Origin of the sequence: Pseudoalteromonas sp. TB41 (assembly GCF_000497975.1) — a bacterium.
In the GTDB taxonomy this organism is placed as follows: Bacteria; Pseudomonadota; Gammaproteobacteria; order Enterobacterales; family Alteromonadaceae; genus Pseudoalteromonas; species Pseudoalteromonas tetraodonis.
In genome coordinates, this window is sequence record NZ_AUTH01000122.1 from 1 (window position 1) to 57,671 (window position 57,671).

46 protein-coding genes, 1 tRNA gene and 2 rRNA genes (1 of these 49 running past the window's edge) are annotated in these 57,671 nt (G+C 40.6%); 36 read left to right on the forward strand and 13 right to left on the reverse strand.

The features are described 5' to 3' along the window. The 7 genes from L641_RS0121665 to ihfA form a co-directional block, all read left to right on the forward strand. A 23S ribosomal RNA gene (locus tag L641_RS0121665) occupies nucleotides 1–1,309 on the forward strand; the annotation flags it as partial. Between the two features lie 134 nt (nucleotides 1,310–1,443). Beyond that, nucleotides 1,444–1,558: ribosomal RNA gene (rrf, locus tag L641_RS0121670) — 5S ribosomal RNA — on the forward strand. A gap of 512 nt (nucleotides 1,559–2,070) precedes the next feature. Further along, nucleotides 2,071–3,126, forward strand: a complete 1,056-nt coding sequence (locus L641_RS0121675) for a DUF2066 domain-containing protein (RefSeq protein ID WP_024603125.1) — start codon at nucleotides 2,071–2,073, stop codon at nucleotides 3,124–3,126. Beyond that, entirely contained in the window at nucleotides 3,126–3,836 is a 711-nt protein-coding gene (gene hda, locus L641_RS0121680) for a DnaA inactivator Hda (RefSeq protein WP_024603126.1), read from the forward strand. The genes L641_RS0121675 and hda overlap by 1 nt, the downstream gene beginning before the upstream one ends. Before the next feature lie 82 nt (nucleotides 3,837–3,918). Beyond that, complete coding sequence (gene pheS / locus L641_RS0121685) at nucleotides 3,919–4,899, forward strand: phenylalanine--tRNA ligase subunit alpha (RefSeq protein WP_013464600.1); 981 nt, start codon at nucleotides 3,919–3,921, stop codon at nucleotides 4,897–4,899. Between the two features lie 15 nt (nucleotides 4,900–4,914). Further along, entirely contained in the window at nucleotides 4,915–7,302 is a 2,388-nt protein-coding gene (gene pheT, locus L641_RS0121690) for a phenylalanine--tRNA ligase subunit beta (RefSeq protein ID WP_024603128.1), read from the forward strand. Between the two features lie 2 nt (nucleotides 7,303–7,304). After that, nucleotides 7,305–7,601, forward strand: a complete 297-nt coding sequence (gene ihfA / locus L641_RS0121695; RefSeq protein ID WP_008114070.1) for an integration host factor subunit alpha — start codon at nucleotides 7,305–7,307, stop codon at nucleotides 7,599–7,601. A gap of 41 nt (nucleotides 7,602–7,642) precedes the next feature. Here ihfA and L641_RS0121700 read toward each other — a convergent pair whose 3' ends face one another. Continuing rightward, nucleotides 7,643–8,440: a DUF2989 domain-containing protein gene (locus L641_RS0121700; RefSeq protein WP_024603129.1), complete on the reverse strand. Its 798-nt coding sequence runs from the start codon at nucleotides 8,438–8,440 to the stop codon at nucleotides 7,643–7,645. A gap of 486 nt (nucleotides 8,441–8,926) precedes the next feature. Here L641_RS0121700 and L641_RS0121705 point away from each other — a divergent pair, with 486 nt between their 5' ends. From L641_RS0121705 to ccoG, 10 genes are all read left to right on the forward strand, one after another. Next, complete coding sequence (locus tag L641_RS0121705; protein ID WP_013464603.1) at nucleotides 8,927–10,369, forward strand: glyceraldehyde-3-phosphate dehydrogenase; 1,443 nt, start codon at nucleotides 8,927–8,929, stop codon at nucleotides 10,367–10,369. Between the two features lie 193 nt (nucleotides 10,370–10,562). Beyond that, nucleotides 10,563–11,690 carry a M14-type cytosolic carboxypeptidase gene (locus L641_RS0121710; RefSeq protein ID WP_013464604.1) on the forward strand — a complete coding sequence of 376 codons (1,128 nt, stop codon included), beginning with the start codon at nucleotides 10,563–10,565 and terminating at the stop codon, nucleotides 11,688–11,690. Between the two features lie 375 nt (nucleotides 11,691–12,065). After that, a complete protein-coding gene (locus tag L641_RS0121715; RefSeq protein WP_024603130.1) occupies nucleotides 12,066–13,568 on the forward strand; it encodes an alanine/glycine:cation symporter family protein in 1,503 nt (500 codons plus the stop codon). Nucleotides 13,569–13,691: 123 nt separating this feature from the next. Beyond that, a complete protein-coding gene (locus L641_RS0121720; protein WP_013464606.1) occupies nucleotides 13,692–14,018 on the forward strand; it encodes a hypothetical protein in 327 nt (108 codons plus the stop codon). Nucleotide 14,019: 1 nt separating this feature from the next. Beyond that, nucleotides 14,020–14,301, forward strand: coding sequence for a DUF1315 family protein (locus L641_RS0121725; RefSeq protein WP_013464607.1), 282 nt, complete (start codon nucleotides 14,020–14,022; stop codon nucleotides 14,299–14,301). Continuing rightward, nucleotides 14,291–16,975: a DUF349 domain-containing protein gene (locus L641_RS0121730; protein WP_024603131.1), complete on the forward strand. Its 2,685-nt coding sequence runs from the start codon at nucleotides 14,291–14,293 to the stop codon at nucleotides 16,973–16,975. The genes L641_RS0121725 and L641_RS0121730 overlap by 11 nt, the downstream gene beginning before the upstream one ends. Nucleotides 16,976–17,340: 365 nt before the next feature. Then, nucleotides 17,341–17,895 (forward strand): DUF1439 domain-containing protein, encoded by a 555-nt coding sequence (locus L641_RS0121735; RefSeq protein WP_024601178.1) that lies wholly within the window; start codon nucleotides 17,341–17,343, stop codon nucleotides 17,893–17,895. Between the two features lie 64 nt (nucleotides 17,896–17,959). Next, a complete protein-coding gene (locus L641_RS0121740) occupies nucleotides 17,960–19,261 on the forward strand; it encodes an AarF/ABC1/UbiB kinase family protein (protein WP_024601177.1) in 1,302 nt (433 codons plus the stop codon). A gap of 55 nt (nucleotides 19,262–19,316) precedes the next feature. Further along, nucleotides 19,317–20,714: a sigma 54-interacting transcriptional regulator gene (locus tag L641_RS0121745; protein WP_024601176.1), complete on the forward strand. Its 1,398-nt coding sequence runs from the start codon at nucleotides 19,317–19,319 to the stop codon at nucleotides 20,712–20,714. A gap of 153 nt (nucleotides 20,715–20,867) precedes the next feature. After that, entirely contained in the window at nucleotides 20,868–22,250 is a 1,383-nt protein-coding gene (gene ccoG, locus L641_RS0121750; protein WP_024601175.1) for a cytochrome c oxidase accessory protein CcoG, read from the forward strand. Nucleotides 22,251–22,294: 44 nt separating this feature from the next. Here the strand turns inward: ccoG and L641_RS0121755 are convergent, their stop codons facing one another. The 3 genes from L641_RS0121755 to L641_RS0121765 form a co-directional block, all read right to left on the reverse strand. Next, on the reverse strand, nucleotides 22,295–22,702 hold the full coding sequence (locus L641_RS0121755; RefSeq protein ID WP_024601174.1) for a hypothetical protein: 408 nt from the start codon (nucleotides 22,700–22,702) through the stop codon (nucleotides 22,295–22,297). Between the two features lie 51 nt (nucleotides 22,703–22,753). Next, nucleotides 22,754–23,668 (reverse strand): M14 family metallocarboxypeptidase, encoded by a 915-nt coding sequence (locus tag L641_RS0121760; protein WP_024601173.1) that lies wholly within the window; start codon nucleotides 23,666–23,668, stop codon nucleotides 22,754–22,756. A 122-nt stretch (nucleotides 23,669–23,790) separates the two neighbouring features. Then, a complete protein-coding gene (locus tag L641_RS0121765; protein WP_024601172.1) occupies nucleotides 23,791–24,318 on the reverse strand; it encodes a helix-turn-helix transcriptional regulator in 528 nt (175 codons plus the stop codon). A 183-nt stretch (nucleotides 24,319–24,501) separates the two neighbouring features. Between L641_RS0121765 and L641_RS0121770 the strand changes: the two genes are divergently transcribed. From L641_RS0121770 to L641_RS23130, 4 genes are all read left to right on the forward strand, one after another. Continuing rightward, on the forward strand, nucleotides 24,502–25,554 hold the full coding sequence (locus tag L641_RS0121770; RefSeq protein ID WP_253944044.1) for a hypothetical protein: 1,053 nt from the start codon (nucleotides 24,502–24,504) through the stop codon (nucleotides 25,552–25,554). Continuing rightward, nucleotides 25,555–28,629 carry a CusA/CzcA family heavy metal efflux RND transporter gene (locus L641_RS0121775; RefSeq protein ID WP_024601170.1) on the forward strand — a complete coding sequence of 1,025 codons (3,075 nt, stop codon included), beginning with the start codon at nucleotides 25,555–25,557 and terminating at the stop codon, nucleotides 28,627–28,629. Further along, on the forward strand, nucleotides 28,622–28,927 hold the full coding sequence (locus L641_RS0121780; RefSeq protein ID WP_024601169.1) for a DUF3240 family protein: 306 nt from the start codon (nucleotides 28,622–28,624) through the stop codon (nucleotides 28,925–28,927). Before L641_RS0121775 ends, L641_RS0121780 begins: the two co-directional genes overlap by 8 nt. Nucleotides 28,928–29,047: 120 nt before the next feature. Then, on the forward strand, nucleotides 29,048–31,321 hold the full coding sequence (locus tag L641_RS23130; protein WP_024601168.1) for an EAL domain-containing protein: 2,274 nt from the start codon (nucleotides 29,048–29,050) through the stop codon (nucleotides 31,319–31,321). A 117-nt stretch (nucleotides 31,322–31,438) separates the two neighbouring features. Here the strand turns inward: L641_RS23130 and iadA are convergent, their stop codons facing one another. The 3 genes from iadA to L641_RS0121800 all read right to left on the reverse strand — a co-directional run bounded on the left by iadA (nucleotide 31,439) and on the right by L641_RS0121800 (nucleotide 37,090). After that, on the reverse strand, nucleotides 31,439–32,605 hold the full coding sequence (gene iadA, locus L641_RS0121790; RefSeq protein WP_024601167.1) for a beta-aspartyl-peptidase: 1,167 nt from the start codon (nucleotides 32,603–32,605) through the stop codon (nucleotides 31,439–31,441). 12 nt (nucleotides 32,606–32,617) lie between these two features. Further along, entirely contained in the window at nucleotides 32,618–34,021 is a 1,404-nt protein-coding gene (gene yfcC, locus L641_RS0121795; protein WP_033102655.1) for a putative basic amino acid antiporter YfcC, read from the reverse strand. Nucleotides 34,022–34,162: 141 nt separating this feature from the next. After that, nucleotides 34,163–37,090 (reverse strand): TonB-dependent receptor, encoded by a 2,928-nt coding sequence (locus L641_RS0121800; RefSeq protein WP_024601165.1) that lies wholly within the window; start codon nucleotides 37,088–37,090, stop codon nucleotides 34,163–34,165. A 350-nt stretch (nucleotides 37,091–37,440) separates the two neighbouring features. Here L641_RS0121800 and L641_RS0121805 point away from each other — a divergent pair, with 350 nt between their 5' ends. Together L641_RS0121805 and L641_RS0121810 are read left to right on the forward strand one after the other, a co-directional pair. After that, nucleotides 37,441–39,141: a cyanophycinase gene (locus L641_RS0121805; RefSeq protein ID WP_024601164.1), complete on the forward strand. Its 1,701-nt coding sequence runs from the start codon at nucleotides 37,441–37,443 to the stop codon at nucleotides 39,139–39,141. Nucleotides 39,142–39,231: 90 nt separating this feature from the next. Continuing rightward, on the forward strand, nucleotides 39,232–39,783 hold the full coding sequence (locus tag L641_RS0121810; protein ID WP_024601163.1) for a flavodoxin family protein: 552 nt from the start codon (nucleotides 39,232–39,234) through the stop codon (nucleotides 39,781–39,783). A gap of 58 nt (nucleotides 39,784–39,841) precedes the next feature. Here L641_RS0121810 and L641_RS0121815 read toward each other — a convergent pair whose 3' ends face one another. Continuing rightward, the gene (locus tag L641_RS0121815; RefSeq protein ID WP_024601162.1) at nucleotides 39,842–40,435 is read right to left on the reverse strand and encodes a hypothetical protein; all 594 of its coding nucleotides are present in this window, start codon (nucleotides 40,433–40,435) and stop codon (nucleotides 39,842–39,844) included. 388 nt (nucleotides 40,436–40,823) lie between these two features. Here L641_RS0121815 and L641_RS0121820 point away from each other — a divergent pair, with 388 nt between their 5' ends. From L641_RS0121820 to L641_RS0121830, 3 genes are all read left to right on the forward strand, one after another. Next, nucleotides 40,824–42,317, forward strand: coding sequence for an acetyl-CoA hydrolase/transferase family protein (locus L641_RS0121820; RefSeq protein ID WP_024601161.1), 1,494 nt, complete (start codon nucleotides 40,824–40,826; stop codon nucleotides 42,315–42,317). A gap of 169 nt (nucleotides 42,318–42,486) precedes the next feature. Then, nucleotides 42,487–42,735, forward strand: a complete 249-nt coding sequence (locus tag L641_RS0121825) for a hypothetical protein (RefSeq protein WP_008114111.1) — start codon at nucleotides 42,487–42,489, stop codon at nucleotides 42,733–42,735. A gap of 181 nt (nucleotides 42,736–42,916) precedes the next feature. Further along, complete coding sequence (locus L641_RS0121830; RefSeq protein ID WP_024601160.1) at nucleotides 42,917–43,459, forward strand: methyltransferase; 543 nt, start codon at nucleotides 42,917–42,919, stop codon at nucleotides 43,457–43,459. A gap of 17 nt (nucleotides 43,460–43,476) precedes the next feature. On the opposite strand, the gene L641_RS0121835 is transcribed toward L641_RS0121830, so the two are convergent. From L641_RS0121835 to L641_RS0121845, 3 genes are read right to left on the reverse strand one after another with little or no spacing between them, the layout of a single operon-like run. After that, nucleotides 43,477–45,198 carry a GGDEF domain-containing response regulator gene (locus L641_RS0121835; RefSeq protein ID WP_235190276.1) on the reverse strand — a complete coding sequence of 574 codons (1,722 nt, stop codon included), beginning with the start codon at nucleotides 45,196–45,198 and terminating at the stop codon, nucleotides 43,477–43,479. 23 nt (nucleotides 45,199–45,221) lie between these two features. Then, nucleotides 45,222–45,644 carry a response regulator gene (locus L641_RS0121840; protein WP_013464629.1) on the reverse strand — a complete coding sequence of 141 codons (423 nt, stop codon included), beginning with the start codon at nucleotides 45,642–45,644 and terminating at the stop codon, nucleotides 45,222–45,224. Then, on the reverse strand, nucleotides 45,641–47,122 hold the full coding sequence (locus L641_RS0121845) for a PAS domain-containing sensor histidine kinase (RefSeq protein ID WP_024601159.1): 1,482 nt from the start codon (nucleotides 47,120–47,122) through the stop codon (nucleotides 45,641–45,643). The genes L641_RS0121840 and L641_RS0121845 overlap by 4 nt, the downstream gene beginning before the upstream one ends. A 280-nt stretch (nucleotides 47,123–47,402) precedes the next feature. Here L641_RS0121845 and L641_RS23705 point away from each other — a divergent pair, with 280 nt between their 5' ends. Together L641_RS23705 and L641_RS0121855 are read left to right on the forward strand one after the other, a co-directional pair. Continuing rightward, nucleotides 47,403–47,558 carry a hypothetical protein gene (locus tag L641_RS23705; protein ID WP_253944043.1) on the forward strand — a complete coding sequence of 52 codons (156 nt, stop codon included), beginning with the start codon at nucleotides 47,403–47,405 and terminating at the stop codon, nucleotides 47,556–47,558. A gap of 260 nt (nucleotides 47,559–47,818) precedes the next feature. After that, nucleotides 47,819–48,586 (forward strand): hypothetical protein, encoded by a 768-nt coding sequence (locus tag L641_RS0121855; RefSeq protein WP_024601158.1) that lies wholly within the window; start codon nucleotides 47,819–47,821, stop codon nucleotides 48,584–48,586. Nucleotides 48,587–48,989: 403 nt separating this feature from the next. Here L641_RS0121855 and L641_RS0121860 read toward each other — a convergent pair. Next, nucleotides 48,990–49,066 (reverse strand) — tRNA-Pro (locus tag L641_RS0121860). 116 nt (nucleotides 49,067–49,182) lie between these two features. Continuing rightward, nucleotides 49,183–49,806, reverse strand: a complete 624-nt coding sequence (locus L641_RS0121870) for an arylesterase (RefSeq protein WP_024601157.1) — start codon at nucleotides 49,804–49,806, stop codon at nucleotides 49,183–49,185. On the opposite strand from L641_RS0121870, the gene L641_RS0121875 reads away from it, so the two are divergent. From L641_RS0121875 to tolA, 8 genes are all read left to right on the forward strand, one after another. Next, nucleotides 49,807–50,520 carry an ATP-binding cassette domain-containing protein gene (locus L641_RS0121875; protein ID WP_008114127.1) on the forward strand — a complete coding sequence of 238 codons (714 nt, stop codon included), beginning with the start codon at nucleotides 49,807–49,809 and terminating at the stop codon, nucleotides 50,518–50,520. Continuing rightward, nucleotides 50,510–53,011 (forward strand): FtsX-like permease family protein, encoded by a 2,502-nt coding sequence (locus L641_RS0121880; protein ID WP_024601156.1) that lies wholly within the window; start codon nucleotides 50,510–50,512, stop codon nucleotides 53,009–53,011. Before L641_RS0121875 ends, L641_RS0121880 begins: the two co-directional genes overlap by 11 nt. A 132-nt stretch (nucleotides 53,012–53,143) precedes the next feature. Continuing rightward, nucleotides 53,144–53,668, forward strand: coding sequence for a crossover junction endodeoxyribonuclease RuvC (ruvC, locus tag L641_RS0121885; protein WP_024601155.1), 525 nt, complete (start codon nucleotides 53,144–53,146; stop codon nucleotides 53,666–53,668). 2 nt (nucleotides 53,669–53,670) lie between these two features. Then, complete coding sequence (gene ruvA / locus L641_RS0121890; protein ID WP_008114133.1) at nucleotides 53,671–54,288, forward strand: Holliday junction branch migration protein RuvA; 618 nt, start codon at nucleotides 53,671–53,673, stop codon at nucleotides 54,286–54,288. 7 nt (nucleotides 54,289–54,295) lie between these two features. After that, nucleotides 54,296–55,306 carry a Holliday junction branch migration DNA helicase RuvB gene (gene ruvB, locus L641_RS0121895; protein ID WP_024601154.1) on the forward strand — a complete coding sequence of 337 codons (1,011 nt, stop codon included), beginning with the start codon at nucleotides 54,296–54,298 and terminating at the stop codon, nucleotides 55,304–55,306. An 871-nt stretch (nucleotides 55,307–56,177) separates the two neighbouring features. Then, entirely contained in the window at nucleotides 56,178–56,882 is a 705-nt protein-coding gene (gene tolQ / locus L641_RS0121900) for a protein TolQ (protein WP_016899821.1), read from the forward strand. Further along, entirely contained in the window at nucleotides 56,869–57,300 is a 432-nt protein-coding gene (gene tolR, locus L641_RS0121905) for a protein TolR (RefSeq protein ID WP_016899822.1), read from the forward strand. The genes tolQ and tolR overlap by 14 nt, the downstream gene beginning before the upstream one ends. Nucleotides 57,301–57,304: 4 nt before the next feature. Continuing rightward, on the forward strand, nucleotides 57,305–57,671 hold the 5' portion of the coding sequence (gene tolA, locus L641_RS0121910; protein ID WP_024601153.1) for a cell envelope integrity protein TolA. The gene runs 539 nt beyond the window's last position; only the first 367 of its 906 coding nucleotides appear in the window; the start codon lies at nucleotides 57,305–57,307; the stop codon falls past the right edge of the window.

Genomic DNA, 57,671 nt, shown 5'->3' on the forward strand with positions numbered 1-57,671 from the left:
CGAATCGTACCCCAAACCGACACAGGTGGTCAGGTAGAGAATACTAAGGCGCTTGAGAGAACTCGGGTGAAGGAACTAGGCAAAATCGTACCGTAACTTCGGGAGAAGGTACGCTCCGATTGGTGATGGGACTTGCTCCCTAAGCTGATTGGAGCCGCAGTGACCAGGTGGCTGGGACTGTTTATTAAAAACACAGCACTGTGCAAAATCGCAAGATGACGTATACGGTGTGACACCTGCCCGGTGCCGGAAGGTTAATTGATGGGGTTATCTTCGGAGAAGCTCTTGATCGAAGCCCCGGTAAACGGCGGCCGTAACTATAACGGTCCTAAGGTAGCGAAATTCCTTGTCGGGTAAGTTCCGACCTGCACGAATGGTGTAACCATGGCCACGCTGTCTCCACCCGAGACTCAGTGAAATTGAAATCGCAGTGAAGATGCTGTGTACCCGCGGCTAGACGGAAAGACCCCGTGAACCTTTACTACAGCTTGGCACTGAACATTGAACCTACATGTGTAGGATAGGTGGGAGACTTAGAAGCAGAGACGCTAGTTTTTGTGGAGTCGTCCTTGAAATACCACCCTTGTAGTTTTGATGTTCTAACGTTGGCCCCTGAATCGGGGTTACGGACAGTGCCTGGTGGGTAGTTTGACTGGGGCGGTCTCCTCCCAAAGAGTAACGGAGGAGCACGAAGGTTGGCTAAGTACGGTCGGACATCGTACGGTTAGTGTAATGGTAGAAGCCAGCTTAACTGCGAGACAGACACGTCGAGCAGGTACGAAAGTAGGTCATAGTGATCCGGTGGTTCTGAATGGAAGGGCCATCGCTCAACGGATAAAAGGTACTCCGGGGATAACAGGCTGATACCGCCCAAGAGTTCATATCGACGGCGGTGTTTGGCACCTCGATGTCGGCTCATCACATCCTGGGGCTGAAGTCGGTCCCAAGGGTATGGCTGTTCGCCATTTAAAGTGGTACGCGAGCTGGGTTTAGAACGTCGTGAGACAGTTCGGTCCCTATCTGCCGTGGGCGTTTGAGAATTGAGAGGGGTTGCTCCTAGTACGAGAGGACCGGAGTGAACGAACCGCTGGTGTTCGGGTTGTCATGCCAATGGCATTGCCCGGTAGCTACGTTCGGAACTGATAAGCGCTGAAAGCATCTAAGCGCGAAGCAGGCCTCGAGATGAGTTCTCACTAGACTTTTAAAGTCTCTGAAGGGCCGTTGAAGACTACAACGTTGATAGGCAAGATGTGGAAGTGGTGTGAGCCATTAAGCTAACTTGTACTAATTACCCGTGAGGCTTAACCATACAACGCCAAACGCGTTTTATGCGACAGTTTAAGCGCAGAAGTTAATAGACTAAAGTAGATTACTTGATTACTCTTTATTATCAGAATTCCAAATTTTAGTAAGGTCGATTAAATCGACCTTACACCAAATTTGCTTGGTGACAATAGCGTTTTGGACCCACCTGACCCCATGCCGAACTCAGCAGTGAAACGAAACAGCGCCGATGATAGTGTAGCATTTGCTATGTGAAAGTAGGACATTACCAGGCTCCAAATAAGAGAAACCCGTTACAGCAATGTGACGGGTTTTTTTACGTCTGAAGAAAGTAAAAACGTAGGTGAAAGGTAAAAGGCATCAGGTAAAAGGAAAATAATAAGCGCTTAATGCCGACTCTATACATTTGCTATGTGGCTCTCTACCGCTGTGGGCACCACGACACTACCAGGCTCCAAATAAGAGAAAGCCCAACTAGAAATAGTTGGGCTTTTTTACGTCTGCAGAAAAGTGAAAAATAAAGGTGCAAGGTGAAATGCACTAGTTAAAAGGAAAAAATAATAGCCAAAAGCTACCTGCATGCTTTCATTATGACTCTCAACGCTGTTTTGCCATGCGCTGTTGCTAAGAAGTAGCAAACAGACTCAAATGAGCCGCAGCTTACTTTGAGTTTTTATATTATTAAAGCAAGCTTAACGGTGTTCGTTTCTGAGAAAAATATAATTTTGCTTTGTTAGTGGCTTTGATTTAGGATCAAAACAGTTTAAAACCAATATTGATTTGCCTGTGTATAGATTATTAATTAGCGCCTTATCCATTTTCTTTTGTGTTTCTGTATCTGCAGTTGAAGTAACTGATCTATATCAAGATATTTTGGTTGTAGAAGATAAATCTCGTGATGCGCGTTTAGACGCTAGTCGCAAAGCGCTTCTTAACGTACTAGTAAAAGTGAGTGGTGATAAAAGTGCAGATGAAAATCAGATAGCACAGCAACGCACCAAAGATATATCTGATTATATGCTTAAATTTGAATACGATGAGCGTATTCCCGGAACGCTTAAGTTACTAGTTAAATTTGAAGCGCGAAAGATCAATGCACTAATAAAAGATCTTAATTTGCCGTTGTGGGGAGCTCAACGTCCACTGGTTGCTATCTGGTTAGGCATTGAAGATAACAGGCAGCGAGAGCTGGTTACTCAAGAGAGTTATCCTCAGTTAGAGCAACTGATTTACGACAAAGCAAGCCGCCGCGGTTTACCGGTTGTTGTGCCTTTACTCGATTTACAAGACAGACGGCTTGTTGGTGTCCCTGAAGTTTGGGGAAATTTTTCTGGGCCTGTAGAAGAGGCATCTAAACGCTACAGTGCTGAGCGAAGTATTACTGCTAGAATGTATCAAGCGTTTAACTCTGATAATTGGGTACTAGATTGGCGCTTTACCAATGATGAAATGTTTGAATCTAACCGTATCACTGGCTATAGACAGCAAATTGTTGCGCAAATGATTGATGATTTAGCACAAGGTTTAGCTGGTGAATATGCGATTGATCCTAATGCTTATTATGAGCAGCGTACTGCCAATTTAACTTTAAAAGGGACTGAGAGCTTTGTTGATATTGAATTGGCTAAGCGCCGCTTAATGAATCTAAGCGTAGTAACTCAAGCTGTTATTTTACGCAAAACACCCGATTCGGTTGAGTTTGAGCTTCATCATACGGGGACTGTGAGTGACCTTAAAAAAGCCCTTGGCCTGGATAACGCCTTTAAAGACTATGTTGATCCTCGTGCTTTTTATCACATAGTTGATGAGCAAAGCCTAGAGTATCAATGGGTTGTAAATTAATGCTAACTCAAGAGCCAATACAAATGGCATTGCCGGTTACTTTACCGGACGATGAAACATTTGCATCCTACTTTGGCGGTGAAGACTCACTCGAGGTAAATCATCTCAAAGATAGCTTTTCTAAGCTTGCTCACTCTTTTCAGTATACCTATTTGTGTGGCTTAGGAGATTCTGGTAAATCTCACTTACTATATGCTACCTGTATTCAAGCACAAGAGCGTGGCTTATCTAATATGCTGCTTTCCATGCGCGAGGTCATTCATTTTGGACCAATGGTTTTAGATGGGCTTGAAGCATTGGATGTATTGTGTATTGATGATGTGCACTTGGTAGCAGGCAATGATGCATGGGAAAAAGCGTTATTTAACTTTTTTAATCGCTTTAATGAGCCCAATAAAATGCTGGTAGTGACTGCCGATTTACTGCCTAACATGCTTAATATTAGCTTGCCCGACTTAGAATCCCGTTTAAAGTGGGGCACTACGTTTCAAATTCGTTCTATGAGTGACGATGATAAAGCACAGGCGCTGGTTAAGCGTGCAAATATGCGTGGGCTTGAACTGAGCGATGAATGTGCGCGATTTTTATTAACGCGTTTGAGTCGTGATATGCGTGCTTTATTGGATGTATTAGACAAATTAGATCACGCATCCATGGCTGCACAACGAAAATTGACTATTCCTTTTATAAAATCAACGCTAAAGCTGTAGTAGGTCTAGAATCTAGACCCTGCTTTCAGTTATCATTAGCTAACTAAATTGTAATCACCTTCTGTGAAAGATCAGGTATCGAATGAACTTAGAAAACATATTAGCGCAAGCACTTGAGGCGGTAGCCAGTGCCAGTGAAATCGCGCAGCTAGAAGAGATCAGGGTTAACTATCTTGGTAAAAAAGGCGAAATTACCAGCTTACTTAAAACGTTAGGTAAAATTGCCCCTGAAGAACGTAAAGAAGCAGGCCAAGTAATTAACCAAGCTAAGCAAGACGTGCAAGTTGCGATTAATGACAAGCGTGAATTGTTAGCAAGTAAAGCATTAGAAGAAAAACTAGCAGCAGAAACAATCGATGTAACTTTACCTGGGCGTGTTATGCCATCGGGTGGTTTGCACCCAGTAACTCGCACCATTGAGCGTATTGAAAGCTTCTTTGGTGAACTTGGCTTTGCTGTTAAATCAGGCCCTGAAGTTGAAGATGATTTTCATAACTTTGATGCGTTAAATATACCAGAGCATCACCCAGCTCGCGCCGATCACGATACCTTTTACTTTAATCCTAAGCTGGTTTTACGTACTCAAACCAGTGGTGTACAAATTCGTACTATGGAAACTGAGCAACCGCCACTGCGTATTATTTCGCCAGGGCGTGTATACCGTAATGACTACGACCAAACACACACGCCTATGTTCCATCAGGTGGAAGGGTTGATGGTTGATACTGATGTAAGCTTCACTGAGCTTAAAGGTATTTTACATGACTTTTTACGTAACTTTTTTGAAGAAGACATGGAAATTCGTTTTCGTCCTTCATTCTTCCCGTTTACAGAGCCTTCAGCCGAAGTGGACGTGATGGGTAAAGACGGTAAATGGTTAGAAGTATTAGGCTGCGGCATGGTTCATCCTAACGTACTTAAGTCTGTAGGCATCGATCCTGAAAAATACACAGGTTTCGCTTTTGGTATGGGTGTTGAGCGCTTAACCATGTTGCGTTACGGCGTAAACGATTTACGTGCGTTTTTCGAAAATGACTTAAAATTCCTAAACCAGTTCCGTTAAGAGTGAAGAGATAAAATGAAATTTAGTGAAAAGTGGTTAAGAGAGTGGGTAAATCCTGCAATTGATACGCAAGCTCTTTCGGAACAGCTTTCAATGGCTGGTTTAGAAGTAGATGGCGTTGAGCCGGCAGCAGCCAAATTTAATGGTGTTGTTGTAGGTGAGGTGGTTGAATGTGGCCAGCACCCTGATGCAGATAAACTACGTGTAACAAAAATTAATGTTGGTGGTGATGAACTGCTTGATATTGTTTGTGGTGCACCAAATTGCCGCCAAGGTATTAAAGTTGCAGTTGCCACTGTTGGCGCAGTGTTACCAGGCGATTTCAAAATTAAAAAAGCCAAACTCCGTGGTCAGCCTTCACACGGCATGTTATGTGCGTTTGATGAGCTAGGTATTAGTGAAGAAGGCGATGGCATTATGGAATTGCCTCTTGATGCGCCTATTGGTAACGATTTACGCGAATATTTAGCGCTTGATGACAACATTATTGACGTAGATTTAACGCCTAACCGTGGCGACTGTTTAGGTATTAAAGGGCTTGCCCGCGAAGTCGGCGTACTTAACAGTATTGATGTAAATACATTAAGCATTCCAGCGGTAACGCCGACAATTGAAGACAAAGTATCAATTGAGTTGGTTAACGATGATGCCTGTCCTCGCTATTTAGGGCGTGTTATTAAGGGCATTAACCTAGACGCTGAGACGCCATTATGGATGGTTGAAAAGCTACGTCGTAGTGGTGTACGTTCAATCGATCCGGTTGTTGATGTGACTAACTTTGTATTATTAGAGCTTGGCCACCCAATGCATGCATTTGATTTAAATGCGATTGAAGGTGGAATTAAAGTACGTAGTGCAACCCCAGGTGAAGAGCTGGTTTTATTAGACGGTAATACGGCTAAATTAAATGAATCGACATTAGTGATTGCCGATCATCATAAAGCACTAGCCATTGCTGGTATTTTTGGCGGTGAGCAATCGGGTGTTACTGAAAAAACAACTGATATCCTGTTAGAAAGTGCATTCTTCAACCCTGTGGCTATTGCAGGACAAGCACGCAGCTATGGTTTGCACACTGATGCATCTCATCGCTATGAGCGTGGCGTCGACTTTGCACTACAACACGATGCCATGGAGCGCGCTACAGCGTTACTTCTGGAGATTGTAGGTGGTAACGCAGGTCCAATCGTTGAAGCTGTTGCTGCAGATAAACTACCAAAAGTAACTGAAGTGCGTTTACGTCGTTCACGTTTAGACCGTGTTATTGGTCATCACATTGACGATGCTAAAGTAACCGATATACTTACGCGTTTAGGTCTTGATGTTAAATTTGACAATGATAGCTGGAGCGCTGATGTACCAAGCTACCGCTTTGATATTCGTATTGAAGAAGATTTAATTGAAGAAGTAGCACGTGTATACGGTTACAACAGTATTCCTAATGTGGCACCAACTGCAAAACTTAAAATGACCACACACGATGAGTCAACTGTTGCACTGAGCCGTTTTCGTAATGCGCTAGTAACCCGTGGTTATCAAGAAGCCATTACTTACAGTTTTGTTGATCCTAAAGCGCAAGCTATTTTACATCCAGAGTGTAACGCATTGGTATTGCCGCACCCAATTTCAATTGAAATGTCAGCGATGCGTGTAAGTTTAATGCCTGGCTTATTAGCATCTGTTGCCTATAACCAAAACCGCCAGCAACCACGCATTCGCTTATTTGAACATGGCCTTAAATTTATCAGCGATGAAAGCGCAGAAAATGGCGTTTACCAAGTGCCGGTTATTGGTGGTGTTATTACCGGGCTTGTGCATGGCGAACATTGGGTTGAAGAAAAACGTAACGTTGATTTTTACGACCTAAAAGGGGATGTTGAAGCATTACTTGCTATTACCAATGATGTTAGCCGCTTTGAAATTAAAGCCGAGCAATCAGATGGCCTTCATCCTGGTCAATCAGCTGTTATTTATGTTGATGGAAAAAAAGTAGGTTTCTTTGGTGCATTACACCCTCAAGCGCAAAAATCGTTAGATATCAATAACGCTACTTTTGTGTTTGAAATTGAAATGTCGGCATTAGAAAAAAGAAATTTACCGCAGGCTGTTGGGGTGTCTAAATTTCCATCAAATCGCCGCGACATCGCTATTTTAGTACAAGACAGCGTTAAAATAGGTGATATTTTAAACGTCATCGGAAAAGTTGGCGGAAATCAATTGGTTGACCTAAACTTATTCGATGTGTATAAGGGCAAAGGTATTGAGCCAAATTATAAGAGTTTGGCGATTGCTCTAACACTGCAAGCGGTTGATAGAACACTCGAAGAGAAAGATATCAATCAGGTAGTTGATAACGTGGTGGCCGCACTGGCCGAAAAGTTTAATGCATCGTTGAGGGACTAGATATGGCGCTTACTAAAGCCGACATAGCTGAACACCTATTTGAAAAGCTCGGGATCAATAAAAAAGATGCCAAAGATTTAGTTGAAGCGTTTTTTGAAGAAATCCGCTCAGCGCTTGAAAAAGGCGAGCAGATTAAGCTCTCTGGATTTGGTAACTTTGATCTTCGAGATAAGAAAGAAAGGCCGGGACGTAATCCGAAAACGGGAGAAGATATCCCAATTTCAGCACGTCGCGTGGTTACCTTTAGACCGGGGCAAAAGTTAAAAACCCGTGTCGAAGTAGGCACTAGCAAAAAATAAACAAAAAGGCAGCGTAAGCTGCCTTTTTTGTATCTGTTTTATTATTTCCGGGGGGAGATAAACGTTCCTTGATCTATTTGCTGCAAAGTCTGCTCGGCTAACCTATCTAAACTCTCTAAATTCTTTCCTTGTGCTATTAACTGCTGCTCAATTAACAGTATATCAATATGTTCAATACCAGAAAACTGAGCTATTTTGGCAAAAATATAAGCATGTTTATATTGTTGATGTTTATAAAACAGGCTGATTAAAGACATATATATTTCAGGGTTCGGTTCATGCTTCGCTTTATTCAGCGCTAGCGTGTTGTATAAAAAATTAATCGCTTTTTCTTCATCAACCTTAATGTAATAAGACGCTAAGTAAAATTGCATCTCAGCACTTTGTTCAACTTCTGCAGTATGTTCTAAAGCGAGCAAACGTGTTAATGCACTTTCGTCATTGTTTCTTGACCAATGATAATAAAGCAAGCCCGGGTGGCTGGTGTGTTTTGTCTGTTGATAAATCCGTGCCATTTCCCTCATGCTCGTTAAGTGGGCATGTCGGCGAGCCGTGGTTTTGCTTTTTAGTTTTATGTGCTGAATGTTGGCTGCCAAAGCAATACATTGATTGTAATGCTCAAACGCTTTAAGTAATTGATATTTGTGTTCATCGGTTGGTTGTAAAGATTCAAGGTGACGAGAAAAAATAGTACGTTCTCGCTGCGCTTTACAGTGACTATCTTGGTTAAGATCATTACATATGGCCGGCGATTGAACGCAAATATCTTCAACGGTTAAAGATTCTTCACAGCCTGTAAGCAAAATTGCAAAGGCGAGGGTTATGCGCTTAAAAGCCATCCGAGTCTCTCAAATTATTAGGGTCTGTTGACCTTTCAAGGTTGAATTTGCAGCAGTCTGTTTGGTATTGAGACAAGGCAGAGCCTATGTGGTGTGGTTATTCCCCATAAATAGGCGATAACGTAGCATCAATGCCAAACAGGCGCTGCCCGAAGGGTTCTGCCTAGGTGCGATTTACTCTTTGTTGCCTACATGGATGTAGGTAAGGGGCGTGAGCAGGACGCGGAAGCTTTGCTCGGTTTTGACTTAGCCCACTAGGTTACAAACCTCGCGCCGCGATTAAATTGTCCCTAGTTTGAACAAATTTTAATCCGCAAAGGTCAACAGACCCTCATATAGTATTATTCTAGCCTAAACTTTAGTCTCTAACAGTAGAGAATAAAATGAGATTAAATTAGAATAGACCTGCCCGAAGGAATGCGTTGCTCTCAAAATTTGATGCATTCTTAGGCTATCCGTTCAAAATTGTTTAATTAGGTAAAAAAAATGACCTCATCTCACGAGTTAGAATACACAAGTAGCTGGCAAGAACGTCAAGATTACGCAGAAAGCATGCAGCCTATTATTGGTAAATTGTACCGTAATCGTGGTATCGAAATCGCTGTTTACGGCCGTCCATTAGTAAATTCAAGCACTATTGATATTATCAAGTCTCACAAATCAGTAGCTCAATTTGAAGGGACTAAACTGCGCCTACGTGAAAGCTTCCCATTCTTAGAAGCTATCAGCAAAATGGAATTAAATTCTGCCCGTATCGATATTGGTAAATTAGCATACAGCTATTTATACACAGATGCAGCGAATGGTCGTTCAGTAGAAGAGTTTGTTAAAGATGAACTTGCTGAAATTGTTGACTCTAAACCAAAAGCACCACGTGACGTTGTACTTTACGGTTTTGGTCGTATCGGTCGCTTATTAGCGCGTTTATTAATTGAAAAATCAGGCCCGTATGCCGATTTAAACCTTCGCGCTATTGTTGTGCGTGGCGGTAAAGATGGCGATTTAGAGAAACGTGCAAGCTTATTACGTCGTGACTCTATCCATGGTCCATTTAATGGTTCTATCACTATCGATAAAGAGCGTAATGCAATTAAAGCGAACGGTAGCTACATTCAAGTTATCTACGCTAACTCGCCAAGTGAAGTTGATTACAGCGCCTACGGCATCGAAAACGCATTAGTCGTTGATAACACAGGTATCTGGAAAGATGAAGCCGGCCTTGGTCAGCATTTAGAATCTAAAGGGGCTGCAAAAGTATTATTAACAGCGCCTGCTAAAGGTAATATTAAAAATATCGTTTACGGTGTAAACAACCAAGATATTTTACCGGAAGACAAAATTGTCTGTGCAGCAAGCTGTACAACCAATGCGATTACGCCAACACTTAAAGCATTAAACGATCAGTTTGGTATTAAGAATGGCCATGTTGAAACGGTTCACTCGTACACTAATGACCAAAACTTAATTGATAACTACCACAAAGCGGAACGTCGTGGTCGTGCTGCGGCGCTAAACATGGTTATCACTGAAACAGGTGCTGCGAAAGCGGTTTCTAAAGCATTACCAGAGCTTGAAGGTAAACTAACAGGTAACGCAATCCGTGTACCTACACCAAACGTATCGTTAGCTATCTTAAACTTGAACCTTGAAAAGAGTACAACGGTTGAAGAGCTTAATGCGTTTTTACGTGAAACAGCACTTCACTCAGACCTACGTGATCAAATTGATTACACAGCATCAACTGAAATCGTCTCTACCGATTTAGTGGGTAGCCGTTACGCAGGTGTTGTTGATTCTCAAGCAACGATTGTTGATGATAACCGCGTAGTACTTTACGTATGGTACGACAATGAGTTTGGTTATAGCTGTCAGGTAGTTCGCTGTATGCGCGACATGGCAGAAGTCTCATTCCCAAGTTTACCTCGATAAACACATGAGCTATTAAGAAAAGCCAGCACTTGCTGGCTTTTTTAGGTCTGAAGATTTTTAAAGTGAAGCGGTTATGGTACGCTTTATTAAATTGGGTACGCGTTTATACACTTTTAAAGTGCAGTGACACGTATTTACCTCTTGGCTAAATGCCTTAGCCAAAGACACACAGTTAACTAATAGGTTTGTTGTAATGAAAATCAGTAGCAATTTCGACAGTGGTAATATTAAAGTTATTGAAGCCACCGATCCGTTAAATATTCAGCTAGAAATTAATAAAGATCATCAGTCTGAGTTTTATCAGTGGTTTCACTTTCGTCTTGAGACAACGCCTTATCAACTTCATCAGTTAAATATTAATAATCTTGATAAGTCTGCATACCCTGATGGTTGGGTAGACTACCAAGCTGTCGCTTCATACGACCGTCAAACATGGTTCCGTGTACCGTCTTCGTATGAAAATGGCACATTAACATTTGAGCTTGAGCCTGAGTGCAGCAGCGTTTACTTCGCCTACTTTGCTCCTTACAGCTACGATCGTCATTTAGACTTATTAGCATGGGCGCAAAGCCAAGAAATTTGCCAACTAGAAACACTAGGCCAAACACTTGATGGGCGTGACATGAGCGTGCTTAAAATTGGTCAGCCAAGCGCCGATAAAAAAGTAATTTGGATCACTGCTCGTCAACACCCAGGTGAAACAATGGCAGAGTGGTTTGTAGAAGGCTTAGTACACAAGCTACTTGATGATGAAGACCCTCATGCAGCAGCCTTACTATCAAAAGCGGTATTTTATATCGTGCCAAACATGAATCCAGATGGCAGTGCACGCGGTCACCTACGCACTAACGCTAAAGGGGTTAACTTAAACCGTGAATGGCAAACACCCAGCATGGAAAACAGCCCAGAAGTTTACTTAGTACTTAATAAAATGCGCGAAGCCGGCTTAGACATGCACCTAGACATTCATGGTGATGAAGCCATTCCATATAATTTTGTTGCCGGTAGCGAAGGCATACCAAGCTATGATGCACGCCTAAAAGGCCTAGAAGATAGCTTTAAGGCCGCGCTTTTAACTATTACTCCAGAGTTTCAAGATACGCATGGCTACGATAAAGACGAACCAGGTCAAGCTAACCTAACAGTAGGTTCATCAGCGACAGCAGAAGAATTTAAAGCACTTACTTACACAGTAGAAATGCCATTTAAAGATAATAATGACTTACCCGATCCAGATTATGGTTGGTCAGATCGTCGTTCATATCAATTTGGTCAAGATACTTTAGCAGCCATTGTTAATGTTGTAGACAACTTAAGATAAAACGTTAGTTTCAAAGGGTATCAATAAATATTGATACCCTTTTTACTTTTAGCTAAACCAACCGTATCAAAAAATAAGAATCATTTACCCACCACAGCACTAAAACGTTTCAATACACCTTCTCGACAGATTTAATACCATATAGTCTAAATCAATTTGCACTTAGTTAAACGTTGCTCTGGAAGACTTAATATAAATAAACAATAAGTTGTTTTGAAAATTAACTGTTAACAAGGTTGGGCACTTAAGTTAATATCGATTGAACAATAAGAAAAACGGAAAAGATTAACCCCTTATTTCGTAAAGCTTATGACAGGTATTCTGAGTAGCAGAGTATGGTAATTAATAATAATAAATATAACTGTGAGGATGTTCATGGAAGCTTTTGTAAGCGCCGTTAATGATGTTGTTTGGAGTGATGCACTCATCTATTTATGCCTAGGCGCAGGTTTATTTTACTCCGTACTAACTCGATTTGCTCAAGTTAGACATTTTAAAGAAATGTGTAAGCTATTATTTAGCCCTAACACCTCAGAAAAAGGAATTTCATCTTTTCAAGCTCTTGCTGTTTCATTATCTGGCCGAGTAGGGGTTGGTAATATTGCCGGTGTGGCAGCCGCAATTGGTTTTGGAGGCCCTGGCGCTATTTTCTGGATGTGGGTTGTTGCTTTTTTAGGTGCAAGTACTGCATACGCGGAGTCAACATTAGGTCAAATTTATAAGTTAGAAGAAGACGGCCAATACCGCGGTGGTCCAGCGTATTATTTTGATCGTTGTTTAGGGCAAAAGTGGCTGGCTGTATTATTTGCTGTGTCGGCAATTATAGCGTGTGGGGTTTTCCTGCCGGGCGTGCAAGCAAATGCTGTGGGCAACGCATTCACTCAAGTATTTGGCGATGGCACTATGGTGTCTACAAGTTTTGGTGACGTAGGTAGTTTTAAACTGGTTGCGTTGGCCATTATTCTAATCGTTTTAGCGTTTATTATCTTTGGTGGTATAAAGCGCATTGCTAATTTTACGCAAATTGTAGTGCCATTTATGGCGCTTGGTTACATCGTATTGGCCTTAATTATCGTATTTTTAAATATAGACAAAGTCCCGGGTATTTTCTCGCTCATTATTGGTGATGCATTTACAGCCCAAGCAGGTTTTGGTGCTGCAATTGGCTGGGGTGTTAAGCGTGGTATCTATTCTAATGAAGCCGGCCAAGGTACAGGTCCTCATGCTGCGGCTGCGGCAGAAGTTGATCACCCTGCACAGCAAGGTTTAGTGCAAGCTTTTTCTGTTTATGTTGATACACTTTTTGTATGTACAGCAACGGCATTAATGATTTTAATGACGCAGCAATACAATGTAGTCGGTACTTTGCCAGAAGGGCAATTCATTATACAAAATGTGGATGCGGCAACTGAAGTGGGATCAGCAGCATTCACCCAAATGGCGTTGTTTAGTGTATTTGGTAGCTTTGGAGAAGCGTTTGTAGGTATCGCTTTATTCTTCTTTGCTTTTACCACCATACTGGCTTATTACTTCATTGCTGAGACAAATATCGCGTACTTAAATCGCTACTTTAAAGGAAGTATTCCGCTTGTAGTGGTAAAACTTATGATTATGTTTATGGTAGCCTACGGCATGGTTAACAGTTCCGGTTATATTTGGACTATTGGCGACATAGGCGTTGGCTTAATGGCGTGGATCAACATATTGGGTATATTAGCCATTTTCTTTGTCGCTAAACCGGCCTTAACATGTTTGAGTGATTATGAAGACCAGAAGAAAAAAGGTGGCCAAATCACATTTGATCCCGTTAAGTTAGGGATTAAAAACGCCACCTTCTGGGAAAAACGTCTTGAAAAGCAATCTAAAGACGCTGAATAAACAGATCCCAATAACCTAATATCATCTATTGGGTTAAATTCAAAAAAGACAAAGAGCAATAAAACAAGTACAATGAAAAGCGCCGAAAGGCGCTTTTTTTATGCGTAGTATGGAGAGAGATGTATGGCGATTATTCGTTGCCCCAAATGTGCAAAATCAATTTCAGATAAACATTCGCAGTGTCCACATTGCCAAAGTAACGTTGCTGAATTAAATGCCGAGCAAGTTCAACAACTTCAACGTGAGCAGCGAATTAAAAAGCAGCAAATGTTTATGAACCACTCCTTTTTAGCGCTGATCTTATTTTTAGGTGGCTTCTTTTGTTTGTACTTCCTACAACCTCAAGAAAAAACACTTCAGTGGTATGCGTATACCTCGGCCATTGGCATTGGCTGTATTTGGTACCTTATTAACCGTATTATTTTAGTGACTCTGAAAAAGAAAAAATGACATGAATATTGACAACCTAGTACAGAATATTACTCCAGAATTATTTGAGCGCCTACAGTATGGCGCGGCAACGGGAAAGTGGCCAGATGGCACGCCTTTATCAGATGAGCAAAAGCAACAAACAGTGCAACTAGTGATGTTGTACCAAGCAAAAGTAGCACAATCAAACGAGCAGTTTACCATTGGTGCAAATGGAGAAATGATCCAAAAAACCAAAGCGCAACTACAAAAAGAATTCAAATCAGATAACGAAATAGCTAGGTTCAGTGAAAATGATCTTTAAACACCTTTTTACACCAAAATGGAAACACCCAAAGCAACAAGTTCGTTTAGATGCGATTGAAAAACTTGATGTGGCACGTGACGTAACAATTTTAAGCACCTTAGCCCTTGAAGACTCATCGGCTGAAATTCGTCGTAAAGCACTGCAAAAAGTAAACGACTTACCACTGTGGTGGAAAGCTTACAAACAAGATCAGGCATTGAAAGATGTTGCTGAACAACAAATCTCATCGGCTGTATTAAACAGTGAAAGTAGCTTGTCGGCGCAGATTAAAAATGAGTACATTGAACGCTTTGCACCGGTTAAAACCCTTGAAAAACTAGCATTTGCTGAAAAAGAACTGCAAGTGAGAGTTAAGCTATTAAAACGCCTAGCTAACCCTAAACTGATTGAAAAAGCCTTTAAAGAAGCAAACGAAGAGCTGCAAAAACAGTTAGTTGATTTAGTCATTACTCAGCAGTTAACTAAAGCACTGTTAAAGCATGCTCAAGGTGAAGCCAAAGTTGCGCTAGAAAGTCATCTTGAAAACGAGCGTTTAGCGCTTGAAATGCCATCGCAAGTTGAAAACGCAACCCGTGTTATTTTAGCCAAGCTTAATGCATTGCGTGATAAAAATGACTACGCCATTGTTGACCCACAAGCTGCAGAACTCATGGCGCAGTGGCAAGCTCTTGAATTAAAATGGCTAAGTGAAGAACATGTAAAAACCCTTGATGCTAAATATATATCAATTACCGATAAGCTTGATGCTCACATTGCCACATTAAAAGCGCAACATGAAATAGAGCAGCAACGTTTAGCGCAGCAACAGCGCCAAGTGTTAGCGTTAGCTACGTTAGAAGCATTAAGTGAAGAAATTGAAAATGCATTGCAACTTGGATTAGAAACCCCAGAGCAAATTCAGCAAGATTGGCTTATTGCAAAAGTAGCACAAGCAAAAGACACACTAGATAAAACGCAATTGATGGCTGATCAGCAATCAAAACAAGTGATTAATAAGCTTGAGCAACTATTTTTACAAGTAGCCAAGTTACCTGAGCTAACTACGGCGATTAAAGAATATAAAATTGCTTACAGTGCGCTGTGCGAAATAAAACCCGCCGAGCAGCTCAGTGATTACGATCAACAACTAAGTGCCTTTAATCACACATTTAAAGAGGCACGCAGCCATTTAGATGTACTTAGCACTGATTTACAAGCGTCATTTAAAACCCAACTTAATGCGCATAAAAAGCAATTTTTAGCTGCAATGAGCGAACTCACTAAGCCGCTTGAAAAAACGCAAAGCCAAGCTAAACGCAAGGCACGTGATGTAAAACGTTTAATTGAAGAAGGGCGCTTTAACGTTGCATTTGGTGTATTTAAAGGCTTCGAAGAGTTATTTAATGCCCTAACTGAGAAATACCAACAGCCGCTGGTTAACTTAAAAGCAGACCTAGAAGCGCAATTAGCCGATGCTAAAGATTGGCAAAAATATGCGGCCGCACCAAAACGTGCAGCACTTTTAGAAGAAGTAACAGTGTTAGTTGATGAGCCGTGTAACGATCCACAACAGCGCGCTGATCAAGTTAAAGTACTTCGCAAGCGTTGGAACGAGCTAGGACGCCTTGATACAGAGCAAGAGAAACAACAGGGCAACGAGTTTGATGAAAAAATTGAGCTTTTATTTGCCCCTTGTCGCAGCTACTTCGCTGAGCAAGAAGTGCAACGTGAAGCAGCAAAAGCAGAGCGCGAGCAATTGATTGCTGATATGCATGCACTGCATTTACAAGCAACTGATACGGCTGATTTAGATTGGAAACAACTAGAAAGCAACTATAACCGTTTGCAAAAAGCATGGCGAAGTGTGGGTAAAGTTGATCCGAAAACATACCGCGTGTTGAACGAGCGTTATAAGGCAGAGCAGCAACAGGTTGTAGCGTCACTTAACGCGTTTCATAAAGGCAATGCCGCACTTAAAAATGAGCTCGTTGAGCAAGCACAGCAATTATCACAAAGCGATAATTTAGCAGACGCTTGCCAACAGCTAAAGCAGTTACAGCAACAGTGGCAAACCATAGGGTTTGCAGGCTTAAAAGCTGAAAACGCATTGTGGCAAAAATTCCGTCAGTTTAATGATGCAACTTTCACTAAACGAAGCGAAGAGTTTGAACAGCAAAAGCGCGAACAAAGCGAGTCAGATAAGCTGGCAACAACTGAGCTGAATGAGCTTGAAGCAGCATTAAATAGTGTAGAAGGTAAAGCCCAATTACTTGACTTGCAAACCAAAGTTAAAGGGTATACACAGTTTAAATCGTTAACCCCTAAAGTGTCTGCTTTGTTATCAGCCATAGATGAAAAACTGACAGGCTTAGCGGCTAAAAATGAGCAAGCTAATTTAGATGCTTTATTTGTTGCACTTGAGAACAACGAGCCAGTCCCGAGTCAATTTAATGGTGCAGTTAAAACAGCATTGAGCTGTGAGCAGCTGTTAACGCGTATGGAAATACTTGCGAGCGTAAGTTCGCAAAACTCATCGCAAAGAATGGTAGAGCAAGTAGCCATGCTTGATGATAAGCACCGTGGCGAACACGCTGATTTAAATTATTATTTAAAGCAGTTATTAGCACTCAGCGAGGGTTCAGTCACAGCTGACACACTAGCAAGGTTAAAAGTTATTTTTGCTGTAAACTAGGGTCTGTTTACCTTTCAAGGTTAAATTTGCAGCAGTCTGTTTGGTATTTAGGCAAGGTAGAGCCTATGTAGTGTGGTTATTCCCCATTAATAGGCGATAACGCAGCATCAATGCCAAACAGGCGCTGCCCGAAGGGTTCTGCCTAGGGACGATTTACTCTTTGTTGCTCGGTTTTTACTTAGCCCACTAGGTTACAAACCTCGCGCCGCGATTAAACCGCCCCTAGTTTGAACAAATTTTAATCCGCAAAGATCAACAGACCCTAAGCGCAATCGCTCTTATCAACTAAAATGAAAAAGCCGCTATTAAAGCGGCTTTTTATTATGGTTACTTACTGCCTATACGATTAACCAATAGGGTTTTGCATGAAAATTTTTGTTTTTATTTCACTACTATTTTTAACTGCCTGTAACAGTACGCAGGGTATTTCGGTTTATTCATTTACAAATTCAGAGGTTGAGTCGTTACTAAATAAAGAGTTACCTAAATTAAGTGAAAAAGTTAGCCTGATGGGCTTACCTGTGCAGTTTGATGTGAATGATTTAAGCGTTAATATTGGCCCAGATAATAGTGATTATGTTTTATTAGGTGCAGATTCTAGCGCCGAGATTAATGCTTTTGCATTAAAGTACCCAGTGCGCTTAAAGCTGCAAATACAGGGCACTCCTTTTTATGACAGCGAGAAAAAAGCGGTATTTTTACGTAATGTTAAGTTACTCGACTCAAGCATTGATGCCGGTGGCTTTAAAGGTAATTTAGAAGTGCTGGATAACGAGGCCATGGATGTAATGAATGCTTTTTTAGCCGTTAACCCCGTTTATAAGTTAAATATGAACGATCCTAAAATGGCATTATTAAGTAATTTACCTTTAGATTTAAAAGTAGTAGAAGGCGCTATTAAGCTAGTCCCTCGGTTATAATTTAGATCCAATAGGCGTAATAAAACGTATTAGTTGACCTTATTATTAATAGATTAGGTTAATTATGGCTAATGAGCGATCCGTTCCCACATCTCGACTTTCACGTTTTGCAAAGTTAGGCTCATTAGCCACTGGCGTCGCCACGAATATGTTAGTGGGCGGGGCTAAAAGTGCGCTTTCTGGTAAAGGCTGGGATAATAAAAGCTTATTGCTTCAGCCTAAAAATATTGAAAACCTAGCCACTCAACTCTCACACCTGCGCGGTGCGGCAATGAAGCTTGGGCAGCTGCTTTCAATGGATGCTGGCGACTTACTAACCCCCGAACTTGCTCAATTGCTGTCTTTATTGCGCTCAGATGCCAACCCGATGCCACACAAACAACTGGTTAGTGTTTTAAAAGAGCAGTGGGGAGAGGATTGGTTATCGCGTTTTTCTCATATTGAGCTCAGGCCGTTTGCGGCGGCGTCCATTGGCCAGGTTCATTTAGCTTATAAAGAAAATGGCGCGCAACTGGCAGTTAAAATTCAATACCCTGGAATCGCAAAAAGTGTAGTGAGTGACGTAGATAACGTGATCACTTTACTTACCTTATCGCGGTTATTACCTAAAGAGCTGGATATTAAACCCTTAGTGGCAGAAGCCAAGGCACAGCTATTAGCAGAGGCCGACTACACTCGAGAAGCTGAGTATTTAGCACGTTACAAAAACCTGTTAGCAGATAACGCGCATTTCAAAGTCCCTAGCGTGTATCCTCAGCACAGTACTGCGCAAGTGCTAACCATGGAGTATGTAGATGCCAAGCCTATAGAGGGCATTACATATTTACCACAATCAGAGCGAAGCCGAGTTGCTGAACAACTGATTGATTTATTTTTTAAAGAAATGTTTGTCTTTAATTTAATCCAAACCGACCCTAACTTTGCAAATTTTCATTACCAACCTGAATCACAAAAAATAGTATTATTTGACTTTGGTGCCACACGAGAAATTACCCCAGCACTAAGTAATGCCTATCTAGCTTTATTTAAAGCTGGTAGTAATAACGATCGTGAAGGGGTGCTCAATGCCGCCACCGATATTGGCTATTTTAAAGATTCCCTCAAAGACAATTACAAAGAAAAAGTGATTGATTTATTTTTAATGGCCTGCGAGCCACTGCGCTATAACGGCGAGTTTGATTTTAAAAATAGCGCGCTTGCTAGCAATATTAAAGATGCAGGCTTGCAGTTAAGCGCACAGTCGCAGCAATGGCATACGCCTCCTGTTGATGCGTTGTTTATTCACCGTAAGCTAGCGGGCTTGTATTTAATCGCAGCACGGTTAGAAGCAAAAATAGATATTAAGGCATTATTTAGCCATTACTAGGTGCTAAAGCAAGAGAGAATTGGCATAATACTCGCGATATTTCGCGAGGTCTGCAATGATAAAAAACTTTTTAAACGATCCTACTTTATTACTTAATGCGGTAGGTGAGGGCATATATGGATTTGATTTATCTGGTAATGCGGTGTTTGTAAATCCAGCCGCAGAGCGAATGACGGGTTGGACGGCCGATGAATTATTAGGAAAAAAAATACATCAATATCATCATCACAGTCATGCCGATGAATGCCAAATTTACTGCACCATGTTTGATGGCAAACGCCGCGAGGTTAAAAACGAAGTATTTTGGCGTAAAGATGGCAGCGCCTTTGCTGTTGAATATACCTCCACGCCTGTTTATAAAAATAGCCAGCTTATTGGTGCCGTGGCTGTTTTTCGCGATATATCAGCGCAGCAGCGAACCCAAACCGCGCTCCAAGATGCTTTAGCGCAAGTAAAGCATTTAAGCGAGCAGCTCAAAGATGAAAACGACTACCTTACTGCCGAGCTAAATCAGGATTGGCAAGACTCAGGGCTTGTAGGGCGAAGTGATGTATTTCAACGTATGTTGCAGCAAATACAGTTAGTGAGCGAAACCGACAGTACGGTGTTGATACTTGGCGAAAACGGTACTGGCAAAGAGCTGGTGGCGCGTAACTTACATAGATTAAGCAAGCGCAATGAGCAGGCGTTTATAAAAGTTAATTGTGCGGCGTTTACCCCTAGCTTATTAGAATCAGAGTTGTTTGGACACGAACGAGGCTCGTTTACCGGCGCAAATGAGCGACGTAAAGGGCGTTTTGAACTTGCTGATAAGGGCACTCTATTTTTAGATGAAGTGGCAGAGCTGCCGTTAGAGTCACAAAGTAAATTATTACGAGTATTACAAGAGCGCGAATTTGAGCGAGTAGGGGGCAGCCAAACCCTAAAAGTCGATATTCGTATCATTGCTGCAACCAATCGTAACTTGTGGGAAATGGTACAAGCAGGGCTGTTTAGAATGGACTTATATTACCGTTTGAACGTGTTTCCTATCAAAGTGCCAGCACTAAAAGAGCGAAAAGAAGATATACCTTTTTTATGTCAAAACTTAATTGTTCAAATAAACAAGCGGCTAGGTAAGCAATTACAGGGGTTAAGTAACAAAGCTATCAGGCAACTACAGGCCTATGACTGGCCAGGCAATATCAGAGAGCTGCAAAACGTGTTAGAGAGAGAAGCTATTTTATCTACACAGCCCACACTGCAGTTAAGTCAGCCGCTAAAAGCCGGTGATGCGAATGCTGTTAACCCAACGCTTACACTGGATGAGGCGCAAAGGCAGCATATTATCTCCGTACTGATGTTATGTAACTGGAAAATTGCAGGCGAACAAGGCGCGGCAAATAAGTTGGGCTTACCTGAGAGTACGCTTCGCTCAAAAATGCGAAAATTAGCAGTGCATCGTACTCGTTAACTCGCGATATATCGTGCATGTCGTTAAATGTCGCGAATTTTCGCTTGGGTAGTATATGTAAAATCAATTAATATCAATAAGTTAAATTAACTTTCACTGTGGTCTGAAAGTTGCAAAATCGTACTTAATACCCGTCACTATTAAGTAAGTAACATGAAGTTTGATATTAAAGAAGAAGACATGATCATTAAGCCCTACAAAGAAGAAGGGCCGATTTATATACGCGAGCAAAAAGGGTTTTTTCAGCGTATACGCCGTAATTTAGGTTGGCTGCTAATGCTCAGCTTTATCGCCATTCCTTGGATTCAATATAACGGTCAGCAAGCGGTTTTATTGGATGTGGCCACCCAAAAGTTTACTATTTTTGGCCTAACCTTATTACCTCAAGACTTTATGATTCTCGCCATGCTATTTATGGTGGGGGCGTTTGCCTTATTTTTTGTGACCAATTGGCTTGGCCGTGTGTGGTGCGGCTATACTTGCCCGCAAACAATTTGGATGTTGATGTTCTCTTGGGTGGAACAACGTATTGAGGGAACGCGTAACCAGCGTATTAAGCTTGATAAAAGCCCATGGGATATTACCAAGTGGCGTAAAAAAATCACTAAGCACAGTGCATGGCTGGTTATTTCACTCTTAACTGCCACTTCTTTTTTAGCGTATTTTATTCCAGCTAAAACCTTATACTTAGAAATGGTTAATTTTGAATGGTCTGGAATTACCAGTTTTTGGGTGTTTTTATTTGCGTTTTGTACCTATGGCAACGCAGGTTTCTTACGAGAAAAAATGTGCACAGTGGCGTGTCCGTATTCGCGCTTTCAATCGGTAATGTTTGATAAAGACACGCTGGTGGTAACCTACGATAGCGAACGAGGTGAAAACCGCGGCCCACGTAAACGCAAAGCCGATCCTAAAGCGCTTAATTTAGGTGACTGTGTAGACTGTAACTTATGTGTTGAAGTATGTCCTGCTGGGATTGATATTCGCAATGGACTGCAATATGAATGTATTAACTGTGGCTTATGTATTGATGCCTGTGACGATACCATGGATAAGTTTGGCTACGGAAAAGGCTTAATTAAATACGCCAGTGAAAAGCAAATGGCGGGGCAAAAAACTAATCCATTTAGGCTCAAGTTAGTGGGCTATGGCGCTTTAACTGCGCTGTTAATTATTTCTATGTTTGCTTGGATGCTACAACGTACGCCTATCGAAGCCTCTGTCCTTAGAGACAGAAATGCACTGTATCGGGTAAATTATGAAGGGTTAGTCGAAAACCCTTATACACTCACCATCATTAACAAAACGCAGCAACCTCTGCATTATTCTATTTCAATTAGTGGGTTAGAAGGTGCGAGCTTGCAAAGTCCTAACGCTGTGTTGGTAGAGCCAGGGTTGATGAAAAGTGTTCCTGTAACGGTTACTGCCGATGGATATGATATACCCACGAAGGTGAGTAAGCTGCAGTTTAAAATTACCGCACAAGAGGACAATAGCATTTCAATTACTAAAGAGAGTCAGTTTTATAAAAACTAGCCCATTCGGTTTTTCGTTGACTATACCTCGGTCGTGTAATTAATTTACTCGGCTGAGGTAAGCTGACTTTTTATAAATGCCTTAGCGCTTGGCAAGTCATCAAATAAGCAATCTTGTAAATGAGCGTCACGTCCTGAGCTGTGCATAATACGTTGTAGTTGCCTTATGGCTATGGGAGAGGTGAGTATAAAGGCACTCATTATGCAATTATTTATCCCCATTGTTTGGCTAACATCGATCATATTTTTTTCAGCGTCAGGGGTGGCGGCCACAACGTCGGGCGAGTGGCTAATATAGCCCCAAGGTTGATGTTTAAACGTTGCTATGGTGTCTAACAGAGCGGCTTTAAAGTGATTTAATAACTCAGGGTTTAAGTTGCCTTTAAATTGCGCAATAACAATATTACCCTCAACATAAAAACTGTAACTGCCGTAATTATTTTTAAATTCCAATAACCGCTCCTTTGTCTGCACCTTACTATGTGCTGATGGATACCATAACTATTACTTATTAATAATGTAGTCCAACGCACCCGAAATTGCCGCAACTTGCGCTAATATGCACTCTTCAGGGTTGGCCGTTGCACTATCTGGGTAAACTTCCGTGGTTGTAACGTAGGTCGCATCAGATAACCCCATGCATAAACCTAACTCTTTTGCTGCATAGTTTATTACCCCAAATTGTTCTTGAGGTACACCAATTAATTGTTTATTTTCATCGCTTGGAGCGATGTGTGTGACCTTTTCAACACATTCAATAATAGCTTTTTGAAAAGCAGGCTCTGGTTTGTTGCTGTCAGCGACTAAATAAAAACCGTCTGGAATATTCCAATTAGTATTTACTTTACCTTCGCGCGCTGCAAGTGCAGGGCGAAATTCACTGTTATCTGAATCAGTGGTTTCATGTAAATCGATATGCGCGATTAAATCAGTATTTAAAGATTGCACATAATTCATTACCAATGCAGATTCTTGCGCAGGGCTGCCTTCATAAAAAGAACGGTTTGGATCAATTGCCTCTGGGTTCCAGCGGTTTATTGTTTCATAACCCCATGGGCTAATGCAGGGAGTAATCACCAGATTAAATTTCTCTGCGTATTGAGTTGCCAATGTTTTTGCAAACCTTAATGCACCATGTACTCCGCTGGTTTCGTAGCCGTGTACGCCGCCAGTGATTAGCACTGTGTGTTTATTTTTATCAAAGTGTTGGGTTTTTAATGCAAACAAAGGGTAACTGTTTTGAGCATAATTAAGTTCACCATATTGCTCTACAATAAGCGTATCTTTTAGCTCATTAATCAGCGTTAATACTTCATCGTTATAGCTACGTTTAATTTTCTGGGCTTCAAGCCATTGGAGTTTATGATTGTTATTCCACTTTTCACCAGGGTTGCCAATAGGGTAGGTACTGTTATTCATATTAAACCTTTACGTTGAATTATCTCTGCGGGCTATAGAGCACATAGACCATAATGACGAAAATAAAGCGTTAGCTTAACGCTGACTAAAATAGCGCGCAAGTATATGCGATAGTCACTGCATTAGTTAATGGCTGAGCTTGAATGCGGATAGTGCCTTTGTTGCATAAAGTCTTCTAAAAACCATGCAGCAAATTCATGTCGGCCTTCTACATCGGCTTTACTGTAAATATCGGACGCTTGTTGACGAACGGTTTTTTCTTTTGTGTTTCTTAGTGCGCTTATTTCTTTAAAGCTTAAGCCTTTAAGTAACAACATCGCGACTTCTTGCTCACTGCGGGTCAATGTCCACTGTGAAAATTGGGTTTGAATAACACCACTGTATTCATGACGCGCATCCATCATTGCCTGTGATATGTTTTTAAGTTCTTTTTTTGAATGCACTAATTCTTGTTTCAGCGCATTAATATTGGCAGTACGCGCACGAATATCGCTAATTAAGTAAATAGCACAGGCTGCAGAAATGACAACGATTAAGCCCTCAGAAAAAATATGCCACTGCGGCACGCCTAAATGTATATCCGTTAGTACATCAAAAAAGTTTAGCACCATTATTATTAACAAGGTGGCTGCTATTAACTTGTCTCTCATTAAAACCTCTATTATCAATGCTTTATAAATACAATGGACAAATGTACCATAGCGTAATTTTCGCTATTTTTGGGTACGTTAAGGCGTTTGCCTGATGATTTAACCGTCTAAAAAAGTCATGGTTGATTCTATAAAATTAATCAAATGTGAACAAACTAAATGCTGTTAAATTTTACAAAAAAAATGCGTCATTTTTTGCGTATTCAATATACGTTATTTTTCTTCTTTACGGTGACTTTATTAACATTTAATCCTGTGTTTGCTTCGCAAAATTTAGCACCTGTAGGGCTTTCGTCACTCAGTGGTTTTGATGTTGAATTTGCGCCGATTCAAAAAACAGAGTTTATTAACGGGCAAAGTTTAATTGGTGAAGTTAATTTCAAACCTGGGGTCAATTATACGGTGCTGTTTGCGTTTGATGTACAGCAGGTTCGTTACTTATACCCTAACGGCCGCATGGTTGAAAAGGGCGCCACGATTGCAAGCGTTGAGGGCAGTGATGTACACCATTTTTTAGATGCCTATCAATCAGCAAAAGACATGCTCGCTATTGCTAAAAGCCATTACGACATAAATCAACAACACTTAAAAAACAAAATAATAAGAAGTTCTGAATGGGTTGAAATCACAAAAAGCTACTTTGAAGCCAAGCTAAATTTTGAACATATGCAACATCAAATGGCATTTTTAAACATTGATGATAATGAAAACGTGACCTTAGTGAGTCCAAAAACAGGCATTTTAAAACTCACTAATGAGTCGGGAAACCGTGTGATGGGTGACACCGCGTTTGATATTATCGATGCAAGTAGTATTCGCGTTAAGATTAAAGTTCCTCTTAGTTTTACCAACACGTTAGCGCATTTCAAGCTGTCACAAAGTTGCAGCTTAAATATTGAAAGCTATGACAGTATTGCAGATAAATACCATCAAATAGTGTGGGCGTCGCCAAGCTCAAATGAGTGCCAGCTTAGACTGGGGCAAACTATCAAAGTCACACCGGTAAATAAATTAACGGGCTTTAAAATAGCAAAGTCAGCGGTGTTTGAATTTGAAGATGTTAATTACATTGCTTTAAAGTCTGGCGATAACCTTGAGTTACTTCCGATTGAGCTCAAAGGTACACAAGGCAAAGACTATGTATTTACTGCTAACAAAAACCTAGATGATCAGCAGGTACTAATAAGCTCGGTAAGTGCGCTACAAGGTATGTTGCTTCACTTAGGGAGAGAGTAAATGTTAAACCTGCTTATTAAGTTTTCACTTACTCAGCGTTTGTTTGTGAGTATTTTTGTTATTGTTGCTATGGCCATTGGTGCTAAATCTTGGTTAAGTATTCCGGTGGATGCTTTTCCAGAAATATCGCCCACCCAAGTTAAAATAGTGTACAAATTACCCGGCATGAACGCCCTTGAAATAGAATCGCAAGTAACACGGGTGATTGAAACCGAATTACTGGGTATTCCGTCACAGCAAATGCTGCGCTCTACCACTAAGTATTCTATTACCGATATTACCATTGACTTTGAAGAGGGCACCGACATTTATTGGGCCCGTCAGCAAGTTAATGAGCGTTTATTAAATATTTTACCCACCTTGCCCAGTAATATTAGTGGCGGCATGGCGCCAATGAGCACGCCTTTGAGCGAGGTGTTCATGTTTACTATAGAAAGTACTCACTTATCGCTGATTGAAAAAAGAGAGCTTTTAGATTGGCAAATTCGTCCATTACTGCGCACTTTAACCGGCGTTGCAGATGTAAATAGCCTTGGCGGCTTTTCAAAAACCTATGAAATACTTCCCAATACTTTATTGATGCAACAGCATCAAGTCAGCTTTGATGAAATGAAGTTGGCAATCACGCAAACGAATCAAAACGGTGGCATAGGGCGCTTAGAAAAAGGCAACGACACCTTAATTCTGCGCACTGAGGGCAAATACACCGATATAACCGCCATTGAAAATACCGTGATTAAGTCCACTCAAAATAAGGTTATTCGGTTAAGTGATATTGCCACGGTACATGTTGGCAGTTTAACCCGTTATGGCGCAGTCACTAAAAACAGTGAAGAGGCGGTACAAGGGCTTATAATTGCGCTTAAAAATAGTAATACAGCGCAAGTTGTTGCAGATGTAAAAGATAAACTTCGCACCATTGAAGCGTCATTACCGCAAGGCACAAAAATTAATGTGTTTTACGACCGCTCTAACTTAATAAATACCGCAATTAGCACCATTACCAGCGCACTAGGCCAAGCAATTATTCTAGTAATAGTGTTACTTGCCTTGTTTTTAGGTGATATTCGCTCTTCATTGGTGGTGTCTTTGTCTTTACCTATGTCGGCATTGCTGACGTTTATAATGATGAAGCAGTTTGATTTATCGGCTAATTTAATGAGTTTAGGCGGCTTAGTGATTGCCATTGGTATGCTGGTGGACTCATCGGTAGTTATTGTTGAAAACATAGTGAATCGGTTGGCTAACAATCAGCACCTCCCTCGGCTGCATGTTATTTATCGCGCCTGTAAAGAAGTCGCGGCGCCAGTGTTCTCAGGCACAATTATTATTATTATCGTGTTTTCACCGCTATTAATGTTAACAGGGTTAGAGGGCAAGTTATTTACCCCAGTGGCGCTCACTATCGTGTTTGCCATGCTAAGTGCGCTGTTGTTGTCGTTAACGGTTATTCCAATTTTAGCCTCATTGTTATTAAAAAATGAACCCGTAACCCAGCCTAAAATGGTCACGCTATTACAAGGTTTTTATACTAAAACACTTGCCCAAGCAATTAAAAAGCCGGTGGCTATTAGTGTTATATCAGTTGCTGTTTTAGTGCTCAGTGGGGTGTTATTTCAGGGACTTGGTAAAAGCTTTATGCCCGTTTTAGATGAAGGCGACATTATTGTGCAACTGGAAAAATCGCCGAGTATTTCCTTGCAAGCCTCGCTGGATATAGATAAACAAATTGAAGCCACACTGTTAAAAAACACCCCAGAAATCGTACAAATTGTTGCCCGTACCGGATCCGATGAACTCGGGCTTGATCCTATGGGATTAAACGAAACCGATGTGTTTATGGAATTAGCGCCAAAAGATACGTGGCGTTTTGACTCCAAAGCGCGGCTAATCGAGGATATTCGACAAACACTTGCGCAATTTCCAGGGGTAAATATTGGCTTTACTCAACCAATACAAATGCGGGTATCAGAAATGCTCACCGGTGGCACCGGTGATATTTCGATTAAAGTATTCGGTAATGACATTGCGACACTTTCCTCATTAGCTGAAAAAATCACGGCACTTGCCACTAATATTGACGGTGCAAGTGATGTACAAATGGCGCTTATCGAAGGGGGTAAATACGTAAATATTAAACTTATTCCTGAGGTTGCTAGTCAGTTTGGTTTAACCACCGAAGGATTAAGTGATTATTTAAAGTCGCAATTAGAAGGCCTACAGGTATCGGCACTGCAAGAAGGAAACCGCGTGATCCCAATTGTGTTTAATGCACAAAAAGGCGAAAGCGCAGCACACTTTGAGTTGTCGTCAATGAGCGCATTAAAGCAAAAGCTAATTTTAATGCCCGACAACAGCCTACTACCACTTGAAGAGGTGGCTAATATTAGCTTTAAAACGGGGCCATTGTTAATAGAGCGAGAAAAAGCAAAGCGCTTTGCTTCTGTAAGCGTTAATGTGGATAACCGCGATGTGGTTAGTTATGTGAATGAACTGGAAGCTAAAATTAATAGCAGTATAAAATTACCCAGTGGTTTTACCTTGTCGTTTGGTGGCGAATTTGAAAGCCAGCAACGTGCAACACAAAACTTGCTGGTGCTTATTCCTGTGGCATTAATACTAATTTTCATTATTTTATTTACCACGTTTAAATCCTTATCTAAATCAACGCTGATAATTGCTAATATTCCGTTTGCGTTAATGGGGGGAGTGATTGCCCTGTTTATTAGTAATGAATACCTGTCGGTGCCTGCATCGGTTGGTTTTGTTGCTTTACTTGGCGTAGCGGTACTCAATGGTATTGTGATGATCAGCTACTTTGAGCAAATGAAAATGTTTTCTGCCAATGTAACGCAGCGCATTTTAGATGGCGCAAGCAGACGCCTTCGCCCAGTGTTAATGACAGCCACAACCGCCATGTTTGGTTTACTGCCACTGGTATTTGCCACCGGCCCTGGCGCTGAGATTCAAAAACCATTGGCAATTGTGGTTATTGGCGGGTTAATTACCTCAACAATTACAACACTTTATTTATTACCTATCTTTTATGGTTGGTTGGAGAAAAAACATGGCTGAACAGTTACTTTTTACCCTAAATGTACCCACAAACATAAAAGATAACGTGGTTGATATATTAATTGGCATAGAGTGCATTACCGGCTTTAACTTAAAAAACATTGAAGGCTACAGTAAAGAGCACAGTGAATTTGACATTGCCGAGCAAGTAGAAGGGCATCGCAGCTTTTATCAGTTTGAGGTGCATATATTATTACCTGAACTTGCCATAGTAAAAACGGCGTTAAGCCCTGTTTGTAAGTACACGCCGTTAAAATATTGGGTTACGCCTATAGTTGAAAGCGGGCATATTGTTTAGCTTTTTGTATTAGGTTTATTTTATAAGCTACTTCAATTGGATTGATATTTGAGCTTGTTTAATTGATCTTAACAACTTATCAATGTTTAATGAGGCGATATGTCTTAACTGATTTTTATTATGCACTTTCTCAATAAGTACTTCTTACTTAACGATCATCATACTGCCCATGATGAAGTCGCACACTGGCGGGTGAGTGCACTACGGATAATTTTAACGCTCGTTACTTTGCTCTGTTTTTTGGTCGTTTGTTATACATACACCCGCGCAATTGAATTTAACCTAATTTATATTGCAGTTATTACTATTAGTTTTTTCACTATTGCTTTTAGTCTTTTATTAGCAAGTAAGCGATTTTACACATTTAGTGCAAATGCACTTCTATTAACTATCGTTGCCGGTAGTTTATCAATGAATTTATTTTTAACTGACTTAGAGCTTGCCAAGGTGGGTTCTATGTTTATGTATTCATGTCCCATCATTGCTCTTATGCTACTCGGTTACAGAACGGCTTTGGCCTACGGTATTTTAAACATCATACCTTTTTACATGATTATTAATAATGTTGATTTATCCGGCTATTCAGGAATATCAAGCCAATTACCAGAAGCTGACTTATATATTACAGGCCTGATATTTTTATTTTTTAATATTTGTATCCCACTTGCCACTGCGCGAACAATTGTTGCTGCCAAACGTTTAAACAAAACCATGTTAAATGCTAATAGCTTCCTTAAAGATAAAAACGAGCTTTATCGCACCTTATTTACTGAATCTAATAAAGCTAAAATTATTGTCGACGAAAATTTAGTAATTACAGATTTAAATCAACATGCTATTGAAATGTTTGGATTAAAAAACAGCTTGAAAGAAAAGGCTGTAAGAATTGATGGGTTATTCCCTGCACTTAATAGCAAAGAGTTAAATATAAAAAATCAAATCATAGAATATAAGAGTCGCTACTATAAGAGTAATTATCAGCAAATAGCAATGAGTACAAATTACCGAGTGTATGACTTTTATGATTGCACGCAAGAGCAGTTAATTAAACAAAATTTGTCTATGATGGAGCAAGAGAACAAACGTCTAAGGTTTAGAGACTCGCAAACGAAATTGCCTAATCGAGAGTGGTTTGAGATGCAATGCGATAGGTTAACGTCTAAATACCAAAAAGGGTTTTATATTGTCGTTACACAAAGCGCAAATAGTGAATATTTAAATTTAAAACTTAACAAAGCTGACTCGCAATCATTGTTAATTACTGCTTATAAGCGCTTAAAAGCAATGTCAGAGGGGCCTTTGCTTTGTGCGTATATAGAAGGTGGCAAACTTGGCTTTATTATTGGTTCAAGCTCAAGTGAACAGCAAAACAAGTTATTAATACAAATTAAAAGCACCTTAGATCAAGCTTATGATGTGCTTGGTACTAATTACCAGCAATCATTTTTATTTGGTTTTGCTAAGTGTCCTGAGCATGGTGAAAATAGTGCGATTGTTCTTAGTAATGCGTGTGAGGCGCTTAAACTCGCAGACTATAACTCGCCATTTAATGGTTACAATCAAAAACAATCACAGGCCTTTATGGAAAAGTATGAAATTTCCATGTTACTTGATGAAGCTTTGCAACAAAATGATCTGTCAGTACATTATCAACCTAAAGTGAATGCAAAAGGTGAATGTATAGGGCTTGAAGCATTAGCTCGTTGGCATAGCTCTGTACTTGGCAGTGTATCGCCCGCTGTATTTATTCCTATTGCAGAAGAGTATAGAATGATTAGCCGATTAACGGACTTAATTATTCAAAAAGTCTGCGCTCAAATTGCCCAATGGAGTAAAGTTGGTTTGCCACTTTTACCCGTAGCAATAAACATATCTTTACTCGATTTTAGCCAAGCTGATTTTATGTCAAAGTTGGTAAAATATTTGGCGGATTTTAATGTAAAACCGAATCAAATAGAATTAGAGCTTACTGAAACGTCACTTGAGGCTAACCAAGTTCACTCTCTAAAACTTATGCAAACTCTGCAAGATTGGGGGTTCACTATTACAGTGGATGATTTTGGTGTTGGATACTCGAATATTGCACGACTTGCTGATTATCCCATTGATAAACTTAAATTGGATCGCTCTTTAATAAGTAAGGTTACAAGCTCTACACGCCAAAAAAGCTTAGTTAAAGCCGTGCATGTGATGTGTGATGAACTTAATATTAAGTGTGTAGCCGAGGGAGTAGAAACCGAAGAACAGGTCCTAATAATGTCCGAAATGGGATGTAAAGAGTTTCAAGGCTATTACTTTTCTAAACCTATGAGTGCTCAGGTTTATGCTGAATATATAAATCAAAATGGTCTGCTTTTTACGACAAAAAACTTAGCTACGGCGAAAAGTAGCTGAATTTAACAACTAGGTTCTAGTGACCTTGTTGGATTGATATTTGTTTAAACTAGGGTAATAAACTCTTTGGTGTTAAATGCTGCTGAAATATCTCAGCAGCATTTTAGCTGTACTAGCTTATTCAAACACTCCTTTTATAACTGCATGGGTGTTTTGCACCATTAATGTGCCGTTAGCCCATACATACTCAGGGGTTAGGGTCTCTTTATCGAGAAGGACAACATCCGCGTCGCTCGCTGCTTTAAGACGGCCTTTATCAACTCCTAAAATATCGGCAGGATTACTGGTTATGCTCATTAAAGCGTGCTCAATAGGGACGTTATATTCTTTGACTGCTTGCTGAAACGAGGTTAATAAAGATGCCTCTTTGCCCACCTCAAGCCCTAATAAATTAAAGTCTTTATCAAAAATAGGTAAACTGGCATGGCCATCTGAGCTCATAGTGAGTTGATTTGGTGCTACGCCTTGTTCTAAGCAGTAGGCAAGGGCATGGGCTGCTGCATATTCACCATGGGCTAAATCATAGTCGGTTGTGCTGGTGGTAAAGTCGATAGTACCGCCCTGATCACAAAAGTGAATACCGGCATCAAGAAGTGCTTTATTGCGGTTCATATGCGTAGGGTAAAACTGTTTAAGCTTAATATCACTTTGCTCAGCCACCTGATGTAAAATAGTTAAATGGCTATCAACAGGACCGACATGAATACTCACGATGCCTTTTTTACCACTGAGCATACCGGCTACTTTAGCCTCAGCTGCCAATTCTGCTAATTGCTGTACCGTGGGTTGGCTACTGCGATGATCAGAAATCGCCACTTCGCCAACACCTATAAACTCCTCTATATACATGATGTCGTCAGTAATTGAGTGGGTGAGTGTTTTCGCGGGTAAATGATACGAACCGGTATGGCAAAATACATTCAGCCCTTGCTCTTTTAGGCCTTTTGCTTTGGCAACCAAGTTGGTCAGTGTACGTGAGCTTGAATCGGTACCCAGTGCGGCCACCACCGTGGTGGTGCCCGATAAGGTTGCATCGGTTAGGTTCATTTCAGGGGTGCGGCTGGCAAATCCAGCCTCGCCACCGCCACCGGTAATATGCACTAAAGAATCAACAAACCCCGGCGCAACCAGCTTATTTTTACCGGCAATCCGTTTGACGAGTACACTGCTGTCGAGGGTTATATTTTCGTCAATAGCAATGATTTTACCACCGCCAATTAAAACATCTTGTGTGCCTAGGAAGGTAGGTGCATAAACGGTTGCACCTTGAATTAAAGTTAACATAACAAATTCTTTTTATTGATAATTAATAAAGTAAGCAAGAAATATAAAGCCGCTTGCTAATACAAAAAGTGCTAGGGCAAAGCGCCAAATAAACGCAGCCCATTCTCCCCAATCTAATTTCACTACCCCTAAACAACCAATTAAACTAGCTGAGGTGGGAATTAAAATGTTGGTTAATCCATCGCCTAATTGAAAGGCCAATACCACAATTTGCCTTGATACATTGAGCAAATCGCCAAGTGGAGACATCAGTGGCATAGTGATGGCAGCTTGCCCTGAACCCGATGAAACAAAAAAGTTAAATACACTTTGAAACACCAGCATTCCCCAAGCTGCAATGTAATCTGGCACACTGGCTATGCTGCTTGCACAGTAATAAAGCAGGGTGTTAAGGGTTGAGGGAGTGGTTAAATCACTACCCCCTAATAGTAATACAATGCCTTTAGCCAATGCGACCAATAACGCCGCTGGCAATAATTCTTGTGCACCGTGTTTAAACGCATCCGCGCACTCATTCGCGGTTAGCTTTTTAAACACGATGGCAATTATTGCACTGATAAGGCCTATACAAAAAAACTGTGCAGCAAGCTCAGGAATATAATATTGGCGCGCCATCACCCCCCATACAACCCAAGCTATGCCCAATACAAACACTAATAATGTGAGTGCATCGGCTAGGCTAAGTTTAATTGTAGGCTGATCACCCGTTTTTTGGGGTTGCGTTTTTATCCGTTTTGCATAGCGCATAGTAAACACAAGGCCTACAAGGGTAAAACAAGCCCATGCTAACATACGAAAGCCCGCACCAGAAAACACTGGGATTTCAGCTATCGATTGCGCTATAGCAATGCTAAAAGGGTTCATCCATGAGGTGGCAAAGCCTATTTGCGTGGCCACATAAGTTGTGAGCACAGTGACTTTAGCGTCGTAGCCAAGTTGTTGCATAATAGGGAGCAGCACAATACAAAAAGCAATAGCCTCTTCGCCCATACCAAATACCGCGCCGCCTAACGAAAATAGTAAAAACAGTAAGGGAATAAACAGCCATTCAACCCGCTGGGTCTTATTAATAAGTGCCATAATACCGTTATTAATCGCACCGGTTTTCATAATAATGCCAAAGGCACCGCCAGTGATCAAAATAAACGCCATTACGCCAATCGCTGCACCATATTTATCACCCGACACGAGGCCTTCAAACAATACATTAGCTAAACCAATCTCGCCACCTTGTGCAAAAACAGGTGGTGATTGTTGGTCGTTAACGGCTTGATATTGTGAAAGCTGCACAGTATGGCTGTCAGGCTCTGCATTAAATACCCCAGGGGTAATAAATACCGTGGCCATATAGGCAATCACTGCCACGCAAAGCAAAATGATGCTTGCATCGGGCATAGAAAATTGTTTTTGTTTCATAATTTCACTTTAATAAAAGGTCATTGTGTTGATGCGTAAATAAACGCTTAAACGTACTTTAGCACTTAATAGGCAGTGTCACTGTAGCCATGACCTGTAATAAAAGGAATGCCGCAAAGCGTTTGCTTTGCGGCTAAGCGGTTAAAAACGGTAGCTAATACTTAATTTGTAATTAGCACCTAGGGCATTATGGTTGATTGAATCAAAACCACGGCTTGAACCATAAAGTGTGGGTGGCTCTTTATCAAAAATATTATTGATGCGCGCGCGCAAAGTCAGCGATTTATTAACATAGTAACCCGCTGATAAATCCCAAACGAGCCAGTCATCAACCTGATGCTCACCTTTTGAGTCTAATACGCCAAGTGAATCTAGCTCATCAATTTCACGGCTACGCAGGCCTTCTATATCATCTTCGTAGCTGCTGGTGTAGTTTGCACCTAAGTTAAGGTAGTAACTTTGCGCTTCCCAATCTATTGACATACGCGCAATATTTTCAGGATAACGATAAGTTCCCACCAGCTTCTCTAACGAGTCAGACCCCGGTTTATTACGTTCAAACTCAAGGTAATGAGTGCCATCAAAGGCAAAGGTTAAATCGCCGCTTGGTAATACAAACCTATGGTCAAACTTAAAGTCTATGCCAGCTAATGTTTGTGTACCAGTGTTTTCAAGTGGGATTGCATGATCGCGAAACAGCGGTAAAAATAGCTCGTCATCACGTGGGTTAAATTCATCTATATAACTGCTTAAAATCTCAGTTAAATTAGCGCCGTCTTGCTCTATGTTTAAACCACTGTTGTCGGTGACATCACATAATGCTTCATCGTACGATATGCCTTGCTCGCCCGGTGGTACAATGCCACAGTGACGAAGTGACGCATCGGTTATGGCGCGATCTAACACAGCGGTCATGTTGGTATCGATTACTTCTTCATGATCAAACTGCCAATAATCAATGGTTAAATTAGTATTAGCCGAGGGACTCCATGCAAAACCGACACTAATAGCCTCAGATTCTTCTGCATTTAGATTTGGATTACCTAACTCTAACGAATTAACACTCACTTGGGTGCCATCACCCATACAGTATAAATCGGCTACAGCTTGGTTTGCACCACAGTCAAAAGTAGATTGTGTGGTTCTTAATTTAACGCCAGCCTGCGTTAATGATGGTGCTCTAAACGAGGTTGACCATGAACCTCGAACAACCAACGAATCAGTTGGGCGATAGCTCAAACCTATTTTAGGATTAAAGGTGCCACCAAAGTCATCGTAATGATCGTATCGACCTGCTGCTTGCAGCTCTATTTGCTCTGTGAGTGAAATACTTAATTCAGCAAACGCTGCATATTGAGTGCGATCGGCTTCTGATAAACTAGAGCCAAAGCCAAATACATCAACAAGATAGTCTTTATCTGCTTGAGCTTGTGAATCAAGCGAAGGAATGTCGCTTAACTCTTCACGGCGTGCTTCTACCCCAAATGAGGCATAGGCAGGTAGGTCGTTAAAGGTAAATAGCTCACCATTAAAATTAGCATCCCAGCCGTAAACTGTACTTTCTCCGCTGCGCGTTGGGCGAGCTTGCGCTGTTGCCAAAACGGCATCATTAGCGGCGTCGCCTTGAAGGAAAGGGTTGTAAAAAGGCAGCAGTTCTCCCGATGCACAGTTTAAGTCAGTACCGTCATAACTTGCCAGCGTACCGTCTGAACATAGCTCGCCGGTGATAGCGCCATGGAACTGGTAACGATTATAAACTCCTGCAATCGCTTCTTGCTCTGAACGTGAGCGAGAAAAGGTTACCCCAGATTCCCAACCCCAATCACCAATTTCACCACTTAGACTGCTTACCAAGCGAAAGTTTTTCGTTTCTACTTCCACCGTTCTTGGGGCATTAAAACGCGCATCAAATGCAAAACCATACACTTCTCGACCACTTTGGGTATCAAATGGGTCAATGTAGAGTTGATCTAATAAATCATTACTACCATCGGCATTATCGTAAATAAATAAGGCGTCTTCTAAAACATACGGGCCATCGTCGTCATTAATTTGGTTAATAGGTGAGGGCGATGAGTACGCTTTTGCCTTGGTCTGACTGTAAAAAAAGTCAGTATGCCATTGCATACCACCAAGCTCACTATTAAACATAAAGCCGGTTGAAAGGCTTTCAAATGGCGTTTCTAGGTAATCATCTTGATTAGGGTAGTAAGCACAAATTTGTTCATCTAATTCAGTAGTAACTAATTCGGTTTTGCAGTTTGGTGATGGAAGTTCGTTACCATCTCGGCTGCTGAAATAATAAATATTAGGTGAGTTCTCCAGCTTAGGTAAATAGGAGTAACCATTCACTAAAGAGGGAGAGGCCGTGTAATTACGATCGGTCGCTTTAAAAGCGTTACGGTCATATATATCAGCAAATACCGTTAAGTTACTTTCGCCTATTTTTGTACCATAAACTAAGTTTAATTGTTTTTTACTTTCGTCATGCTGATCAAAGCTATCGGCAAACGAAGTATTAATTTCAGCGCCTTCAAAATCATCTTTTAAAATATAGTTAATAACACCTGCCACAGCATCGGCACCATAAACGGCTGATGCGCCTGTGGCTAAAATATCAATGCGCTCAATGGCGGCTAGTGGAATAGAGTTTACATCTACAAAGTTTTCAGTACCTGCAGCAAATGAACTAGGCGCAACTCGGCGGCCATTTATTAATGTCAGCGTTGCTGATGGCCCCATGCCTCGTAAGCTCGCTGCTGATTGACCGGCTGGTGTTGAAGTAGACGTACCGCCACTTTCAGAGGTTGAAAATGTGCCGCTTCCGCCCTTAAAAACAGATAAATCTTTGAGTAATTCATGAATGGTATTAGCGCCAGAGCGTTTGATTGCATCTTGGTCTAGTACGGTTAATGGGATAGTTCCTTCAAGATCAACGCCTTTTAAGCGAGATCCTGTTACTTCTACTCGTTCAATGTTGGTGTCGGTGTTGGTTTCTTGTGCATGTGCAAAAGTGATCGGGTTCAGTAATGCGCTTACTGTGGCCGCAATTGTTAGTTGACGAAACATCTTAAATACCTTTTGTCTTTTTAAGCGCACAAAAACATACAAACAGATCTGTGGCTTTTAATTGTTATATTTTTAGACAGGGCAGTGGTGAAATGACACGCTTAGCCCCTCACTGTGAAAAAGTGAGGTGGTGGGCTACTCGTCAAACCACTCCGAAAGGTAGTGTGGTGAGTAGAAATATGTTGTAAGCAAACGTGCTTTTTTAAACATAATTCTCATTCCAAAAGGTTTTTGACAAAGCCAGCAAAGGGGTGCTAGCTTACTCGCGTTTTAAAGTTCCTTTTTTTTATAGCAAGTGAGAGACGCTCTCGCAAGTTATTTCTTATAATTTTTTACATGAGTATAACATAATGGAACGAATATATTTACCAAACAAACGGTTAGCTAAATCGCGTACAATAACGGCTGTTTTTTCGTTTTTTATTGCTTTTTCGCTGCAGTTAAGCGCAAAAGAATCTGAACAAACGTTAGTATTAGTCGGCGGTGCACTCACAACGTGTGCTAGTTTAAGCCCTAAAAATTGTGAAAAAAACACACAAATTCCGGGTAAAATACATAATGTATTTGCGCTCTCCAACGCTAAAATTAGTCAAATAAAGCAACAATGGCCAAGTAAAAATACGCAAGCTAAAAACAAAACTATTAAAAATTTAGCAACAATGCAGGCTAAATCATCACCCACATTGTCAAAAAAAGAGCTGTTATGGTTATGGCGCGATATTGATAGTAAACAGCTCAATAGTTTAACGGATCAAGAATACAATTTTGTAATAGATATGCTTGAAGTAGCGCAGCTGCAGAGCGACAATACGCGACTAAAAGAGCAGGTCAATACCGCGCTTAATAGCGAATCCGCCGCGACAGATATTTTGCAATTTATATCTGGCAGTTTAAAAGTAAAAAGTACTAACCCGAGCATACTAGCCATTACCGCCTCAAGCAGAGACCCTTATGAATCTGCTGATTTTTACGAAGGATTACTTCGTTTTCCCAATGTAAATTCACAATGGCTTGCATTAACCCCTGCGCTTGCTAAAGCAATAACCACCAATAAATGTGATGATTTAAACACGCTTAGGCACTCTGAAATGGGGCTATATCAACGTGAACATATTTATCCTGATCGCACTCAAGCAGAATATTTGCTGTGTAAAAACGGCACAGACGCTTTAGTGCAGCTAATCAAAAATAGTACCGGTGTTATGTTTAATGGCGGCGATCAAAGCTTAACGCGCAAGGTATTGTTTGATGAAAATAATCAGCCATATCCATGGACAAAAGCGTTACAGTCTCGCCCTGTTGTTGTAGGTACAAGTGCAGGCACCGCAGTGCAAAGTGGCGGGCAAGCGCACGGTGGTAATGTGGTTATGATCACTAATGGCACAAGTTTATCGGCATTGAAAGAAGGCGCGCAAGCCATTGATGCACCCAGTGAGCGCTCAAACAGCGATAGTTTAACTTACAACCGCTTTGGGGGTTTAGGCACATTTAGTTACGGTGTACTCGATACACACTTTAGCGAGCGAAACCGTACATTAAGACTAGGCACTTTGCTCGACAGCTTTGGTGCAAATCAAGCTCAACCCGCATTTGGTTTTGGTGTAGACGAAACCACCGCCTTAGTGGTTATTAAATCTGAATCAGGGAATTTAATGACCGTAATTGGTAAAAATGGTGTGGTGATGGTTAAATCAACAGGGCAGGCTCAGGCTGAAACTAAAACCTACAGTTACTCGTACTGGCCTGCTGGCAGTGTGATTGATATTAAAAATAATGATTTTACCTTAAGTCAGCGCAGTATTAGCCAAGCATTGCCAGCAATTAAAATACCGCCTTTGCCGGTTCAGCGTTTCGGCAATATTTTAACGGATGCCAAATTGCGCTCTTTAACGCAAGCCATGTGCTTGAGCCAAGAACAAACAGCTGTTGGTCAGCAAGATGCGTTTATTATTAGTCTATCAACTAAGCCTGAGTCGGCTTATCACCGTATTAGTGCTGAGCAGTATGGCTGTGCGGTGAGTAATTTAGAAATTTCAGTGAGTACCTTTTAATTTAATTAAACACGCTGCTTAGTTGATTTTAGATTAAGCGGCCATACTATACTTAAAGCGTGTTATTAAATCACAACAAAAGGAAGGTTCATGAGTAAAGTAGCGGTTATTTATTTTTCTGGATATGGCCATACCAAAAAAGTGGCGGAATTTGTGGCTGATGGAGCAAACGCTCAGCTTATTGCAATCGATGAAAATGGTGATATTAAAGACACCGATTGGGATGCATTAAACAATGCAGACGCCATTATTTTTGGTGCACCTACCTATATGGGCTCATACCCTTGGCAGTTTAAAAAGTTTGTCGATGCCACCTCTAAAGTGTGGTTTACCATGGGTTGGAAAGATAAAGTGTTTGGCGGTTTTACTAATAGCGGCAGCCTAAATGGCGACAAACAAGTCACCCTAATTAGTATGCAAACGTTAGCTTCACAGCATGGTGGAATTTGGGTAAGCCTAGGGTTACCACCCGCCAATAAATTGGAATCAACCCGTCAAGACATCAATAACTTAGGCGGTTCGGTTGGCGTATTAGTACAATCACCTACTGATGCTGACGAAACGGCTATTCCATCAGGCGATTTAGAAACGGCTCGTTTATACGGTGAGCGCGTTGCTGAAATAGCAAAACGATTAAAGTAAAAATGACCTAAATTAAGTTTATTTAATCCGTAAAGCCACACTTAATTAGTGTGGCTTTTTAGTTTGATAGCCCCAGTTCTTGCTTATGCTCAAGTTGATATAAGCTTGAATATTCACGTTTATGAACTTCAAATAAATACGCTCTCAGTTGCTCTTTACCATGGTGAATATGCTTTATTTTAGCTGCTATGCCACACTCACTGTGCCTAACGGGTTCTATGTCTAATGATATAGCCGCTTCATTGGGTAAAATAAATTGCATATTTTGTAACTCATCAAGTTCACTGTTTATTGATGTGGGTTTTAAAAATATTCCTGTGCTTGAGATAGATTCAATGCAAAAACCTTGGCTTTGAATATTTAATTCACTTATTCGCCAGCTACGTTGAGTCCCTTTAGTATCAATCACTTCTGGGGCTGCTAACACAGTACTGAAATGGCCTAATTCATCAGTTTTAAATTGAAGTGGAAACCACAGTTGGTAATGAGCTACTTCTGCTAATAGGGTTAATTTAGCCTGACCAAGTAAATGCGCAATACCATCTGGTATTGATGTTTGTACTGTTAGTTTTGTTTCATTAATTAATGCTGTACTTTGACTAGGTTCAAACAACCCAGATAAAAAGTTAATTTCTTCGTCAGACAAATCCATGTATTTTCCTTAATACGTAAATCCTAGATTCTATTCCTTACAAGGTTACTGCCCAATGAATGACCAGTTTATTATTTTGTAAGATTTGGCCTGTACGGCTTTATTTTTATACAATTTATAATCTAAGCTTTCCTGGCTGAATTTATAAGCAATTGATTTAAATTAATTATATTTGTTTTTAAGCTTGTTTAGTTAAATGATTGAATAGATTTTTTGGTATTCTAACCCCAATAACAGCAATAAGTTAAGTAATAAAGTGTACAAAATTAAAGCGCTCTGCAACGTTTTTATACCAACTATGCGTAAATGAGACTTAGGTCTAGCTTACGAAGCATAAGGAAATACTTAGAATAGCGCCCAAATAATAATGGGGTTTAAGGGGTTCCAAATGCAATTAGAACGAATTCGTCGTAGTGACTTACACAACAAAGTGATGTCTGCAGAGCAGGCCAGTTTATTTATTAAAGACGGCATGACCGTGGGCATGAGTGGCTTTACTCGTGCTGGTGAAGCGAAAGCTGTACCACGTGCACTTGCCGAGCGTGTACGTGAAAACCCAATGAAAATTAACCTAATGACGGGCGCGTCATTAGGTAACGACTTAGATAAGCTACTTACTGAATCAGGTGCGTTAGCGCGTCGTATGCCATTTCAGGTAGACAGCACATTACGTAAAGCAATTAACAACGGTGAGGTCATGTTTATTGACCAGCATTTATCAGAAACTGTTGAACAGTTACGTAATCATCAGTTAACTATGCCAGATGTAGCGGTCATTGAAGCCGTAGCTATTACAGAAGAAGGCCACATAGTACCTACAACGTCAGTGGGGAACTCAGCAAGCTTTGCTATTTTTGCTAAAGAAGTAATTGTAGAAATTAACATGTTACATCAGCCAGAGCTTGAAGGGCTGCACGACATATACATTCCATCGTACCGTCCAACGCGCACTCCAGTGCCGCTAGTGAAAGTAGATGACCGTATCGGTAGTGCTGCTATTCCAATCGATCCGGCTAAAATTGTGGGTATTGTATTTACTAATCAAAGTGACTCATTTTCAACAGTAACCGACCCAGATGCCGATACCGCCTCTATTGCACGCCATTTAGTTAACTTTTTTAAAGAAGAAGTAGCACAACAGCGCATGCCTGCAAACTTAGGCCCATTACAAGCGGGTATTGGTAACATAGCCAATGCAGTCATGATGGGTTTATTAGACTCAGATTTTAAAGACCTCACTATGTACTCAGAGGTACTACAAGATTCTACCTTTGACTTAATTGATGCGGGTAAACTTAATTTTGCCTCTGGGTGTTCAATTATTTTATCAGAGCGTTGTAACGCACAAGTATTTAATAACCTTGAAAAGTACCGCGATAAGCTAGTACTTCGCCCACAAGAAATGTCGAATCACCCTGAAATTGTGCGTCGTTTAGGTATTATTGCAATTAACACGGCACTTGAGTTTGATATATATGGCAACGTTAACTCAACTCATGTGTGTGGTACTAAAATGATGAACGGTATTGGTGGTTCAGGCGACTTTGCACGTAATGCGCATGTATCGGTGTTTGTAACTAAATCAATTGCTAAAGGCGGCGCTATTTCAAGCGTGGTACCTATGGTAAGCCACGTCGATCATACCGAGCACGATGTTGATATTTTAGTGACCGAGCAAGGCCTTGCTGATTTACGTGGATTAGCGCCACGCGAACGGGCTGTTGAAGTAATTAAACACTGTGTACACCCAGATTATCGCAACGCTATGCTTGATTACTACGAGCGTGCTTGTGTACGTGGCGGCCATACGCCCCACCTTTTAGAAGAAGCGTTTAGCTGGCATACCCGCCTTGAACAACAAGGCACAATGAAGCAAAGCTAATACTTAAAACCCCGCATTTGCGGGGTTTTTACAAATACTTTTAATTTTGCTTTACAGAATGTTGTTATGACTTTGCCTATAAGGTGGTTTAAGTTTTTACTATGTGCTGTAAAATAACCGCATATTATTGACAGACTCGCTATGGCGAGCAACACATAGAGCAACCACAATGGAAAACAAACTAACTGCAATCGACACCCTCGCTGAACTTGAAAGCTTTTTACTGCAAGTTGAAAACGGCGGCTTAGGTTTAACCGGCGTAGCAGGCGTGGGCATGGCAACTAACAATGCTGACGGCAGCCGTTTTGTCGCGGTGTTTGATGACAAGCAACAACTTTTATTAGCACGCGAAATTACCGAAGAGATTTTCCAAAGCGGCCAAGACATGGTGCGCAACGGCGTAGGGCGTAAGCATTAATTCCTTGCTACTAATCTAAAAAGCGCCAAATGGCGCTTTTTTTGTGGTTTATTTTAAACAGTTGTTAAATATAAAATAAATTTATACTAACGGTGCTCTTTGTAATGGTTTTACTATATAGAAACAAATAATCGATAAGGTGAGATTATGATGATTCAACCGTTATTAGGTGTTAGTTAGTATGGACTTTATTGCTATCGGACTTTTCTTTTTAGTCCTTCTAATCGCTTTATCTATTGTTTGGGGAACGCTAAAAACGGGAATTTCACCGATGATGAGCTCAAGCAAAGCGCGCCAAACTATGCTTGCTGCAATAAGCATGGATGAAAAAGGCGCATTAATTGATTTAGGTTCAGGTTGGGGAACGCTTGTTATACCGGTTGCCAAAAAGCATCCTAATAAACAGGTTATTGGCTATGAGTTATCGTGGTTTCCTTGGTTAATTTCAATGCTTTTTAAATATAGTTTAGGTTTAGATAACCTTACCCTCTATCGTAAAGACTTTAAAAATGCCGATTTTAGTTCTGCGTCTACTCTGGTGTGTTACTTGTTTCCTGGTGGTATGGTAGCGCTTGAAGAAAAGTTAAAACATGACGTAGTTAATAATAAAATCACTATTGTGAGTAACACCTTCGCTTTGCCATCATATAAACCAACTAACGTGATCAAGCTTAAAGATTTTTACCAAACACCGATTTATGTGTACCACTGGCAACCCAAATAGAGGAATATTATTTAGGGTCAGTGCTTAGTTGATGTCATATTTTTTATCCATAAGTTCATCTTCTCTGCAGACATTGGTTTGGCAATATAATAGCCTTGCCCATGATAGCAACCCATGCCTATAAGTACTTTTTCGAGCTCTTGTGACTCTATCCCCTCTGCAACTAGGTTATACCCAAATGCTTTACTTAGCGCCACGATACACGTAACGATGGACTTGTCTTCATGGTCTGATAGGAGCTTTTTAACAAAGCTTTGATCTATTTTTAATGTATCTAAAGGTAATTTTTTTAAGTAACTCAACGAAGCATAACCTGTACCAAAGTCGTCTAGCGCAATACTTACCCCTAAATCGCGGCAGCCATTGAGAACGTCGACTGCTTGGTCAACGTTTCCAATTGTAGTGCTCTCTAAAATTTCCAATTCGAGGGTTTTTGGTTTTATATTATTAGTGCTGATGAGTAACTCTCTGAGGTTTTCAACAAAGCCCTCACTAAGTAAATGAGCTGGAGAGATGTTTACACTCATAGAAAGATGATTTCTTGTCCAAATTTTATGCTGTTTTAAGGCCTCAGCAAGTACCCATTCACCAATTAAAATACCAATGTGTGGATGCTCTAATGCCTCTGAAAAGTGACCAGGATAAAGTAAACCCAAAGTAGGGTGATTCCAGCGTATTAAGGCTTCAACGCCAATCAACTGGTGATCCATCAAATTTACCTTTGGTTGATAATGTAAAATAAACTCTTTGCGAGCAATGCCTTTTTCAGCAGCCAATAATAAATCATGTTTTGCATGCCTTAGGCTTTCTTCTTCTGGATCAAAAAACAGAATTCGGTTTGTTCCTGATCTTTTTGCTTGGTACATTGTTTGATCGGCTCTGCGTAAAATGTCATCACAAGTTAAGCCATCATCACTGGGAAGTGCAACGCCGATGCTGACTGAAATTTGAACGGAGCACGAAAACTCTGCTAATTTTATTGGGTCGTTTACCTCAATCAGCACCTCTTGTAACAGAGTCTCATATTCTTGTATCGTGTGCGCAGCCCCTCTTAATAAAAAGATAAACTCATCTCCGCCAATACGCGCGAGTGTATCTTCTTTGCGTAATGTGCTTTTTAGTCTTTGGGCAATAGTTTTCAAAACGAAGTCACCGGTTTCGTGACCGTATTTGTCATTAATGGGTTTAAAATTATCTAAATCTAAATAGGCAACGGCGAGCTTTTGCTCAGATGTAATGGCCTGTTGGAGTTGATCAATTAAAATAGGGCGGCTTGCTAAGCCTGTTAGGCTATCGTAGTGTGCCATGTCATGAAGTTTTTTTTCTAAGTTTGCGCGTTGAATTGAGCTAGATATAGAGTGTATCAACTGATCGCTTTTTAATTGATTTTTAAGTAAATAATCGCTTGCTCCTAGCCGCATAGCTTCTGCTGCTATTTTTTCATCTCCTAAGCCCGTGATCATAATCACAGCACAGTGGTTATTTTCAGTCTTTCTAATATTATTTAGCAGGGTAAGCCCCGATCCGATACCTAATCGGTAATCAACTATGACACAATCAAACTCACCATGTTCAAGGTAAGACATCGAACTTTCAATAGAGGATGCCTCTGAAATTTTCGCCTGTATATTTGAGCGAGATATCATACGACGTATTTGTTCTCTATCAACCGCATCGTCATCAACAATGAGTAGGTTAATACTGTCGCAGGTTTCAAAATTATCTATTGAAGTTATCATATCCATATCTCTTGCAAAATAGCTTATTCAAGCTCAACGGCATGTATATAAGCATCCATAAGTGTCGCTAATTTGGCAAACTGCGGGCCAATTGCATGTTTAACCATGTAACCTGCTACGTTGTTATGGTACGCGCGAGTACGATCGTTATCCTCATTGGAGGTCGTGAGTATAAATACAACAGTATCGTTTAATTTTTTATCTTTACGAATATGCTCTAAAAATTCAAACCCATTCATCACTGGCATATTCAGGTCTAGCAATACTAAGTAGGGCTCTGATATTACTTTTTGTTGTGCTTTTTCTCGTAACGCATCTAACGCAAGTTTTCCATTTTGTTTCCAAATTATTTTAATTTTAGGATCCACTTTTTTTAGGCTTCTTGTTACGGCTTCCGCGGCAACATCATCGTCTTCAACAAGCAGTATAGATAGATTTTTGATCATAAATTCTCTTTCCTTGCAAAGCGCGGCCACCAAACATGAAATGTAGACCCTTTTTGCGGTTCATTTGAGCTAACGGAAATGCGCCCACCATGAGCTTGTGCCAGACGCCGGCTAATAGACAGCCCAATACCTGAGCCTGACTTATCGTCAGAGGTTGTTTGAAATAAACTAAAAATACGTTCGTAAGCTTCTGGTGGTATACCGGGGCCATCATCAGTCACAGTGATATGGCAAAGCGTATTTTCTGCTACACAACGAATTTTTATACTTCCTTCTTCACTGTCGTGATGTTTAATGGCATTACTTAACAAATTGCGAACAACGGTTTCAAGCGGCGTCCATGCAGTGACGATGGTATTTAATTGAATGTCTTTATGAAGCTTCATTCCAGCCGGTAAATCTAACAGTTCGGTGACGTTAGAGATTAATTTATGCATATCGATTACTTGAGTATCTAGGGTAGCTTTGCCAGCTCTTGCATAGGCCAATAAATTATCAATTAACGTCTCCATTTTATGAATACGATCATCAATACGCGTTAAGTTGTACTCTACTTCAGGCGTGGTAGTGCCTAAATCTTCTTTTATCCATTCAATTAAGTTTGAAATGCCACGCAATGGAGAGCGTAAATCATGAGAGGCCACATAGGTAAACTCTTTCAGGCTAGTGTTATTTTCTTTTAGCTCAGTTTCCATTTGTTTTCGTTCTGTTATATCTAACAACGAGACAAACACCATGTCTTCATCATTGGTGTTTATAAAAGGACTCAAGCCTACTTCAACCGGGAATTCTTTACCGTCTTTGTGTAACGCGGTTAAATCTCTACCTACTCCCATACTTCTTACACTGGGTTCACGGTGAAATGAATGACGAAGTGCTGAGTGATGCCCTTGGTAGCGCTGCGGTAATAACATTTCCATTTTTTTATCGAGTAGTTCTATTTCACTGTAACCAAAAGATTTACATAACGATTGATTAACCGCTTGAATAATGCCCGCTTGGTCAACTATTAACACACCATGTGGTGCAGCTTGAATAGAGCGTTGAAACATATTATTAGCGCGCAGCCTTTGCGATATATCAACCAGTGTGGCTAAAACTAATTCTTGTTGTCCGTGTATTGGGTTTAAACCTATTTCAATTGGGATTTGCTTACCACTTTTTTGACTCGCAAATAACTCACGGCCTTCACCCATTAAGCGTTTTCGAGGGTTAGCAAAAAACTGACTCATCAAGTGGGTATGATTGGCTTTAAATTGAGCTGGAAGTAAACTATCTATGTTCATCCCTATGAGTTCTGAATCCTCATAGCCCAGTATTTCAGACAGTTGATTATTGGCAAAAAGGATCTGAGCATCAGTATTAACTACCATTGCCCCCATGGGTAAACAATTAACTAGTTGAGTTAAAAATGCTTCATCCATATTTACAGTTAAACTTGGTGAGTTAGATTTTTTATTTACTTTTTTAAGGTTCATCAAGCATCCCGCAAGTAAATTTAGTTCCCATAATATAGTAATAGTCGAACAAGTAATGAACAGCAAATCTAGCGAAAGATCATGTTATTTAAATGCTCATTTTAATGATTTTTTCTTATATTTTAGCGAGTCATCATGGTTGAAAAAGGTGCATTTATTTAGGTTTGGGGTGGGGAATGTTGGTTGTAATGCTTATTAAGTATAGCTTGGGTTCAAATAACCTTACACTTTATCGTAACGACTTTAAAAGTGCTGATTTTAGTAAAGCGTCTTCTCTGGTATGTTATCTGCTGGTATGGCAGCGCTTGAAGAAAAGTTAAAACAACACGTGCTTAAAAACAGCACCATTGTGAGTAACACCTTCGCTTTGCCTTCATATAAAGCAACTAAAGTAAATAAGCTTAAGGATTTTTATCAAACGCCTATTTATGTGTAGCACTGGCTACCAAAATAAACTTTGCCTGAAGTCTTAACACAAACGGCAGCCGCTTTGTCGCCGTGTCGTATGCAAGCAAAGTTTTAGTCCATGAAATTATCCAAGGATTTTTTAAGTGCTATTTTGTTATAGTTTGGAAGGTAGTTAAAAGCGATTACTGAACAGTTAAGAATTGTGATGTCTGAAGTCAAAATTTGACCCTTTTTCTTTTCTTACAGGGTCTATTTTCAATCATTCCAAGGGACTTCCGGGGAGATTAAGTGAGTAAAATTTTATTTTTTATATTGTTATTGGTTTGCTATCAAGCAAAAGGTAATTGTAGTGAGAATGTTACTTTAGATTTGATAAAAGATGATATTGACGCTCAGCAAGAGCTCGAATGGAAAGATGTTTCTAATGTACTAGAGCAAGGAATATTGCAGAATGACAGCACTGCCTATTTTCTATCTGGTTACGTTTTATATTTGGGAGCATATAAGCAAAATCCAGATTATAAAAAAGCTAAAAAAATGCTTTCAATTTCATCGTATTTAGGAAATATTAGAGCAAAGCATATCCTGGGTAGTTTTTTAATTACAAGTGAAAAAGCAGAAGACATATATGAAGGAACCAAGCTATTAGAGTCATCTTTTGAAAAAGGTATTTTAGATTCTAGTGTAAATTTATATTATGCATATCAACTTGGAAAATATGGTGATATTGCTTTTTTAAAAAACTCCTTACGTAAAGCGTCTGATGTGGGTGATGATGAGGCCGCTATATTATTAGGTCAATTGACTTTAGATGAAGCAATAAGAAAGAATGACTCAGAGTCGTTAGCTAAAATGGTTTCTTATCTATCGAACAGGGCTGAAAAGCGAGGTTTTTCAAATGATATGTATAAGAACTTATATTATCTTTTTTTCGGAATATATGGCCTGCGTGATTCCCCATTAAAAAATAGTATTTATGGGGATTATTATTTAAAAAAAGCGGCTGAAAATGGGCATGAACATGCAATAAAAATACTTAATCAAGGAAAGTCGTGAAGAAAAAGGTCAGCCATTAAAAAGTTCTTGCAAAAAAAGCAGATGTATTTTTTAAATTATTTATTTAAGAATCAAGAGTTTTTATTTTTAAACTCAATTTAAATAGCGTAAAAGAGTTAAACCTAAACTCCAGATATATAATATCGAGTGGCTACTCACAGCTGCAATATCAATGACCTCAAACCAATACATCAATAATTAAAGCAGTTACGTGCTTCTTTATTATTTGAAAAGTATTTAACTGTGGGGTCACATAATCTCAATACCTCTGAAATCAAAAAGCAGGAAAACAGTCAATAAATTGGTTGGTGCGACAAATATGCGATATTTTTATTATTAAATTAGCTAGTACGAAAGGAAAATGGTTTTTATTGAATAAAACTAAGTTTTGAAGGGATTTAAATGGTCGGTATGGAGAGATTCGAACTCTCGACCCCTGCCACCCCATGACAGTGCGCTACCAAGCTGCGCCACATACCGACTTCGACTGCAATAGTACGTGTATTTTTAAAAAAATCAATAAGCATTTGTTTGTTTGGATGTTTATTGCGCAAGCGTTTAATAATAAGCGCTTGCGCCAGAAGTTTTACACGGCTTTACTCTTTATTTAACCACTGGTTGATCGTGTTATACATTTCATCTCGTAGTATTGGTTGCGCAGTTTTGTTAGGGTGTAAGTTATCGTTTTGCATTAGCTCGCTTTTGCCTGCTACTTTAAGTACAAAAAACGGCATTAAATACGAGCCTGTGGCTTTGCTAACACTGGCAAAGCTATCGGTGAACATTTTACTGTAACGTGGGCCATAGTTAGGTGGAATATAAATTTCCATTAGCGCGGTTTGTGCATCTATTACTTGGCTTTTTTCAATTAGAGCGGTCAAGTTGTCTTGCATTTTAGTAACTGGAAAACCGCGTAGACCGTCATTAGCGCCAAGCTCTATGAGCACATGAGTTGGTTGATATTGCTCAAGTAATGCATCAAGTCTGCGCAGGGCGCCACCAGTGGTTTCACCGCTAATACTGGCATTAACTAAATTGATATTACGTTGCTCGGCATCGTATTTATCTTGTAACAATTGCACCCAGCCTTGTTCTTGTTTTAAGCCATAGGCTGCGCTTAAACTGTCACCAAGTATTAAAATCGTGTTGTTAGCTGCCGCAGTAAGCGGGTTAATAACTAAAAATAAAATAAATACAAAACGTAGGATTGAATGAGTCATATGTCAGCGCTTTCTCAATTAAATATAATTCAAGTAAATGGTTTGTCTAAAGTTGTATCTACCCTTGAAGGTGAGTTGTCCATCCTCAGCGACATCAGCTTTAATGTCAAGCACGGTGAGTCTGTTGCTGTTGTTGGCACGTCGGGCTCAGGTAAATCCACTTTATTAAGTTTATTAGCAGGGCTTGATACGGCAAGCAGCGGCGAAGTAATGTTAGATGGGGAGCCGCTGCACGAATTAGACGAAGAAGCGCGGGCCGCACTCAGAGCTGCAAAAGTTGGCTTTGTATTTCAGTCTTTTATGTTGGTACAAAGTTTAACTGCACTTGAAAACGTGATGCTACCAGCAGAGCTTGCAGGTAAAGAAGACGCCAAAGAACAAGCGCTCGCTTTGCTTGAAAAAGTAGGCTTAAGCCATCGGGTTGATCATTACCCGTCGCAGTTATCTGGTGGTGAGCAGCAGCGTGTTGCGATTGCCCGTGCGTTTGTGGGTTCGCCAAAAATATTGTTTGCCGATGAGCCATCAGCTAACTTAGATAGCAAAAATGGCCATATGATTGAGTCGTTATTATTTGATTTAAATAAGCAAAACGGAACAACCCTCATTTTAGTCACTCACGATGAAGCCTTAGCGCAAAAATGTGAACGCATTATTCAAATAGAGGCGGGGGAGCTGGTACAAAATTCAACAGAGGAAATGGCAAATGTGGGCTAAATTAGCGCTTAAACTATTTTCTCGTGAGTTTCGCCGTGGTGAACTAACCGTAATAAGCGCAGCCATTGCACTGGCGGTATTAACCGTACTTACCTTATCTATGGTAACTGAGCGAATTGCACAAAGTATTGCGCAAAAAAGCAGTGCATTTATAGCAGCAGATCGTGTTCTTGCCAGCAATCACGCCATAGATACCGCCTTTATAACCAAAGCAGAACAACAAAACTTACAAACTGCACAAATGGTGTACTTTGACACTATGCTGTTTGCAAACGATCAAATGCAGTTTAGCTCGGTAAAGGCTGCATCAAACAGTTACCCGCTTAAAGGCCAATTGAAAGTTAAGTCGGGTTTGAATGCTCAAACTGAGGTTGCACCCGGTGCGCCAAGCCCTGGTAACGTATGGTTAAGTGAGTCAGTTTTTTATAGCTTAAACATAAACGTAGGCGACCAAGTTGAATTAGGTGCCGCGTTATTTAATGTTGAAAAGGTGATTGTAGAAGAACCCGATGCGCCATTTAATGTGTTCTCTAGTAGCCGTAGGGTGCTCATAAACATAGATGATGTGGCAAAAACCGAAGTAATACAGCCAGGCAGTCGTGTATTTTACCGCCAGTTATATGCAGGTGATGAAAACGACATCAATAGTTTTTACGATTGGTTAAAGCCGCAACTCAAAGAAAACCAAAACTGGTATGGTGTAAAAGACCGCCAGTCTCCTATTTCAAATAGCTTAAACAGAGCCGAAAGTTTTTTATTGTTAGCAGGTTTGCTGGGCATTATTTTAGCTGCAGTAGCCATTGCGGTGTCAGCTAAACGTTATTGTGAGCGCCAATACGACCCTGTCGCAATGATGAAAACTTTAGGCGGCAGCCGCGATATAATCCGCAAAATTTACCTTATGCACTTATTAATGGTGTGTACCATGGCGGTAGTTGTTGGCCTTGCTATTGGTTACGGCTTACAAGAAGTTGCAACTGGTTACCTTGCAAAAAGCATGGGAACCGAACTGCCTATGGCAGGGTTTAAACCGTGGTTAGTGGCCATTAGCACCGGGGTTATTTGTGCGGTTATGTTTTCTATTAAGCCATTGTTAGATTTATTTGATATTCCACCACTTAGAGTGCTTCGCCGTAATTTAGGCGATCGCCTTGCGGTAAGTAAAATCCATTTAGGACTTAGCGCCTTAACGGTATTTTTATTAATGTGGTTATTTAGTAACAATATTAAAATTACCCTTATTTTATTTGCCTCAACGCTTGCGCTTATTTTAGTGTTGTTTTTAATTTCTAAATTAATATTTGGCGGGGGCCGAAAGCTTGGCTTAAAGCCAGGTAACAGCTGGTCGTTGGCTATTGCGTCTATTCAAAAACGTGCCAACGTTAACGCGGTGCAGCTAATCAGTTTTTCGCTAGCGATTAAATTACTGTTGTTTTTAATTGTGCTAAAAAACGACATTATTTCGGATTGGCAGTCTCAGTTACCAAGCGATGCACCTAATGCCTTTTTGGTTAATATTACGCAAAATGAGCTGGATCCGGTAAATGAATACTTAGCGCAAAAAGGCATTCAAGTGTCGGAGTTTTACCCAACGATTCGTGGCCGCGTGAATGCAGTAAATGGCGAAGCAGTAGCACGTGAAGTGTCATTGCAAGACAACGAGAAAAAAGACGAAGAAGCCCGCTCAGGCATTGGCCGCGAGCTTAACTTAACTTGGCTTGACGAAGTCCCTTCACAAAATGACATTATCGATGGCCAGTGGTTTGGCGATGACGCAGTAGCTGAGGCCTCACTTGAAGAGTCGATGATGAAGCGCCTTGATGTGAAAATGGGCGATACCCTCACGTTTTTAATTGGTGCGCAGTCGTTCGACGCTAAAATTACCAGTGTACGTAAAGTTAATTGGGCCACGCTTAAACCTAACTTTTTCATTATTTTAAGCCCTGATGTGTTGAACAGCTTTCCGGCCACGTATATTTCATCAGTACGTATTGAGCCTGAGCAAAAGCGCGATTTTAGCCAGCTATTGCGAGCATACCCTACTATTACAGCGATTGATGTAGACAACTTTGTTAGACAAATTCAATCGACTATTGAGCAAGTGTCGTTAGCTATTGGCTTTGTACTGGCTATTGTGGTGTTGTGTGGCGCGTTGGTACTTATATCGCAGGTGCAAGCAAGCTTAGGTGAGCGGATGCAAGAAATTGTGATACTGCGTACTTTGGGCGCTAAAAGCCGATTAATCAAAAATGCCACCTTGTATGAGTTTTTATTACTGGGCGGTTTAGCCGGACTGGTGGCTGCATTTTTCAGCGATATTGCGTTATTGATTGTTCAGCAGCAAATGTTTGATTTAGCGGGTAAGCTGCATCCTAATATTTGGATTATAGGCCCCGCTGCTGGCGGCGTGTTTGTAGCTGGGTTAGGCTATTTTATGATTGCCCGTACGCTTAAACAAAATACCCAAGGCTTAGTACGCGCATTGGCGTAAACTTTCCAGCCAAATAGCGTTTAAATGCCTACTTTTTAAGTAGGCATTTTTGTTTTTGCTTTGTACTGGTAATTTATACAGTGCTCTGGCATTATTAGCACTATTAATAAATAACAATAATGAGAGTGCTGTTTGGCCATAATTTTAGGGATCGATCCGGGCTCGCGTTTAACGGGTTACGGTGTGGTTGCGCATCAAGGTGCCAAGTTTTCATACTTAGGCAGTGGCTGTATTAAATTAGCCGATCATGACTTTCCCACCCGACTTAAAATGATTTACCAGGGCATTACGCAACTTATAGAGCAATTTTCGCCTGAAACATTTGCTATAGAAAAAGTATTTATGGCGCATAACCCTGATTCTGCTTTAAAGCTAGGTCAAGCCCGTGGTGCTGCGATTGTCGGTGCCTCTATGGCCGACTTACCGGTTTTTGAATACTCAGCACGGCAAATAAAGCAAGCCGTTGTGGGTAACGGTGGGGCAGATAAATCGCAAGTTCAACATATGGTTAAAAACATACTTAAACTGCCAGGTACGCCGCAAGCCGATGCGGCGGATGCGCTTGCAATTGCAATTTGCCATGCCCACTCTGAACAAAATTTAATAAAACTAGCGGGTAGCGCAAGCAAAACCGTTAGAGGACGTCTAAGGAAATAACAATGATAGGTCGCTTAAACGGCGTGTTAGTTGAAAAACAGCCCCCAGAAATACTCTTAGAAGTGAGCGGCGTTGGCTACGAAGTACAAATGCCAATGACCTGTTTTTACGATTTGCCTAAAGTAGGCGACAACGCCATTGTGTACACTCATTTTGTAGTACGCGAAGACGCACAGTTATTGTTTGGCTTTAATAATAAAACCGAACGTGCGTTATTTAGAGAGCTGTTAAAAGCCAATGGAGTAGGGCCTAAATTAGGCTTAGCCATTTTGTCGGGCATGTCGGCGCAGCAGTTTGTAAGTTGTGTAAACAATGAAGATGCCACTGCCTTGGTTAAACTGCCAGGGGTGGGCAAAAAGACCGCAGAGCGCTTAGTGCTCGAAATGAAAGACAGATTAAAAAATTGGGGTAATGACTTATTTACCCCATTTAGCGATAGCGCCGTAATAGAGCCTGCGAGCGATGCAACTATAGCCAATAATGCGGCCGATGATGCGGTTTCGGCATTAGTGGCGCTCGGTTATAAATTGCCACAAGCGCAAAAAGCAGTAAAATCAGTAAGCAAACCCGATATGTCGACTGAAGTTCTAATTAAAGAATCTTTGAAATCAATGCTGTGAGTAAATTATGATCGAAGCTGATCGCTTAATAGATGCTGCTGAAAAAACCAACGAAGACACCATAGACCGTGCTATTAGGCCTAAGTTACTGGCCGACTATCGTGGTCAGCCGCATGTTAAGCAACAAATGGAAATATTTATTGAAGCTGCGCGCAGTCGTAGCGAAGCGTTGGATCACTTATTGATATTTGGCCCACCAGGCTTAGGTAAAACCACGCTTGCTAATATTGTGGCGAACGAATTAAACGTAAATATTAAAACCACGTCTGGGCCTGTGCTTGAAAAAGCGGGCGATTTAGCCGCATTGCTCACTAACCTTGAAGAAGGTGATGTACTGTTTATTGATGAAATTCACCGTTTGAGCCCGCAAGTTGAAGAAATACTCTACCCGGCAATGGAAGATTACCAGCTCGATATTATGATAGGTGAAGGCCCTGCAGCGCGTTCTATTAAGCTTGATTTACCCGCATTTACACTCATTGGTGCAACTACCCGTGCGGGATCATTAACTTCTCCACTGCGTGACCGTTTTGGTATTGTGCAGCGCTTAGAGTTTTACTCTGTGGAAGACTTATCGCATATTGTGGGGCGCTCAGCGCATTATCTTAGTTTAGAAATGTGTGACGATGGCGCGGCCGAAATAGCCAAACGTTCGCGCGGTACGCCACGTATTGCAAATCGTTTATTGCGCCGAGTGCGCGATTACACCCAAGTAAAGTCAGACGGTACGGTTAATGCTGAGGTGGCCCAACAAGCCCTCGACATGATTGACGTTGATAAAAGCGGTTTTGATTACATGGATCGTAAATATTTACTCGCCATCATCGAAAAGTTTATGGGTGGCCCTGTTGGCCTTGACAACTTAGCCGCGGCAATAGGCGAAGAGAAAGAAACCATAGAAGATGTGATTGAACCCTTTTTAATTCAACAAGGATTTATTCAGCGTACGCCGCGAGGGCGAATTGTCTCTGATAATGCGTACCACCATTTTGGCTTGTTACCTAAAAAGATTAAATAACCAGAATAACTAGACTCTTTCTAAAGCCACTGTCATTTTAACGACAGTGGCTTTTTAGTATAAGCAAAGGCTAAATTTAGACGTATTTTACTTTGCCAATAATTCACTGAGCGTTAAGACATATCAGGCTATTGTGCGCCTGCTGTAACGTTACTGAGGCCGAGTGTAGCTGATTTGACAAATTGCGGGCAAAAAAAAGCCCGCAAATAATGCGGGCAAACAACAAGTTTAAGGAAGTAATCTAGGGAACTACGTTTTACTTATTGAGGTCATACCCCAAGAAGTAAAAAAGTAATACGAAATAAATCATATTACGAAGAACTGGATTCAATGAAATAGCTTTCATTTAATGCGCTAGCTCGGTATGGGAGAATAATACCGAAGCGGCAGAATTTGTTCAAACTAGAAAATTTATATTTTCAGATTAAAAAAACTAATAGCAGGGGTTTTCTGTTTTTACTTAATGTTGCATGTTAATTAACCATTAATTCTATAAGTTAATGAAATGCTTTGTTTATGTATATTAACATATAAACGTTCGGTATTAGTTTTACTATTACGTTAAGGTAAGCGTGTAGTGTTTATGAGTGCTTATGCATTAATTTTGAATAAACAGCGTATTTTTGTGACTCTTTAGTGAAATTAAGCGGGCTTACAGATAGCTTTATTGTTATTTATTTATACAGTAAAACAAGAGTTAAGTAGTAAAACTATTTTTTTTAACGTTTTTTGTTGGCTATTCACAGCAATATCGTTGTCAGCAGGAAATACACTAGATACACTAGCTGAACTTTAATGGTGGCTAATGTGTTACAAAGTTACCTTACTCAAATAAATCAATTTGATGTTTTTAATTATTTAGGAGTTTAACGTGGGATCAGGGCTTAATTTTTTAGATCTAATTCTAGAAGCCAGTTTGCTTGTGCAATTAGTAATGCTAGCGTTGGTTGCTATGTCGGTTATGTCGTGGGCTATTATTTTTCAACGTAAAAAAGCCATCTCTGACGCCTTAGCAAATGCCAAAAAATTTGAGCAACGTTTTTGGTCTGGTGTTGACCTAAGTAAGTTATATAACGAAATTTCATCACGCGGTGGTCAATCAACGGGTATTGAAGCGTTATTCACCTCAGGTTTTAAAGAGTTTGCACGCCACAAAAAAAATACCTTTCAAAGTGCAGGCATTGTTATGGAAGGCACGCACCGTTCAATGCGGGTTGCGCTTTCTCGTGAAATAGAAAAACTAGAATCAAGCTTATCGTTTTTAGCAACCGTTGGGTCAATTAGCCCCTACATAGGTTTGTTTGGTACAGTATGGGGTATTATGAATGCCTTTATTGCCTTAGGTGAAGTAAAACAAGCAACCTTACAAATGGTTGCACCAGGTATAGCAGAAGCTTTGATTGCAACAGCAATGGGTTTATTTGCGGCTATTCCTGCCGTTATTGCCTATAACCGATTTGCTAATAAAGTTGAAAAGTTAGAATCTCATTACATTAACTTTATGGAAGAATTTGCCAATATTTTACACCGTCAAGCAGCTACCCAAATAGAGGCTCAAGCGAATGTACCAGCGTAAAAAGCGTCGCCCAGTCGCAGAAATTAATGTAGTACCATACATTGATGTAATGTTGGTGTTGCTTATTATATTTATGGCCACTGCGCCATTGATAACCCATGGCGTAAAAGTAGACCTACCAAAAATGGAAGAGTCAGACTTGGTTGATACCAAAGATACGCCGCCCATTATTGCCTCTATTGATTCGCAAGGTAAGTATTATGTAAGCATAGGTACTGATCCGGAAGAGCCAATGGAAGCATTAGATGTAGCCGCTGTAATTAAACTACAACTAATGAAAAACCCTGATACTCCAGTAATGATTAAAGGCTCAGGCAAAGTGTCGTATCAAGAAGTGTTACTGCTCATGGATTTTTTGAAAAATGCAGGTGTACCATCGGTAGGCTTAATGACCGAATCCTTTGAGGGGACCAAGTAGTCATATGAATACGTCGTTAATCAAATCAGTAATACTGCATTTAGCATTAGGGGGATTTTTGTATGCATCAGCAAACATTCATCCACCTAAACCTAAAGTAATGGAAGTGACGCTTAATGCCGCCATTCCTGAGCCAGAAAATGCGGTGTCTGCTGTGACCGTGGATCAACAGCAGGTTGAGCAAAAAATTGCTGAGTTACGCAAAAAAGAAGAAGATAAAAAGCGCGCTGAAGATAAACGCATTCGTGATTTAGAGCGCCGCGCAGCAGACGCACGTAAGCAAAGTGAATCTGAAGCAAGACGCATTAAAAAGCTAGAGCAGCAGCGCAAAGCTAAAGAGAAAGAAAGAGCTGAAGCCGAAGCTCAAGCTA

Coding starts and splice junctions, on each gene's coding strand:
- L641_RS0121825 (WP_008114111.1), top strand. CDS start 42,487: ATGGAAAACAAACTAACTGCAATCGACACCCTCGCTGAACTTGAAAGC.
- L641_RS0121870 (WP_024601157.1), bottom strand. CDS start 49,806: ATGACTCATTCAATCCTACGTTTTGTATTTATTTTATTTTTAGTTATT.
- L641_RS0121775 (WP_024601170.1), top strand. CDS start 25,555: ATGTTAAACCTGCTTATTAAGTTTTCACTTACTCAGCGTTTGTTTGTG.
- L641_RS0121760 (WP_024601173.1), bottom strand. CDS start 23,668: ATGAATAACAGTACCTACCCTATTGGCAACCCTGGTGAAAAGTGGAAT.
- L641_RS0121810 (WP_024601163.1), top strand. CDS start 39,232: ATGAGTAAAGTAGCGGTTATTTATTTTTCTGGATATGGCCATACCAAA.
- L641_RS0121735 (WP_024601178.1), top strand. CDS start 17,341: ATGAAAATTTTTGTTTTTATTTCACTACTATTTTTAACTGCCTGTAAC.
- L641_RS0121720 (WP_013464606.1), top strand. CDS start 13,692: ATGGCGATTATTCGTTGCCCCAAATGTGCAAAATCAATTTCAGATAAA.
- L641_RS0121830 (WP_024601160.1), top strand. CDS start 42,917: ATGGACTTTATTGCTATCGGACTTTTCTTTTTAGTCCTTCTAATCGCT.
- L641_RS23130 (WP_024601168.1), top strand. CDS start 29,048: ATGCACTTTCTCAATAAGTACTTCTTACTTAACGATCATCATACTGCC.
- pheT (WP_024603128.1), top strand. CDS start 4,915: ATGAAATTTAGTGAAAAGTGGTTAAGAGAGTGGGTAAATCCTGCAATT.
- L641_RS0121730 (WP_024603131.1), top strand. CDS start 14,291: ATGATCTTTAAACACCTTTTTACACCAAAATGGAAACACCCAAAGCAA.
- L641_RS0121845 (WP_024601159.1), bottom strand. CDS start 47,122: ATGAACCTTAAAAAAGTAAATAAAAAATCTAACTCACCAAGTTTAACT.
- L641_RS0121770 (WP_253944044.1), top strand. CDS start 24,502: ATGCGTCATTTTTTGCGTATTCAATATACGTTATTTTTCTTCTTTACG.
- L641_RS0121740 (WP_024601177.1), top strand. CDS start 17,960: ATGGCTAATGAGCGATCCGTTCCCACATCTCGACTTTCACGTTTTGCA.
- L641_RS0121835 (WP_235190276.1), bottom strand. CDS start 45,198: ATGATAACTTCAATAGATAATTTTGAAACCTGCGACAGTATTAACCTA.
- L641_RS0121800 (WP_024601165.1), bottom strand. CDS start 37,090: ATGTTTCGTCAACTAACAATTGCGGCCACAGTAAGCGCATTACTGAAC.
- ihfA (WP_008114070.1), top strand. CDS start 7,305: ATGGCGCTTACTAAAGCCGACATAGCTGAACACCTATTTGAAAAGCTC.
- L641_RS0121815 (WP_024601162.1), bottom strand. CDS start 40,435: ATGGATTTGTCTGACGAAGAAATTAACTTTTTATCTGGGTTGTTTGAA.
- L641_RS0121820 (WP_024601161.1), top strand. CDS start 40,824: ATGCAATTAGAACGAATTCGTCGTAGTGACTTACACAACAAAGTGATG.
- ruvA (WP_008114133.1), top strand. CDS start 53,671: ATGATAGGTCGCTTAAACGGCGTGTTAGTTGAAAAACAGCCCCCAGAA.
- L641_RS0121805 (WP_024601164.1), top strand. CDS start 37,441: ATGGAACGAATATATTTACCAAACAAACGGTTAGCTAAATCGCGTACA.
- L641_RS23705 (WP_253944043.1), top strand. CDS start 47,403: ATGTTATCTGCTGGTATGGCAGCGCTTGAAGAAAAGTTAAAACAACAC.
- L641_RS0121710 (WP_013464604.1), top strand. CDS start 10,563: ATGAAAATCAGTAGCAATTTCGACAGTGGTAATATTAAAGTTATTGAA.
- L641_RS0121715 (WP_024603130.1), top strand. CDS start 12,066: ATGGAAGCTTTTGTAAGCGCCGTTAATGATGTTGTTTGGAGTGATGCA.
- L641_RS0121880 (WP_024601156.1), top strand. CDS start 50,510: ATGTGGGCTAAATTAGCGCTTAAACTATTTTCTCGTGAGTTTCGCCGT.
- ruvB (WP_024601154.1), top strand. CDS start 54,296: ATGATCGAAGCTGATCGCTTAATAGATGCTGCTGAAAAAACCAACGAA.
- L641_RS0121745 (WP_024601176.1), top strand. CDS start 19,317: ATGATAAAAAACTTTTTAAACGATCCTACTTTATTACTTAATGCGGTA.
- L641_RS0121780 (WP_024601169.1), top strand. CDS start 28,622: ATGGCTGAACAGTTACTTTTTACCCTAAATGTACCCACAAACATAAAA.
- L641_RS0121725 (WP_013464607.1), top strand. CDS start 14,020: ATGAATATTGACAACCTAGTACAGAATATTACTCCAGAATTATTTGAG.
- hda (WP_024603126.1), top strand. CDS start 3,126: ATGCTAACTCAAGAGCCAATACAAATGGCATTGCCGGTTACTTTACCG.
- yfcC (WP_033102655.1), bottom strand. CDS start 34,021: ATGAAACAAAAACAATTTTCTATGCCCGATGCAAGCATCATTTTGCTT.
- pheS (WP_013464600.1), top strand. CDS start 3,919: ATGAACTTAGAAAACATATTAGCGCAAGCACTTGAGGCGGTAGCCAGT.
- iadA (WP_024601167.1), bottom strand. CDS start 32,605: ATGTTAACTTTAATTCAAGGTGCAACCGTTTATGCACCTACCTTCCTA.
- L641_RS0121700 (WP_024603129.1), bottom strand. CDS start 8,440: ATGGCTTTTAAGCGCATAACCCTCGCCTTTGCAATTTTGCTTACAGGC.
- tolR (WP_016899822.1), top strand. CDS start 56,869: ATGTACCAGCGTAAAAAGCGTCGCCCAGTCGCAGAAATTAATGTAGTA.
- ccoG (WP_024601175.1), top strand. CDS start 20,868: ATGAAGTTTGATATTAAAGAAGAAGACATGATCATTAAGCCCTACAAA.
- L641_RS0121765 (WP_024601172.1), bottom strand. CDS start 24,318: ATGAGAGACAAGTTAATAGCAGCCACCTTGTTAATAATAATGGTGCTA.
- L641_RS0121875 (WP_008114127.1), top strand. CDS start 49,807: ATGTCAGCGCTTTCTCAATTAAATATAATTCAAGTAAATGGTTTGTCT.
- L641_RS0121840 (WP_013464629.1), bottom strand. CDS start 45,644: ATGATCAAAAATCTATCTATACTGCTTGTTGAAGACGATGATGTTGCC.
- L641_RS0121705 (WP_013464603.1), top strand. CDS start 8,927: ATGACCTCATCTCACGAGTTAGAATACACAAGTAGCTGGCAAGAACGT.